The organism is Actinomycetospora sp. (genome assembly GCF_036497245.1).
Classification (GTDB): domain Bacteria; phylum Actinomycetota; class Actinomycetes; order Mycobacteriales; family Pseudonocardiaceae; genus Actinomycetospora.
Window position 1 is genome coordinate 1 of sequence record NZ_DASXJS010000004.1, and the last position, 56079, is coordinate 56079.

51 protein-coding genes (1 of these 51 only partly in view) are annotated in these 56079 nt (G+C 74.1%); 31 read left to right on the forward strand and 20 right to left on the reverse strand.

The window, feature by feature from the left end; translation table 11 throughout:
* The 3 genes from VGI02_RS00270 to VGI02_RS00280 all read left to right on the forward strand — a co-directional run.
* Nucleotides 1-1393 (forward strand): enoyl-CoA hydratase-related protein (locus tag VGI02_RS00270; RefSeq protein WP_331625215.1); only part of this gene is annotated, 1393 nt, incomplete at its 5' end.
* Nucleotides 1394-1415: 22 nt separating this feature from the next.
* Nucleotides 1416-2843 (forward strand): benzoyl-CoA 2,3-epoxidase subunit BoxB, encoded by a 1428-nt coding sequence (gene boxB, locus VGI02_RS00275; RefSeq protein ID WP_331625216.1) that lies wholly within the window; start codon nt 1416-1418, stop codon nt 2841-2843.
* Nucleotides 2844-2940: 97 nt separating this feature from the next.
* Nucleotides 2941-4593, forward strand: a complete 1653-nt coding sequence (locus VGI02_RS00280; RefSeq protein ID WP_331625217.1) for a benzoate-CoA ligase family protein — start codon at nt 2941-2943, stop codon at nt 4591-4593.
* Nucleotides 4594-4625: 32 nt separating this feature from the next.
* On the opposite strand, the gene VGI02_RS00285 is transcribed toward VGI02_RS00280, so the two are convergent.
* Nucleotides 4626-4817, reverse strand: a complete 192-nt coding sequence (locus VGI02_RS00285; RefSeq protein ID WP_331625218.1) for a hypothetical protein — start codon at nt 4815-4817, stop codon at nt 4626-4628.
* Nucleotides 4818-5097: 280 nt separating this feature from the next.
* Here VGI02_RS00285 and VGI02_RS00290 point away from each other — a divergent pair, with 280 nt between their 5' ends.
* Entirely contained in the window at nt 5098-7248 is a 2151-nt protein-coding gene (locus VGI02_RS00290; protein ID WP_331625219.1) for an MprF family protein, read from the forward strand.
* Nucleotides 7249-7281: 33 nt separating this feature from the next.
* Here VGI02_RS00290 and VGI02_RS00295 read toward each other — a convergent pair whose 3' ends face one another.
* Nucleotides 7282-8325, reverse strand: a complete 1044-nt coding sequence (locus VGI02_RS00295; protein WP_331625220.1) for a phosphotransferase family protein — start codon at nt 8323-8325, stop codon at nt 7282-7284.
* On the reverse strand, nt 8325-9311 hold the full coding sequence (locus VGI02_RS00300) for a zinc-dependent alcohol dehydrogenase family protein (RefSeq protein ID WP_331625221.1): 987 nt from the start codon (nt 9309-9311) through the stop codon (nt 8325-8327). The genes VGI02_RS00295 and VGI02_RS00300 overlap by 1 nt, the downstream gene beginning before the upstream one ends.
* A 117-nt stretch (nt 9312-9428) precedes the next feature.
* Here VGI02_RS00300 and VGI02_RS00305 point away from each other — a divergent pair, with 117 nt between their 5' ends.
* From VGI02_RS00305 to VGI02_RS00315, 3 genes are read left to right on the forward strand one after another with little or no spacing between them, the layout of a single operon-like run.
* Complete coding sequence (locus tag VGI02_RS00305) at nt 9429-10157, forward strand: TetR/AcrR family transcriptional regulator (protein WP_331625222.1); 729 nt, start codon at nt 9429-9431, stop codon at nt 10155-10157.
* Between the two features lie 9 nt (nt 10158-10166).
* Entirely contained in the window at nt 10167-11462 is a 1296-nt protein-coding gene (locus tag VGI02_RS00310; RefSeq protein ID WP_331625223.1) for a cytochrome P450, read from the forward strand.
* 42 nt (nt 11463-11504) lie between these two features.
* Nucleotides 11505-12164, forward strand: coding sequence for a thermonuclease family protein (locus VGI02_RS00315; RefSeq protein WP_331625224.1), 660 nt, complete (start codon nt 11505-11507; stop codon nt 12162-12164).
* Here the strand turns inward: VGI02_RS00315 and VGI02_RS00320 are convergent.
* On the reverse strand, nt 12145-13008 hold the full coding sequence (locus tag VGI02_RS00320) for a L,D-transpeptidase family protein (protein WP_331625225.1): 864 nt from the start codon (nt 13006-13008) through the stop codon (nt 12145-12147). The two genes, VGI02_RS00315 and VGI02_RS00320, sit on opposite strands and share 20 nt — an antisense overlap.
* Before the next feature lie 407 nt (nt 13009-13415).
* Here VGI02_RS00320 and VGI02_RS00325 point away from each other — a divergent pair, with 407 nt between their 5' ends.
* On the forward strand, nt 13416-14876 hold the full coding sequence (locus VGI02_RS00325) for an alpha/beta hydrolase (RefSeq protein ID WP_331625226.1): 1461 nt from the start codon (nt 13416-13418) through the stop codon (nt 14874-14876).
* Nucleotides 14877-14892: 16 nt separating this feature from the next.
* On the opposite strand, the gene VGI02_RS00330 is transcribed toward VGI02_RS00325, so the two are convergent.
* Nucleotides 14893-16278, reverse strand: coding sequence for an FAD-binding oxidoreductase (locus tag VGI02_RS00330; RefSeq protein ID WP_331625227.1), 1386 nt, complete (start codon nt 16276-16278; stop codon nt 14893-14895).
* Nucleotides 16279-16363: 85 nt separating this feature from the next.
* On the opposite strand from VGI02_RS00330, the gene VGI02_RS00335 reads away from it, so the two are divergent.
* Both VGI02_RS00335 and VGI02_RS00340 read left to right on the forward strand, forming a co-directional pair.
* Nucleotides 16364-16783: a hypothetical protein gene (locus VGI02_RS00335; protein WP_331625228.1), complete on the forward strand. Its 420-nt coding sequence runs from the start codon at nt 16364-16366 to the stop codon at nt 16781-16783.
* 51 nt (nt 16784-16834) lie between these two features.
* Nucleotides 16835-17872 (forward strand): NAD(P)-dependent alcohol dehydrogenase, encoded by a 1038-nt coding sequence (locus VGI02_RS00340; RefSeq protein ID WP_331625229.1) that lies wholly within the window; start codon nt 16835-16837, stop codon nt 17870-17872.
* Between the two features lie 51 nt (nt 17873-17923).
* Here the strand turns inward: VGI02_RS00340 and VGI02_RS00345 are convergent, their stop codons facing one another.
* The 3 genes from VGI02_RS00345 to VGI02_RS00355 are packed head-to-tail and all read right to left on the reverse strand — an operon-like array spanning nt 17924 to nt 20268.
* Nucleotides 17924-19132, reverse strand: coding sequence for an MFS transporter (locus VGI02_RS00345; RefSeq protein ID WP_331625230.1), 1209 nt, complete (start codon nt 19130-19132; stop codon nt 17924-17926).
* A complete protein-coding gene (locus VGI02_RS00350) occupies nt 19129-19779 on the reverse strand; it encodes a GntR family transcriptional regulator (RefSeq protein WP_331625231.1) in 651 nt (216 codons plus the stop codon). The genes VGI02_RS00345 and VGI02_RS00350 overlap by 4 nt, the downstream gene beginning before the upstream one ends.
* Before the next feature lie 54 nt (nt 19780-19833).
* A complete protein-coding gene (locus tag VGI02_RS00355; RefSeq protein WP_331625232.1) occupies nt 19834-20268 on the reverse strand; it encodes a GlcG/HbpS family heme-binding protein in 435 nt (144 codons plus the stop codon).
* A gap of 113 nt (nt 20269-20381) precedes the next feature.
* On the opposite strand from VGI02_RS00355, the gene VGI02_RS00360 reads away from it, so the two are divergent.
* From VGI02_RS00360 to VGI02_RS00370, 3 genes are read left to right on the forward strand one after another with little or no spacing between them, the layout of a single operon-like run.
* Nucleotides 20382-22064 (forward strand): SpoIIE family protein phosphatase, encoded by a 1683-nt coding sequence (locus VGI02_RS00360; RefSeq protein ID WP_331625233.1) that lies wholly within the window; start codon nt 20382-20384, stop codon nt 22062-22064.
* Nucleotides 22061-23107, forward strand: coding sequence for a cobalamin B12-binding domain-containing protein (locus VGI02_RS00365; protein ID WP_331625234.1), 1047 nt, complete (start codon nt 22061-22063; stop codon nt 23105-23107). Before VGI02_RS00360 ends, VGI02_RS00365 begins: the two co-directional genes overlap by 4 nt.
* Nucleotides 23108-23156: 49 nt before the next feature.
* Nucleotides 23157-24011: a crotonase/enoyl-CoA hydratase family protein gene (locus VGI02_RS00370; RefSeq protein WP_331625235.1), complete on the forward strand. Its 855-nt coding sequence runs from the start codon at nt 23157-23159 to the stop codon at nt 24009-24011.
* Nucleotides 24012-24033: 22 nt separating this feature from the next.
* On the opposite strand, the gene VGI02_RS00375 is transcribed toward VGI02_RS00370, so the two are convergent.
* Complete coding sequence (locus VGI02_RS00375) at nt 24034-25272, reverse strand: oxygenase MpaB family protein (protein WP_331625236.1); 1239 nt, start codon at nt 25270-25272, stop codon at nt 24034-24036.
* Nucleotides 25273-25343: 71 nt separating this feature from the next.
* On the opposite strand from VGI02_RS00375, the gene VGI02_RS00380 reads away from it, so the two are divergent.
* The gene (locus tag VGI02_RS00380; RefSeq protein ID WP_331625237.1) at nt 25344-25961 is read left to right on the forward strand and encodes a TetR/AcrR family transcriptional regulator; all 618 of its coding nucleotides are present in this window, start codon (nt 25344-25346) and stop codon (nt 25959-25961) included.
* Nucleotides 25962-25971: 10 nt separating this feature from the next.
* On the opposite strand, the gene VGI02_RS00385 is transcribed toward VGI02_RS00380, so the two are convergent.
* Together VGI02_RS00385 and VGI02_RS00390 are read right to left on the reverse strand one after the other, a co-directional pair.
* Complete coding sequence (locus tag VGI02_RS00385) at nt 25972-27021, reverse strand: alpha/beta fold hydrolase (protein WP_331625238.1); 1050 nt, start codon at nt 27019-27021, stop codon at nt 25972-25974.
* A 321-nt stretch (nt 27022-27342) separates the two neighbouring features.
* A complete protein-coding gene (locus tag VGI02_RS00390) occupies nt 27343-28986 on the reverse strand; it encodes an acyl-CoA dehydrogenase family protein (protein ID WP_331625239.1) in 1644 nt (547 codons plus the stop codon).
* Nucleotides 28987-29022: 36 nt separating this feature from the next.
* Here VGI02_RS00390 and VGI02_RS00395 point away from each other — a divergent pair, with 36 nt between their 5' ends.
* A complete protein-coding gene (locus VGI02_RS00395) occupies nt 29023-29805 on the forward strand; it encodes a 5-formyltetrahydrofolate cyclo-ligase (RefSeq protein WP_331625240.1) in 783 nt (260 codons plus the stop codon).
* A gap of 12 nt (nt 29806-29817) precedes the next feature.
* Here the strand turns inward: VGI02_RS00395 and VGI02_RS00400 are convergent, their stop codons facing one another.
* Together VGI02_RS00400 and VGI02_RS00405 are read right to left on the reverse strand one after the other, a co-directional pair.
* On the reverse strand, nt 29818-30510 hold the full coding sequence (locus tag VGI02_RS00400) for an antibiotic biosynthesis monooxygenase (RefSeq protein WP_331625241.1): 693 nt from the start codon (nt 30508-30510) through the stop codon (nt 29818-29820).
* Nucleotides 30511-30524: 14 nt separating this feature from the next.
* On the reverse strand, nt 30525-31091 hold the full coding sequence (locus VGI02_RS00405) for a nucleoside deaminase (RefSeq protein WP_331625242.1): 567 nt from the start codon (nt 31089-31091) through the stop codon (nt 30525-30527).
* Between the two features lie 293 nt (nt 31092-31384).
* Between VGI02_RS00405 and VGI02_RS00410 the strand changes: the two genes are divergently transcribed.
* Nucleotides 31385-32350 carry a cyclase family protein gene (locus VGI02_RS00410; RefSeq protein WP_331625243.1) on the forward strand — a complete coding sequence of 322 codons (966 nt, stop codon included), beginning with the start codon at nt 31385-31387 and terminating at the stop codon, nt 32348-32350.
* Complete coding sequence (locus VGI02_RS00415; protein ID WP_331625244.1) at nt 32350-34017, forward strand: AMP-binding protein; 1668 nt, start codon at nt 32350-32352, stop codon at nt 34015-34017. The genes VGI02_RS00410 and VGI02_RS00415 overlap by 1 nt, the downstream gene beginning before the upstream one ends.
* Nucleotides 34018-34135: 118 nt before the next feature.
* On the opposite strand, the gene VGI02_RS00420 is transcribed toward VGI02_RS00415, so the two are convergent.
* Together VGI02_RS00420 and VGI02_RS00425 are read right to left on the reverse strand one after the other, a co-directional pair.
* On the reverse strand, nt 34136-34369 hold the full coding sequence (locus tag VGI02_RS00420; RefSeq protein ID WP_331625245.1) for a hypothetical protein: 234 nt from the start codon (nt 34367-34369) through the stop codon (nt 34136-34138).
* A gap of 74 nt (nt 34370-34443) precedes the next feature.
* Nucleotides 34444-34986: an HdeD family acid-resistance protein gene (locus tag VGI02_RS00425; protein ID WP_331625246.1), complete on the reverse strand. Its 543-nt coding sequence runs from the start codon at nt 34984-34986 to the stop codon at nt 34444-34446.
* 123 nt (nt 34987-35109) lie between these two features.
* Between VGI02_RS00425 and VGI02_RS00430 the strand changes: the two genes are divergently transcribed.
* The 4 genes from VGI02_RS00430 to VGI02_RS00445 all read left to right on the forward strand — a co-directional run bounded on the left by VGI02_RS00430 (nt 35110) and on the right by VGI02_RS00445 (nt 41915).
* Nucleotides 35110-35691, forward strand: coding sequence for a DUF305 domain-containing protein (locus VGI02_RS00430; RefSeq protein ID WP_331625247.1), 582 nt, complete (start codon nt 35110-35112; stop codon nt 35689-35691).
* A 67-nt stretch (nt 35692-35758) separates the two neighbouring features.
* Nucleotides 35759-37591 (forward strand): copper resistance CopC/CopD family protein, encoded by a 1833-nt coding sequence (locus VGI02_RS00435; protein WP_331625248.1) that lies wholly within the window; start codon nt 35759-35761, stop codon nt 37589-37591.
* Between the two features lie 39 nt (nt 37592-37630).
* Nucleotides 37631-38326, forward strand: coding sequence for a YcnI family copper-binding membrane protein (locus VGI02_RS00440; protein ID WP_331625249.1), 696 nt, complete (start codon nt 37631-37633; stop codon nt 38324-38326).
* A 217-nt stretch (nt 38327-38543) separates the two neighbouring features.
* Entirely contained in the window at nt 38544-41915 is a 3372-nt protein-coding gene (locus VGI02_RS00445) for an arabinosyltransferase domain-containing protein (RefSeq protein ID WP_331625250.1), read from the forward strand.
* A gap of 51 nt (nt 41916-41966) precedes the next feature.
* Here VGI02_RS00445 and VGI02_RS00450 read toward each other — a convergent pair whose 3' ends face one another.
* On the reverse strand, nt 41967-42875 hold the full coding sequence (locus VGI02_RS00450; protein WP_331625251.1) for an isocitrate lyase/PEP mutase family protein: 909 nt from the start codon (nt 42873-42875) through the stop codon (nt 41967-41969).
* 126 nt (nt 42876-43001) lie between these two features.
* Between VGI02_RS00450 and VGI02_RS00455 the strand changes: the two genes are divergently transcribed.
* The 7 genes from VGI02_RS00455 to VGI02_RS00485 are packed head-to-tail and all read left to right on the forward strand — an operon-like array spanning nt 43002 to nt 50527.
* The gene (locus VGI02_RS00455) at nt 43002-43664 is read left to right on the forward strand and encodes a GntR family transcriptional regulator (RefSeq protein ID WP_331625252.1); all 663 of its coding nucleotides are present in this window, start codon (nt 43002-43004) and stop codon (nt 43662-43664) included.
* Nucleotides 43661-44290, forward strand: coding sequence for an isochorismatase family protein (locus VGI02_RS00460; protein WP_331625253.1), 630 nt, complete (start codon nt 43661-43663; stop codon nt 44288-44290). Before VGI02_RS00455 ends, VGI02_RS00460 begins: the two co-directional genes overlap by 4 nt.
* A 12-nt stretch (nt 44291-44302) precedes the next feature.
* Nucleotides 44303-45391 carry an LLM class flavin-dependent oxidoreductase gene (locus tag VGI02_RS00465; protein ID WP_331625254.1) on the forward strand — a complete coding sequence of 363 codons (1089 nt, stop codon included), beginning with the start codon at nt 44303-44305 and terminating at the stop codon, nt 45389-45391.
* 40 nt (nt 45392-45431) lie between these two features.
* A complete protein-coding gene (locus VGI02_RS00470; RefSeq protein WP_331625255.1) occupies nt 45432-46193 on the forward strand; it encodes a polyphosphate kinase 2 family protein in 762 nt (253 codons plus the stop codon).
* Nucleotides 46194-46221: 28 nt separating this feature from the next.
* The gene (locus VGI02_RS00475; protein WP_331625256.1) at nt 46222-48003 is read left to right on the forward strand and encodes an acyclic terpene utilization AtuA family protein; all 1782 of its coding nucleotides are present in this window, start codon (nt 46222-46224) and stop codon (nt 48001-48003) included.
* The gene (locus tag VGI02_RS00480) at nt 47996-49483 is read left to right on the forward strand and encodes a CoA transferase (RefSeq protein ID WP_331625257.1); all 1488 of its coding nucleotides are present in this window, start codon (nt 47996-47998) and stop codon (nt 49481-49483) included. The genes VGI02_RS00475 and VGI02_RS00480 overlap by 8 nt, the downstream gene beginning before the upstream one ends.
* Nucleotides 49484-49537: 54 nt before the next feature.
* On the forward strand, nt 49538-50527 hold the full coding sequence (locus VGI02_RS00485) for a type IV toxin-antitoxin system AbiEi family antitoxin domain-containing protein (RefSeq protein ID WP_331625258.1): 990 nt from the start codon (nt 49538-49540) through the stop codon (nt 50525-50527).
* Nucleotides 50528-50540: 13 nt separating this feature from the next.
* On the opposite strand, the gene VGI02_RS00490 is transcribed toward VGI02_RS00485, so the two are convergent.
* From VGI02_RS00490 to VGI02_RS00505, 4 genes are all read right to left on the reverse strand, one after another.
* Nucleotides 50541-50996: a protein-tyrosine phosphatase family protein gene (locus tag VGI02_RS00490; protein ID WP_331625259.1), complete on the reverse strand. Its 456-nt coding sequence runs from the start codon at nt 50994-50996 to the stop codon at nt 50541-50543.
* Nucleotides 50997-51002: 6 nt separating this feature from the next.
* Nucleotides 51003-51401: a VOC family protein gene (locus tag VGI02_RS00495; protein WP_331625260.1), complete on the reverse strand. Its 399-nt coding sequence runs from the start codon at nt 51399-51401 to the stop codon at nt 51003-51005.
* A 5-nt stretch (nt 51402-51406) separates the two neighbouring features.
* The gene (locus VGI02_RS00500; protein ID WP_331625261.1) at nt 51407-52183 is read right to left on the reverse strand and encodes a phosphosulfolactate synthase; all 777 of its coding nucleotides are present in this window, start codon (nt 52181-52183) and stop codon (nt 51407-51409) included.
* A 75-nt stretch (nt 52184-52258) separates the two neighbouring features.
* Nucleotides 52259-53767, reverse strand: a complete 1509-nt coding sequence (locus VGI02_RS00505; RefSeq protein ID WP_331625262.1) for a class I adenylate-forming enzyme family protein — start codon at nt 53765-53767, stop codon at nt 52259-52261.
* A gap of 384 nt (nt 53768-54151) precedes the next feature.
* Here VGI02_RS00505 and VGI02_RS00510 point away from each other — a divergent pair, with 384 nt between their 5' ends.
* The 3 genes in view from VGI02_RS00510 to VGI02_RS00520 are tightly spaced (each overlapping or abutting the next) and all read left to right on the forward strand, a layout consistent with a single transcriptional unit that may run on beyond the window.
* Nucleotides 54152-55051 carry an IclR family transcriptional regulator gene (locus tag VGI02_RS00510; protein WP_331625263.1) on the forward strand — a complete coding sequence of 300 codons (900 nt, stop codon included), beginning with the start codon at nt 54152-54154 and terminating at the stop codon, nt 55049-55051.
* Complete coding sequence (locus VGI02_RS00515; RefSeq protein ID WP_331625264.1) at nt 55048-56043, forward strand: ABC transporter ATP-binding protein; 996 nt, start codon at nt 55048-55050, stop codon at nt 56041-56043. Before VGI02_RS00510 ends, VGI02_RS00515 begins: the two co-directional genes overlap by 4 nt.
* Nucleotides 56040-56079, forward strand: the 5' portion of a protein-coding gene (locus VGI02_RS00520) for an ABC transporter permease (RefSeq protein WP_331625265.1). It continues 671 nt past the right edge of the window; 40 of the gene's 711 nt are visible here — the first part of the coding sequence; the start codon lies at nt 56040-56042; its stop codon lies beyond the right edge, outside the window. Before VGI02_RS00515 ends, VGI02_RS00520 begins: the two co-directional genes overlap by 4 nt.

Sequence of the window (56079 nt, forward strand, 5' to 3'; positions counted from 1 at the left end):
CCACCCGTGGAAGGTGAACTTCTGCAAGTTCACCAACGAGACCCGCAACGGCATCGAGGACATGACCGACGCCGGCCAGACCTGGATCGCGGCCCTGAACGGCACCGCGGCGGGCGGCGGGTACGAGATGGCCCTGGCGTGTGACCACATCCTGCTGGTGGACGACCGCTCCTCGAACGTGAGCCTGCCCGAGGTCCCGCTGCTCGGCGTCCTGCCCGGCACCGGCGGACTGACCCGCGTGATCGACAAGCGCCGGGTGCGCAAGGACCGGGCCGACGTGTTCGCGACGAAGTCCGAGGGCTTCGGCGGCAAGAAGGCCGTCGAGTGGCGCCTCGTCGACGAGGCCGTGCCGCGCCGGGAGTGGGACCGCGTGGTGGCCGAGCGCGCGACCGCGGCGGCCGAGGCGTCCGGTCGCCCGGCGGGCGCCACGGGTATCGCCCTGCCCCCGCTGCGCCGCGAGGAGACCGCGGACGCCCTCACCTACGACCACGTGCGCGTCACCATCGACCGCGAGGCCCGCACGGCCACGGTCGTCGTCGCCGTCCCGGAGGGCCTCACCGACGACCCGGCGGCGATGCACGACGAGGGCGCCGCGCACCCGCTGCTGGCGATGACCCGCGAGCTCGACGACGCGATCCTGCGGCTGCGCACCAACGAGCTGGAGATCGGCTCCTGGCTGCTGATGACCGAGGGCCCGACGGAGGCCGCCCTGGCCGCGGACCGCTTGATCGCGGAGCACCAGGACGACTGGCTCGTCGCCGAGACGACGCGGTACCTCAAGCGCGTGCTCAAGCGCCTCGACGTCACCAGTCGCAGCCTCATCGCACTGATCGAGCCGGGCAGCTGCTTCGCCGGGCCCTTCCTGGAGCTCGCGCTGGCGTGCGACCGGCAGTACATGCTCGAGGGCACGTTCGAGGAGGATGAGGACGCGACGCTCCCCTCGGGCGCGGCCGCCGAGGACCCCGCGACGCTCGTGGTGACCGACGCCCAGTCCGGGACCTTCCCGATGGGCAACGGCCTCACCCGGCTCGGTTCCCGCTTCTACGGCGACGACGAGAACCTCGCGGCGGTGAACGCCAGGAAGGGGGAGCGGCTCACCGGTGGTGACGCCGACGACCTGGGACTGGTGACCGACGCCCCCGACGACATCGACTGGACCGACGAGATCCGCATCCTGCTCGAGGAACGCGCCTCGTTGAGCCCGGACGCGCTGACGGGCATGGAGGCGAACCACCGGTTCGTCGGCCCGGAGACCATGGAGACCAGGATCTTCGGCCGCCTCACGGCGTGGCAGAACTGGATCTTCGTCCGCCCCAACGCGAGCGGCCCGGCGGGCGCGCTGCGCAAGTACGGCACCGGCCGCAAGGCCGACTTCGACCAACGGCGCGTCTGAACAGCAGGGGGTAGTAGCCACGATGACCAGTGCGCGACCGAAGATCGATTTCGACTCGAAGATCCCGAACAACGTCGACCTGGCCGGTGACCGCAAGCTCCAGCGCGCGCTCGAGCGCTGGCAGCCGAACTTCCTCGACTGGTGGGCCGACATGGGCCCCGCCGTCGACACCAAGGACGTCTACCTGCGCACCGCGGTCGACGTCGGGCGCGACGGCTGGGCCCACTTCGACCACGTCCCGATGAACGAGTACCGGTGGGGGGTCTTCCTCTCCGAGCACGACCCGGCGCGCAAGATCGCCTTCGGCGAGCACAAGGGCGAGCCGGTCTGGCAGGAGGTGCCCGGCGAGTACCGCGCCGACCTGCAGCGCCTCATCGTCATCCAGGGCGACACCGAGCCCGCGTCGGTCGAGCAGCAGCGCTTCCTGGGAGCGACTGCACCCAGCCTCTACGACATGCGCAACCTGTTCCAGGTCAACGTCGAGGAGGGCCGTCACCTCTGGGCGATGGTCTACCTGCTGCACGCCTACTTCGGGCGCGCCGGGCGCGAGGAGGCCGACCAGCTGCTGGCGCGCAACTCCGGCTCGGACGACTCGCCGCGCATCCTCGGGGCCTTCAACGAGGAGACCCCGGACTGGCTGTCGTTCTTCATGTTCACCTACTTCACCGACCGGGACGGCAAGTACCAGCTCGGGACGCTGAAGGAGTCGGGCTTCGACCCGTTGAGCCGGACCTGCGAGTTCATGCTCAAGGAGGAGGCCCACCACATGTTCGTGGGCACCACGGGCATCGACCGCGTGGTCCGGCGCACCGCCGAGCTGATGCAGGACCACGACACCGAGGAGGTCGCCGGCGCGGGCGGCATCCCGCTGGCGATGATCCAGAAGTACATCAACTTCCACTACACGGTGTCGCTGGACCTGTTCGGCAACGAGTCCTCGACCAACGCCGCCAACTACTTCACCGCGGGCCTCAAGGGCCGGTGGCAGGAGGAGCGCCGCGACGACAACCACGTGCTCTCCGACGACGAGGGCGCGGTCGACGCCTTCAAGGAGGGCCGGATCTCGTCCAACGAGGTCCCGGCGCTGCTCGCGCTCAACCAGGACCTGCGCCACGAGTACATCAACGACTGCAAGACCGGGCTCAAGCGCTGGAACCGGATCCTGACCAAGGCCGGGATCGACGCCGAGCTGTACCTGCCCCACGTCGGCTTCAACCGGCAGGTGGGAGCGTTCGCGGGCGCCAACATCTCGCCGTCGGGCAAGGTTCTCTCCGAGTCCGACTGGAACGCCCAGAAGGACCAGTGGCTGCCCACCGAGGTCGACAAGACCCACGTCCGCAGCCTCATGCACCCCGTCCTCGAGCCCGGGAAGATCGCCGGCTGGATCGCCCCGCCGTCGACCGGGATCAACGACAGGCCCGTCGAGTTCGAGTACGTGCATTTCCACTAGAACCCTGGCGTCAGGAAAGTCGCGTTGCAGACACTGGGTGTCCGCAACGCGACTTTCCTGACATCCGTTCCTTCGCGATCGCACAGAGGCGGTTGATGTGCTGTCCCACCACCAGCAGTTCAACGCGTCGCACTACCTCGTCGACCGGCACCTGACCGGCCCGGGCGCGGGGGCCCGGCCTGCGGTCCGTGCGGTCGTCGGCGACGGGGTGCGCGAGCTCGACTACGCCTCGCTCGGCGAGGAGGTCGCGCGCGTTGCGGCCGGCCTGCGGGCCCTCGGGGTACGCCCGGAGCAGCGCGTGCTCCTGTGTTGCTCGGACGGGATCGAGCTGTTCACCGCGATCCTCGCGGCGATGCGCATCGGTGCGGTCGCCGTGCCGGTGTCGACGATGCTGCGCGGCGCGGAGCTGGCCAAGCTCGTCATCGACTCGCGTGCTCCCGTGCTGCTCTGCTCCCCGGAGTTCGGCGAGGTGACCCGCACCGCGGTGGCGCTGGCCGGCGAGGACCGGCCGGACCTGCTCGACGTCGTCGTCACGCCCGCGAACGTCGCGGTCACCGACCCGGACCCGCTCGGCGGGTTCGCGGTGCGCACCCGCAGCTGGGCGGACCTGCTCGCGGCCGGGAAGGGCGGCGACACCTCGCTGTACCCGACCTGGGACGAGTCACCCGCGCTGTGGCTCTACACGAGCGGCACGACGGGGACGCCGAAGGCCGCCATGCACCGGCACGCGGACATCCGCACCGTCTGCGAGACCTACGGTGCGCAGGTGCTCGGCATCCGCCCCGACGACGTGTGCTTCTCGGTGGCCAAGCTGTTCTTCGCCTACGGCATCGGCAACTCGATGTTCTTTCCGCTGGCCGTCGGGGCGTCCTCGGTGCTCGCGCCGGGCCGTCCGTCCCCGGCGGCCATCGCCGACGTCGTCACCACCCACCCGGTGACGCTGTTCTACGGCAGCCCGAGCGTGTACGGCCCGCTGCTCGCCTCCGACCTGCCCGACGACACGTTCGCCCGTGTCCGGCAGGGCGTGAGCGCGGGGGAGGCGCTCCCGGCCCGCATGGTCGTCGGGATGCGGGACCGCTTCGGTGTCGAGGTGCTCGACGGCATCGGCTCCACCGAGGCGCTGCACATCTACCTGTCGAACCGGCCGGGCGAGGTGGCGCCGGGGACCTCCGGTGTGCCGGTCCCGGGGTACGAGGTGGAGATTCGCGACGACGACGGGTCGGTCGTGCCGGACGGCGCGAAGGGCACGCTGTACCTGCGCGCCGACTCGCTGTGCACCGGGTACTGGTGCAGGACCGACGTGAACCGCCTCGTGTTCGAGGGCGAGTGGATGCGCACCGGCGACACCTACGTCCGCAACCCCGACGGCACCTACCAGTGCCTGGGCCGCACCGACGACGTGCTCAAGGTCGGCGGCATCTGGGTCACGCCGATGGAGGTCGAGGAGCGGCTCGTCGCGCACCCGTCGGTCGCCGAGGTGGTCGTCGTGGGGGTTCCCGACGACGACGGGCTCGACCGGACGGTCGCGTGCGTCATCCCGGCCGAGGGCGCCGTCGTCGACGCCGATGCGCTCATCGCGTGGTGCCGCGAGGGGCTCGCGTCGTTCAAGAAGCCGAGTCACGTGCTGGAGATCGACGCGGTGCCGCGCACGGCGACCGGCAAGGTGCAGCGCTTCCTCGTCCGTGAGCTCGCGGCGGCGCGGCTCACGACGACGTCCCAGCTGACCGGTGCTGGTGGCTCCACCGTGTGAGCACTTTCCGGGCCTATAGCGCCCGAAAGTGCTCACGTGGCCGAAGGCCACCAGGCGGCCGTCGCCAGGTCGAGCTCGACCAGGTCGGGGTGCCGGAAGAACAGGCGCTCGTCCCGGTCGAGGTGGGTCGTGGGGCGCGCACCGGTCGGGCAGTCCTCGCTGTGCGCGACCGGGGTCAGGCGCCCCGGGCGCACCGCGTGGCAGTAGGTGCAGATGCCGATCATCGAGGGACCTCCGGCGGGCGGGTCGCGAGCGGCGACGGGGTCGGGGCGTCCCGGGCACGGACGCGAACCCGGGTGTTCACGGAATGGTCACCCCTGACAGCGGTCCGTGTCCGCCGCTTCGTGACCCCGCGCACCGTGAGGTGCATCGCGGTCGACGGCTGCCGTCCGGTCAGTGATGACCGAGCGTTGTCTTCCGGCGGGAGATCTCGGACACTGAGACCGCGCTGACCCTCGTTCGGGCCAGTCGCGATCGCGCCGGGTGATTCTTCAGGGAGCAGACATGTCGGTGACCACGGCACCGGAGGAGGCCGCCGGGTCCTCGCGGCGCGAGGCCTGGGGACGTGGCGGCCGCCGCGTCGTGGGCATCGCGCGCCGGGTCCCGTTCACGGCGACCGTCGTCGTGGCGATGGTGGTGGCCGGGCTCGTCACGGGGGCGTTCTGGTCGCCGCTGTCGGTCCGGCCCGAGGCCATCGACCTCGCCTACGGTCCGCCCGCCCTGCTCGCCGGTCACGTCTGGACGCTCGTGTCCGGTGCCCTGCTGGCCGGCAGCCCGGCTCTGTACATCCTGACGCTCGGGCTGTTCGCCCTCGCCGTCGGCTGGGTGGAGCTGCGCTGCGGGACGCGCCGCACCGCCCTGGTCACCATCGCCTTCCAGCTCGCCGCCGTGCTGCTGACCACGGCGCTCGTCCTCGCGCTCGCGGCGACGCCCTGGGTCTGGGCCGGACGGCTCGCCGGGGACCTCGACACCGGGTTCTCCGCGGGCATGTTCGCGGCGCTCGCGATGGGAGCGGCCACCCTGCACGCGCCCTGGCGGCTGCGCCTGCGGCTGATCCTCGTGGGGGTCGCCCTCGTGGGGCTGCTCTTCCTCGGCGGGCTCGCCGACGTCGAGCACACCCTCGCGCTGGTCCTCGCCCTCCCGCTGGCGCGCCGCCTCGCCGGGCCGACGGCGGCGCCCGCCCCCGTCACCATGCACGCCGGTCGCCGGGAGTGGCGCCTCGTCGCCGCCGTCGGGCTCGTCGTCATCGCCGCGATCCGGGTCATCACGCTCGTCGTGCCGGTCGTCGGGCCGCTCGGGGACACGGCCTCGGACTCGAGCGTGATCGAGACCGTCATCTCGGTGGTGATCTCCCTGCTGCTCGCCGAGGGACTGCGACGGGGCCGGCGGCCGGCCTGGGTGGTGAGCCTGCTGCTCGGCGTCTTCTACGCGCTGGTGGGCCTCGTCGTGATCGTCGCGGTGATCTGGGGGCAGGCCACCGGCCAGATGGACCAGATCGAGCTCGTCGGCCTCGCGGTGTTCGTGCCGAACGCGATCCTGTGGACCGCCCTGCTGGTGTGGCTCGTCGTCGGGCGCGCGGCGTTCAAGGTGCCCTCCCGGCGAGCGCTGCGCCGGCGCGGCGCCCACGGGCCCGCCGTCGGGCCGAAGGCCGCCCGCGTCGCCCTGCACACCCACGGCGGCTCGACGATCTCGTGGATGACCACCTGGCCGGAGAACCGTTACCTGGCCACCGGCCACGGGGTCCTCGCCTACCGGGTGCACGCGGGCGTCGCGGTCGCGCTCGGCGACCCGGTCGTCGCGCCCACGGAGCTCGGGACTGCCCTGACCGACTTCGGGGCGCTGGCGGAGCGCTCCGGATGGGTGCCGTGCCTGTTCTCGACGACGTCCGCGGTGGCGGACGCGGCCCGGGCGCAGGGCTGGCGCGCCCTGCAGGTCGCCGAGGACACCCTGATCGACCTCGACGGCCTGGAGTTCAAGGGGAAGGCCTGGCAGGCGGTACGCAGCGCCTTCAACAAGGCCGACAAGTCGGGCATCGAGCACCACATGGTCCACCTGTCCGAGGAGCCCCGCGCGGTCGTCGCGCAGGTCCGGGCGATCTCGGAGGAGTGGGTCGGCGACAAGGGCCTGCCCGAGATGGGCTTCACGCTCGGCGGCGTCGAGGAGGCGCTCGACTCCGAGGTCCGCACCGGACTCGCGATCGACGCCGAGGGCACCGTCCACGGCGTCACGTCCTGGCTGCCGGTCTACGGGCCGGACCGCGAGATCGCGGGCTGGACCCTCGACGTCATGCGCCGCCGGAACGAGGGGTTCCGCGCGGTCGTCGAGTACCTCATCGCCTCGGCGTGCCTGACCTTCCAGGCCGAGGGTGCCCGTTTCGTCTCGCTCTCCGGTGCGCCGCTCGCCCGCTCGGAGCGCGACCCCGAGGCGAGGGAACCGGTGCTCGACCGCCTGCTCGACCAGCTCGGCGCCCTGCTCGAGCCCTACTACGGCTTCTGCTCGCTCCACCAGTTCAAGGCGAAGTTCCGCCCGCGGCACGAGCCGATGTACCTCGTCTACCGCGACGAGGGCGACCTGCCGCGCGTCGGGCTCGGCATCGGGCGGGCGTACCTGCCCGACGCGAGCGTGCGGGAGCTGCTGGCGCTCACGCGCACCTGAGCCGAGGTCGTCACCCGGGCGACGACCTCGGGCTCACCCGCGCAGCTGCGCCAGGGCCGCCTCGGCCTGCACCACGATCGCCTCCGGGCCGGTGACCTCGTCGGCGTCCGCGGTCTCGCCCATGTCACCGGCCTGGTATCGGGTCCAGACGCCGGCGTGGATGCAGGCCGCCCGCCACCGCGCGAACGCGATGTAGAAGTCGATGTCCGGGAGCTTCGTGCCCGACGACGACTCGTACCGCGCGATCAGGTCCTCGCGCGTCGGGAACCCGCCGGCCTCGGTGGGGTTGGGCAGCGCCGCGGGCACCGTGTCACCGGGCTGCGACCAGGAGACGAGCACGTGCCCGAGGTCGCAGTACGGGTCGCCGATCGTCGCGAGCTCCCAGTCGAACACCGCGACCGCCTGGCCGTCGGGGGTGTAGGAGATGTTGCCGCTGCGGTAGTCGCCGTGCGCGATCCGGTTCGACGGCGCCTCCGGGATCCGCTCGGACAGCGCGGCGTGGGCGGCGTCGATCGCGGAGAAGTCCTCGAGCGCGGACGAGTGCGCCTGGCGGTGCCAGCGCCGCAATTGGCGCTCGACGAAGTTGCCGGGACGGGCGAGGTCGTCGAGGCCGACCTCGGCGGGGTCCACGGCGTGCAGGGCGGCCAGCACGTCCATCGTCGACTCGCCGATGCGTGTCTTCACCGCGCCGTCGGTGACCCAGTCCGCGTCCGCGGGACTGTTCAGGACCCGGCCCGGGGCGAAGTCCATGACGTAGAAGTCGACCCCGGCCACGTCGCGGTCGTCGCAGAAGGCCACCGGCTTCGGGACCGGGACCTCGGTGGGGGCGAGCGCGGAGAGGAAGCGCCACTCCCGGCCCATGTCGTGCGCGGTCTCCAGCACCCCGCCGAGGGGCTGCCTGCGCAGCGCCCAGGTGGTCCCGGCGTCGTCGGACACCCGGTAGGTCAGGTTGGACCGGCCGCCGGTGATGCGCTTGAAGGTCACCTCGCCCGAGATACCCGGGACGTTCGCCAGGAACCAGGCCACGGCCTCGTCGGGAACTCCCGGATCACCGGAGATCGACGCCGGAGAGGACATCAGGGCGTCACCACGATCTTGCCGACCTGGTCGTTCGACTCCAGGTAGGTGTGCGCGTCGACGATCGTGTCGAGTCCGGGGAACACCCGGTCCACCTGCGGCCGGAAGTCGCCGGACCGCAGTCCCGCACCCACGAACGCCCCTGCCCGTCGCAACCGTTCCTCATCGTGCGTCATCGCGAAGAGCGTATAGCTCCGCATCCAGAGATCCGGAAGCGTCTCGGTGGGGAAGATCGTCGGCTCGCCGGAGAGCAGTCCGTGGATGGTGAGGATCCCGCCCTTCGCGGTCACCTTCGCGAGGTCGGCGACGCCCGGACCGGCGATGGCGTCGAACACGTGCTCCACGCCCCGGCCTCCGGTGATCTCCAGGACCCGGGCCACCAGGTCCTCCTCGCCGGTCGCGACGACGTGCGCGGCGCCTGCGTCGAGCAGCGGCTGGGCCTTCGACGACGACCGCGAGGTCGCGATCGGGATCGCCCCGACCCGGGTGGCGACGGCGATCGCGGCGAGCCCGACGCTCGAGGTCGCCGCGGTGATCAGCACGTGGTCCCCGGCGCGCAGCCCGCCGGTCTCGACGAGCCCGCCGTAGCCGACGAGGAACGGCATCCACACCGCGGCGCCGTCGACCCAGTTCGTGGACTCCGGCAGCGGCACGACGGCGCGGGCGGGGACGAGCGCGCGGTCGGCGTAGACCGAGTAGTCGTTCATCGAGAAGCCGGGGACGACGCTGACCCGGTCGCCGACGGCGAACCGGGAGACCTCCGGGCCGATCGACGAGACGGTGCCGCTGCACTCGTACCCCAGGCCCGCCGGAAGCTTCGCCTGCTCGATGTAGCGCCCGCGCCGGAACATCGACTCCGCCCGGTTGAGCCCGATCGCCGCGACGTCGACGACGAGCTCGCCTGGCCCGGGCCGCGGGTCGGGCACCTCCTCGATCCGCAGCACCTCGGGGTCACCCAGCTCGGAGAACCGCACCGTCCTGGTCATGGGTCGTGATGGTGCCGCCGCGGCCGCCCGTCCGCATCCTCTTCCCGGGCGGGGCGCCGGGGTCTACCGTGACCGCATGACCAATTTTAATATCTGGTCACAGCGAGCGGAGGCGCGGTGAGCGACGAGCGCGGGAACCGTGTCCTCGACGCGGCAGGCGAGCTCCTGGTGACCTTCGGCTACCGGAAGGTGACCATCGCCGACGTCGCGGACCGGGCCGGCGTCGGGAAGGGCACGGTCTACCTGCACTGGCCGAGCAAGCTGGAGCTCTTCGGTGCGGTGCTCGTGCGGGAGGGGATCGCGGTCGGCCGGGAGCATGTGGCCGGGCTGCGGGCCGATCCGGGCACCGTCGTGCTGCACCGGACCCTCTCGACGTCGTTCCTGACGATCATGCGGCGACCCCTCGCGCGGGCTCTCTACACCGGCGACGCGGGCCTGCTCGGCGCGCTCTCGGCGGACACGAAGATCGGCCGGTCGGTGGTCGGTGGCAACGCGGCGTACCAGCCGCACCACCTCGGGCTGCTGCACCGTCACGGCCTGCTCGCCGACGACCCGGCCACCGATCCCACGCTGTACTACCGCCTCGCCGCGGCCACGCTCGGCTTCTTCCTGGGCGACGAGCTCGCGGGCGGTGCGGAGCTCGCCGAGCGCGCCGAGGCCCTCGGCCTCGTGGTGCGCCGCGCCTTCGAGCCCGCCGAGCTCCCGCCGCCCGCGGCACTCGCCGTCGCGGCCGCCGAGGTCGACGCGCTCTACTCCGGCCTGCTCGACGAGATGGGCCGGTCCCTGCCCGACAGCCCCAGCCCCACAGCCCCCAGCCCCACAGCCCCCAGCCCCGCAGCCCCCTGAGGAGGGGTCATGACCGATTCGACCACCACCGAGCTCGCCCCCGCCGAGTTCGACGCCCCCACCACCGCCGACGAGCCCGCCCTGCTGGCGTGGATCGCGCGCATGCGCGACGAGCAGCCGGTCTGGCGCGACCGGCACGGTATGTACCACGTGTTCCGCCACGCCGACGTGCACGCGATGCTGCGCGATCCCGCCACCTTCTCGTCGGACTCCGGGCGACTCTCGCCGATCTCGAAGACGGTCAACCGGGGCATGCTCACCCAGATCGACCCGCCGGAGCACCGGCGGATGCGCGCGGTCGTCTCCTCGGCCTTCACCCCGAAGCGGGTCGCCGCGATGGAGCCGCGGATCCGGGCGATCACGCGCAGCCTGCTCGACTCGGTGATCGAGGCGGGGCGCGGCACCGAGTTCGACCTGATCGACGCACTGGCGTTCCCGCTGCCGGTGACGGTGATCGCCGAGATGCTCGGGCTGCCCGCCTCCGACCACGACACGTTCCGCGGGTGGGCCGACCGGCTGTTCTCGATGCAGGTCGACGACCCGTTCGACCCCGAGCTCGGCACCCGTGTCCAGGCCGCGATGGCCGACATCCAGGACTACCTGGTCGCGAGGGTGCGGGAGCGGCGCGCGGCGGTCGCCGACGGCACCGCCGGGGACGACCTGATCACCGCGCTGGTCACCGCCGAGGTCGTCACCGACGGCACCCCGGTGCTCCTCGACGACGAGGAGGCGGCGAACTTCTCGCTCCTGCTGCTGCTCGCCGGACACATCACGACGACGGTGCTGCTGGGCAACGCGATCCGGACCTTTCATGATCACCCCTTGGCTGCTGACCACCCGCTCGCCGGCGGCCGCGACCCGTGGTCGGTCCTCGTCGGGGACCCGACGACGATCCCGGCCGCGATCGAGGAGGTCCTGCGACTGCGCAGCCCGTTCACCGAGACCGGGCGGGTCACCACCCGGGACGTCGAGATCGCCGGCGTCACCATCCCCGCGGACCGGTTCGTCCTGCCCTCGCTGCTCTCCGCCAACCACGACGAACGCGCCTTCGACGACCCGGAGACGTTCGTCCTGGACCGGGGGATCGGGGGCGGCAGCCAGACGGCGTTCGGTCACGGTGTGCACTTCTGCCTCGGGGCGCCGCTCGCCCGCCTGGAGGGTCGGGTCGCACTGGAGGAGCTGACCGCCCGCTACAGCGCGCTGGTCCCCGTCGCGAACGCTCCGGAGGCACTGCGGCCCTACCCCCGGGGGGTCCTCGGAGTCCGAAACCTGCCCGTGCGCGGGACGCTGCGCTACGGGGGGTGACCTGCCGCAGCGATCATCTCACCGTGCGTCACACTGACGTGCGTGATCCCTGGAACGCCGGCTCGCATCCTTCTCGGTGCGGCGTGCCTGGTCGGGCTCATCGCCGCCGTCGCCGTGCTGACCGGGGCGGTGCAGGTCGGTGCGGACGGCCCCGAGGGCGCCCCGCCGTCGGCGGCCGCCATGACGGGGCCGCCCGCCACGGCACCCGGCGTCGTCGCCCCGGATCCCCGCGGCGGGGTCCCGGCGACGGTCCTCGCCGTCGCGGACCCGGTGACGGTCGACGTCCGGCTCGAGGACGGTCGCGCCCTGCGGGTGCGCGCGCTCGGCATCCAGCCGCCCGACCGTTGCTACTCCGGCCAGGCGCTGCAGTTCGCCCGCGGTGCCCTCGCCGGCCGGGCGGTGACCCTGGCCGGGGACGGGCGGGCCGACCGGTTCTCCCGCGCGCTGGCGTGGGTGACGCTGCCCGACGGTGACTACGCGGTGCTCGCCGCCGAGGCTGGCGTCGTCAGCACCTACGCGGCCGACGCCCCGCCCGGGCGGATGCCCGCGGTCCGCTCGGCGGCCGACCGGGCCCGCGTCGCGGGCCGGGGGCTCTGGGGCCCGCCGTGCGTCGGGGCAGGCGGCGCGACGACGACCCCCTCGACCCCCTCGAAGCCGTCGACGCGCTCGACGGCCGCCGCGGTCAGCCGGACGCCAAGCTGATCATCGGGTGCGCGGTGGGTGTGAGCCACCGCAGCAGTCGCACGACGGTGCCCTCGTCGGTCGCGACGCAGCCCGCCGTCGGGTGGTCGCCGATGTGCAGGAAGTAGGCCGAGCCGGCGCCCGGGCGGACCGGGTCGGTGTTGGCGTCGAGGACGATCGCGTGGTCGTAGGCGCGGCCCGCGGCCTGGAGGTTCTCCGAGGCCCGCTCGTCGAAGGAACAGCGGCCGGGTGCGCAGGTCTGGTGGGTGTTGTAGAGCGGGCTCCTGGTGTCACCGACCCACCAGTCGTCCGGGCCGACGTGCGAGTACGGCAGCGCCGTGCCCGGGTCCGTCTCCCGGCCGAACGCCTGCGAGATGCCGAACGTGCCGGCGGGGGTCCGCGCGACCTGCTCGCTCGAGGGCCCCATTCCCTCACGACCGAGCGAGGCCGGGGTGGGCGGGACGAACGCCGTCCACCCGTTCCCCGTGCGGGTCCACGCCGAGACGGTGGCCGCGGTCGCGCCGGGGGAGGGCGCGTCGACCAGGATCGCCTGCGTCGTCCGTGCGGGGAGCGTCGCCAACCGGGGCGGGACGCCCGGGGCGGCCTTGCCGGGAGCGGCATCGGCCGGGGCGGGCGTGCCGGCCGCCGGTGCGGGCACGGCGGCCGGAGCAGGTGCGCCCATCGGTGCCGGGGCCGGGACTGCCTGGACGGGCCCGGCGACCGCCGGACGGGCGGCGGCGAGCAGGGCGGGCATCGCCTGCTGCGCGGTCCCGTCGAGCAGCAGCGCCCCGGCGAGACCGGACGCCCCGGCCGTCACCACCAGGACCGCCAGTAGGCGGGTCACCCATCCCCGACCCCCGTTCATGGTCGCTATCGTCCCGTGCCGCGTTCCACCGTGTGCAGGCCCCTCGCGGGGCCGCCCGGCGGAAGGCGTCACCGAACGCCTGCGCGGACCGACGCGTGGCGCTCACATTCGGCGGCCGGCCGGGCTTGGTGCTGCAGCGACCGACGCGCTGGCCTACGCCCGTATCTGTGTGCGCCGCGCGTCGGTGCGGACAGAGTGGTGGGTCGCCCGGCCGAGTGTGTGTGCCGCGCGTCGATCGGGCCGCCGCCCGGCCGGTGCCGATGCCCGTCGAGGGTGGCGTCCACAGTTCACAGCACACGCACAGCCCGTGACCGCGCGGACCACACCGCGCGATCACGCCGGTCGGGCACGCTCGACGTCGTGCAGATCCAGGGCCGGAGACGCAGCGGAGCGGGGCTGGACCAGTGATGGGTTACCAGCGCGGCCTCTCCCTGCTCGACGGCTGGCTGCCGTGGGTCGTGCAGGCCGTGGTCGTGCTCCTGCTGCTGGTCGCGCTCTTCCCACTGCTCCCGACCTCCTGGTCCCGACGAGGGCGCACGGTGCGGCGCCCGCTCGTGCGGCTCGGTGCGGTCGTCGTGCTGGGGGGCGCGGGGGCGCTCGCGGCGTGGTGGGTGTTCGCGGGCAGCGGGCTCGCCTCCGACCCGGCGCCGGTGCTGCTGTGGGTGTGGGTCGGGCTGACGGTGGCCGCGGTGGCGACGGTCGTCGTCGCCTGGGCGCCGTCGCGCTGGTGGCGGCGTGGGGTGGCGGTGCTCGTCGTGCCGCTGTCGGTGGTGTGCGTGGCGCTGGTGCTCAACCAGTGGGTGGGCTACATGACGACGGTGCAGGAGGGCTGGTCGGAGGTGACCGCGGGCGCGTTTCCCGACCAGGTCGACCCGGCGGCTCTGCCCTCGATGATCGGCACGCCGCGGCCGACGGGCGCCGTCGTCAGCGTGACGATCCCGGACACGGCGAGCGGCTTCCCCCACCGCGACGAGGACGTGTGGCTCCCGCCCGCGTGGTTCGCGCCGGGCCCGCGGCCGGTGCTGCCGGCGATCATGATGATCGGCGGCGAGTTCAACACCCCCGGCGACTGGATCCGCGTGGGGAACGCCGTTCAGATCGCGGACTCCTACGCCGCCGCGCACGGTGGGGTGGCCCCGGTGATCGTCTTCGCCGACGCGGGCGGGACGTTCAACAACGACACCGAGTGCGTCGACGGGCCCCGCGGCAACGCCGCCTCGCACCTGACACGTGACGTGATCCCGTTCGTCGAGCGGGCCTACGGCGTCTCGCGGGACCCGCGGGCGTGGGGCGCCGTCGGGTGGTCGATGGGCGGCACCTGCGCGGTCGACCTCGCCGTCATGCACCCGGACCTGATCGACTCGTTCGACGACATCGCCGGCGACGCGGGCCCGGAGATCGGGACGAAGCAGCAGACGATCGACCGGCTCTACGGCGGGAACGTCGCGGCGTGGGCGACCTACGACCCGGCGACGGTGCTGGGCGGGCACACCCCGTACGCGGACACGGCGGGGTGGTTCGACGACAGCTCCGACGCCGGGGGCGGGTTCGGCGGGCACCGTCCGGGCGCGGGGCAGGGCGGGCGGCCGCCCGGCGGCCGACCGCCGGGGCAGCGTCCACCCGGCGGCTTCGGCGGGCAGAACGGCGAGAACGCCGGCATCGGCGGCCGCGGCGGCGGGGGAGGGACCGGTCAGGAGCTCCCCGCGGCGCGGGCGTTGTGCGCGCAGGCGCAGACCCGCGCGATCGCCTGCACCGTCGCGACCCAGCCGGGACGGCACTCGTGGCAGTTCGCGTCGACGGCGTTCTCGACGGTCCTGCCGTGGATGGCGGCCCGGGTGGAGGCCCCGGGAACTCCGGCGAAGGCCTGACCCCGGCCGGGCACCGTCAGAGGATCTTGCCCGGGTTGAGGATGCCGTGGGGGTCGAGGGCGGCCTTGACCGCGCGCTGCATGGCGAGGACCTCCGGGGTCTGCTCGGCCTCGAGACCGTGGCGCTTGAGCAGGCCGACCCCGTGCTCCCCGGTGACGGTGCCGCCGAGGTCGAGGGCGTCGGCGAGGATCTGCTCGAAGGCGGCCTGGGCGCGCCCGCGGGCGGGCTCGTCGCCGATCGGGGTGATCAGCAGCGGGTGGAGGTTCCCGTCGCCGGCGTGCGCGATGTTCGCGATCGTGGTGTCGAAGCGTTCGCCGGTGGCCTGGATGCGGGCGAGCATCTCGGGGACCGCGGCGCGGGGGACACAGACGTCCTCGGTGAGCACCGGGCCGAGCCGCTCGAGGGCGGGGTAGGCCAGCCGCCGTGCCGCGAACAGCGCCTCGGCCTCCTCGGCGTCGGCGGCCTGGGCGGAGAACGAGGCGCCCGCGGCGTCGAAGTGGGCGAGCATCTGCTCGGCCTCGGCGAGCCCGGCGGCGCCCGGGGCGTCGGAGCGCCCGAGCAGGATGACGTCGGCCTCGGCGGAAAGGCCCATGTTCTTCCAGGCGTCGACGGCCTCGAGGCAGGTGCGGTCGACCAGTTCCAGCGCGCTGGGGGTCATGCCGTCGGCGGTGATCGCGGCGACGGCGCGCCCGGCGTCGACGATGCTGGTGAAGTAGCCCGCCACGGTGTGCTCCGGTGCGCGGGCCGGGCGCAGCTTGACGGTGACCTCGGTGATCAGCCCGAGGGTGCCCTCGGAGCCGACCATGAGCCCGGCGAGGTCGAGCCCCGCGACCCCCTTGGCGGTGCGGCGCCCGAGACGGACCAGCTCGCCGAGGCCGTTGACCACCTGCACGCCGAGCACGTAGTCGCGGGTGACGCCGTACTTCACGCAGCACACGCCGCCGGCGTTGGTGGCCACGTTGCCGCCGATGGTCGACCAGGGGGAGCTCGCGGGGTCGGGCGGGTACCAGAGGCCGCGGTCGGCGCAGGCGGCGCGCAGGTCGTCGTTGACGACGCCGGGGTCGACGACGGCGAGGCGCTCGGCCGGGTCGATCTCGTGCACGCGGGTCATCTGCTCGACCGAGACGACGACGCTGCCGGTGATCGCGTTCGCGCCACCGGACAGGCCGGTGCCGGCGCCGCGGGGGATCACCGGGATCCCGTGGCGCAGGCAGGTCCGCACGACGGCCTGGCACTGCGCCGCATCGAGGGGACGCACCACGGCGGCGGGCAGCTCCCAGGGCGCCCACTCGGCGTCGTCGTGGGCGTAGGAGGCCAGCACGTCCGGGTCGTCGATCACGCGGTCGGCGGGCAGGGCGGCGCGGAGGTCGGCGACGACGGGGGCCGGGGCGACGGCGGTCATGGGCGGGGTCCCCCTCGGTCGGTGAGCGTGCCGGTGATCTCACCGTAACTCCGCCGCGGCCGGTCCGGCCCTACCGTGGCGCCCGATGACGAAGGCGGCGAAGCGGTCCGGTCGTGCGGGCGCGGGAGCGGGCGCGGCCGGGACGGGACCCACCGTGACCCTGTGCCGCGGGTGCTGTTGCGGCACCGAGCGCAAGCACCCGGGGATCGACCACGCGGGTCAGGTCGAGCGGCTGCGTTCCGGCACGGTGGACGCGGGCCGCGTGCGGGTGAGCGACTGCCTCGACGCGTGCGCCCAGTCCACGGTGGCGGTGGTGTCGCCGTCGACGGCCGGACGGGCCGCGGGTGGACGTCCGGTGTGGCTGCTCGGGGTGCTCGACCGGGACACCGAGGACGAGATCACGGCGTGGGTGCAGGCCGGCGGTCCGGGCGTGGCCGAGCCACCCGGCCTGCTCGACCTGCGGGTCTTCACGCCGGCACGCCGGATCCGCAACCAGATGGACTGAGGTGGGGGCTCACCGGCGCGGAACGGGCCTCGCGGCGGGACACTCGGGGGCATGCAGCGCGTCGCCGTCCTGATCGAGCCGGACAACGTCGTCCTCGAGCAGCGGGAGATCCCGGAGCCGGGGCCGGGCCAGGTCCAGGTCGCGGTGCGCGCGGTGAGCGTGTGCGGGTCCGACGTCCACTACTTCGACCACGGGCGCATCGGCGGCTTCGTCATGCACGCGCCCCTGGTGCTCGGGCACGAGACGGCGGGTGTGGTGTCCGCCGTCGGGCCCGAGGTGGGCGTGGGGCCGGGTGGGGGGATCACTGTCGGGACCCGGGTGGCCGTCGAGCCGCAGGCCGAGTGCGGGCGGTGCGCGCAGTGCCGGCAGGGGCGCTATCACCTCTGCCCGGACATCGCGTTCTTCGCGACCCCGCCGGTCGACGGCGCGTTCGCCGAGTACGTCGTCGTGCCCGCGCACCGTGCGCACCCGATCCCGGAGTCGCTCTCCGACGAGGCCGCCGCCCTGGTCGAGCCGCTCTCGGTGGCCCTGCACGCCGCGACGAAGGCGGACATCGGGCCGGGGACGCGGGTCCTGGTCAGCGGGGCGGGGCCGGTCGGGCTGCTGTGCCTGCAGGTCGCCCTCGCCCGGGGCGCGTCGGCCGTCGTCGTCAGCGATGTCATGGCGCTGCGACGGGAGGCCGCGACCGAGTTCGGCGCGACGGCGACGGTGGACGGGAACGACCAGGACACCGCGCTCGCGTCGATCGGTGAGGTGCTGGGGCAGGCCGATGTGGTGCTCGAGTGCACCGGGGTCCAGCCGGCGATCGACCTCGCGGTGGCGGCGACGGCACCCGCGGCGACGGTCGTGCTGGTGGGGACGGGGGCGTCGGTGACGCTGCCGCTCGACCTCCTGCAGGCCCGCGAACTGGTGGTGAAGGGGACCTTCCGCTACGCCCACGTCTACCCGGCGGCGATCGCACTGGCGGCATCCGGGCGCATCCGGCTCGACGCGATGATCACCTCGCACCACCCGCTGGAGGACGCGGTCGGGGCGCTGCTCGCGGCACGGCGCGACCCGCTGGCCCTCAAAGCGGTGGTGCACCCGTAGGTGGCCTCCGGCCTTGTGAGCACTTTCAGGGGCTATAGGCCCCGAAAGTGCTCACGAGCGCGAAGCGCACCTACGGGCGACGACCGCCAGGCACGCGAGGGCGATCACACCGAGCGCCACGAACAGCGCGCTGTAGGAGACCAGGTCGGCGAGCAGCGCGAGCACCGTCGGGACGAGGAACCCGAGGTAGGCCAGCGTGTAGAACACCGCGTTCAGCCCGGCGAGGTGGCGGGACGGCGCGATGCGCTGCACCTCGGCGAGCCCGCTGACCAGTGCGAACCCGTAGCCGATCCCCAGGACGACTGCGCTGGCGACGGCGAGCGTGACGCCCGGGGTCGCGGCCGTGAGCGCTGCCAGCAGCATCCCGGCCGCGGCGAACGCCTGGCCGAGCATCCCGCCGCGGGCGTCGGTGAGCCCGAGGCGCTTGGCCAGCGACTGGGCACCCACCCCGGCCGCCAGCGTGATCGCCGTCATCAGCGCCGCGAACGCGATCGCGTGCCCGGGGACGGAGCTGGCCACCAGGGAGGGCAGCACGGCGTACGCGACGCCGGCGCAGGTGAACACCCACGGCGCCACCGGCGCGACGACCGTCAGAAACTCGCGGTGCTCGCCGACCGGGATGCGCAGGTCGTCGCGGAGCCGCCGGGTGGGACGTGCGGAGCGGTCGAGCGTCTCCGCGGTCCGCAGGGCGACGAGGCCGAGCGGGATCCCGACGACGACGTGGACGGCGTACGAGAGCACCTCCGGCCATGGGCCCCACTGGGCGAGCAGTCCGGCCGTTACCGGGCCGAGCAGGAAGCCCAGCGTCAGCGACATCGCCGCCCGCGAGGCCCCACCGGCGGCGGCGCCGCGCAGCGACGACAGCTCGCTGATCCAGGTCGAGCCGACCGCCATCGCGATCCCCAGGGCGAGCCCGGCCAGGACGCGGCCGGTGAACAGCACCGGCACCACGTCGCCCCCGGCGGCCAGGACGAGGCTGCCCAGGATCGCGATCGGCGGCGCGGCGAGCATCAGCGGCTTGCGACCGAGACGGTCGGAGAGGGGCCCGCCGAGGAGCATGCCGGGCACGATCCCCAGCACGTACGCGCCGAGCAGGACGTCCACGACCGCCGTCGAGAACCCGCCGAGCTCGCGGTACATGACCATGAGCGGCGTGAACTGGTTGCCGCCCCAGGCGACGGTGAACAGCGCGAGCCCCACGGGCAGCCAGGCGGTCGAGCCCCGCCGGGTGTCCGTGGGCTGGTCGAGCGTCGCGGTCATCGGGTCCTTCCGTGGCGGTGGGTGTTGTCGAGGTGGTCGGTCAGGGCGCGGGCGAAACCGTCGATGTCGCGGGCCGCGAGCAGGTCGCGCAGCGCCCGGTGCTCGTCGAGGACGGTGGTGGCGGCGGCGGTGCGCCCGCGGACCGAGTCGGCCGTCATGCGCTGCTGGCGCTCGCGCAACGTGGCGTAGAAGCCGGCGAGCAGGGAGTTGCGGCCTGCGTCGGCGACGAGCCGGTGGAACTCCGCGTCGGACCGGGCGAACCCGGGGAGGTCGTCGTCGCGGTGGGCGGCCTGCTGGCGCTCGATCGTCGAGTCGAGCGCGGACAGCAGCCCGGCGAGGTCGTCGGGGCGGGTGATCACGTCGGCGGCGGCGTGGGTCTCGAGAAGGGCGCGTGCGTCGAGGACCTCGTCGATCTCGTGGGGTGCGACCGGCACCACGAGGGCGCCCCGCTTCGGGAACAGGCGCAGCCACCCCTCGACCTCGAGGCGCAGGAACGCCTCGCGGACCGGGGTGCGGCTGACGCCGAGTGCGGCCGAGACCTCGCCCTCGCTGACCATCCGGCCGCCCTCGAGCTCGCCGGTCAGCACGCGGTCCTTCACGTGGCGGTAGACGGCGTCGGCCGCTGAGACGCCACTTGTGTCGGACATAGATACAAGATAGCGCAGGAGCGGACTCCGCGCAGCACGCGGGCCCGCCCCGGGTCAGGCGCCGGTCCGCGCGACCAGACCCGCCGCCTCGATCCCGGCGACGACCGCCTCCTCGTCGGCCAGTGACGCGTCACCGGAGGCGCCCGCGGCCCCGATCACCTCGCCGTCGCCGTCGCACACGAAGACCCCGCCGGGCACCGAGAACACCTTCCCGCCCGCGAGGGAGGCGACCGAGGTGAAGAACTCCGGTGAATCGGACGCGCGGGCCGCGATCGCCCGGCTGTCCATCATGAGCCCGATGACGCCGTGCGCCTTCGCGACCGCCACGTCCGGGCGCAGGAACCCCGATCCGTCGGCACGGCCGAGCGCCACGAGGTGCCCGCCGGTGTCCAGGACGGCGATCGTGAGCGGCTTGTAGCCCGCCTGCCGCCCGTGCTCGAGGGCGGCGGAGACGATGGTGCTGGCGTGGTCGTAGGTCAGGGCGCTCATGCGCGGCTGCCTATCACGATCGGGATGTACGCGCGGCACAGCTGCGCACCGGGGCATGTGCGGTGACGCGGAGCACGATAGCGTGGCATCGCTGCCCGACCCCTGGGGGACGCATGGACTCGACGATGCCGGCGGGAGCGCCCCTGCCGACGCCACCGTCGGGGATCCGCAGTCTGACGTCCCGGGTGCTCGAGGGCCTGAGCGAGGCCGTGGTCGTCACCGGCGCGGCCCCCTCCGGCAGCGGCCGCCGGATCGTCCACGCGATCAACCCGGCGGGGCAGCGGCTGCTCCCGGGCCTCGCCGTGGGTGCGCCGGTCGAGGACGCCGGGCACGACGCGTTCGCCGCGGTCGTCCGGGACGGGGACGAGGGGTTCGAGGCCGAGGTCGCGGGCCGCGCCCTGGTGGGCCGGGGTCAGCTCCTGGCCGACGACCCGCGCACGGGCGACCTCCTCACCTGCTGGTACGTGCGCGACGTCACCGAGGAGCAGCGCGGGTCCCGGTCGCTGCACCGCGCGCAGGCCCGCGCCCAGTTCCTCGCGGAGGCGGGGCGCGCGCTGCACGGGGTCCTCAACGTCGGGCGCACGCTGCGCACCGCGGCCTCCCTCGCGGCGGGGGCCCTCGCGCCGCGAGTGGTGGTCCTGCTGGCCGACTCCTCGGACACGGTGCGCTGGGTGGGCGCCGAGGTCGGTACCCGCCCGGTCTCGGGCGAGCTCGCGCGGAGCGAGCTGCGGAGCGCGCCGCGCCTGGCCGAGGCGATGAGCGGGGACGCGCCGGTGGACCCCTGGGCCGCCGTCGAGCTCGCCGAGCTGCCCGTCTGGTCCGGGGTGCCGCCGTCCGGGCACGTCACCGTCGTGCCGGTGCCCGGCACCGTCGTCCGCGGGGCGCTGGTCCTCGTCACCGAGACCGAGCTGCCCCCCGACGTCGAGGACGGGCTGCCGCTGGCCCAGGAGTACGCGGTCCGGGTCGGGACCGCGCTCTCCGCGGCCGCCCTGTACCGCGAGCAGGCCCATCTCGGCGAGCTGCTGCAGGCGAGCCTGGCGCCGCCGCCGCTGCCCGAGGCGGTCGAGGGCCTGGTCCTCGGCAGTGCGTACCGCCCGGCGCGGGAGAGCCTGCGCGTCGGCGGCGACTTCTACGAGATCCTGCCGGTGACCGCCACCGGGGAGACCCCGTTCCTGCTCGGCGACGTGTGCGGCAAGGGCATCGAGGCGGCGGTGCTCTCCGGGCGGGTGCGCCAGTCCCTGCACGCGCTGCGGCTGGTGGAGCGCGACCCCGCCGCCCTGCTCGCCCTACTCAACGCGGCCCTGCTCGACGCCGCCGACCTCGACGCGGCAGGCGCGGTGCCGGTGATGCCCCGGTTCGCGACGATGGTGCTCGGCGAGGCCCGTCCGGCGCCGGACGGGTCGCTGCGACTGCGGCTGGCCACGGGCGGCCACCCGCCGCCGTACCTGCTGCGCGCCGACGGCACCGTCGAGGAGACGCCGGTGAGCGGGACGCTCGTCGGGGCCCTGCGCGACGGCGAGTTCGGTGACGCCGAGGTGCTGCTGGCCCCGGGCGAGACCTGCCTGCTCTACAGCGACGGCGTCACCGAGGCCCGGGGCGGCCCTCGCGGCGTCGACTTCTTCGGCGAGGAGCGCCTGGCGGACGCCCTCGCGGGCTGCGCCGGAGCGCCGGCGCAGGTCGTCTGCGAGCGGGTCCTGCAGCTGCTCTCGGCGTGGCTGGGCGGCCGCGACCACGACGACGTCGCACTGCTCGCGCTCCAGGCCCCGCCCGCTCCCCACCGGGGAGACGGGGCATGAGCGCACCCGCCCCCACCGCGGGCGCGGCCGACCTCGGCGCGATCCGCGACGACTACCTCTCCCGGCTCGAGGCGTCCGACGAGGCGGGGGCGGTCGTCGTCGTCCTCGCCGCGCTCGACGGCGGGCACGACGCCGAGGCCGTCCTGCTCGACGTCGTCGCCGAGGCGCAGCGGGAGGTGGGGGAGCGCTGGGCGGCCGGGGCGTGGACCGTCGTGCAGGAGCACATCGCGACCCACATCTCCGAGCGGGTGGTGGCCGCGGTGAGCCGCCACCGGCCCGCGCCCGCCCCGACCGGCATCGGGCGCATCGCCGTTGCCTGTCTCGACGGCGAGTGGCACGGCCTGCCGGCGCGCCTGCTCGCCGAGGTGCTCGCGCACCACGGCTGGGAGGTCACCTTCCTCGGGTCGAGCGTCCCGGCCGGCCAGATCGCGGTGCACCTGAACACCGAGGGCCCCGACGTCGTCGCGGTGTCGAGCTCGTTGCCCTCCCGGCTGCCCGCGGCGCGGCGCATGGTCGAGGCGTGCCGCGCGAGCGGGACCCCGATCCTCGTGGGCGGCCCGGCGTTCGGCCCGGACGGCCGCTGGGCCCGTGCGGTCGGCGCCGACGGCTGGGCCCCCGACGCCCGCGCGGCCGCCGCGCTGCTGGCCGCCCAGGTGCCCGACGGCGACGAGGCCGCGGTGACCGTCGACGACGCCTCGCGCGAGGAGCAGGCCTTCCTGCACGCCAGCCGGGGCGAGCTCGTCGCCGGTGTCGGATCGCGGTTGCGGGGTGCGGCTCCCGGGGACGAGCTCGCCGACGATCTCGGGCACCTCGTGGACTTCCTCGCGGCGGCGGTCTACGTCGACGACCCGGCCCTGCTCTCCCGGTTCCTGCACTGGATCGGGTCGATCACCGTGCCCAGCGGGCTGACCGGCGCCGAGACGGGGCCGGCGGTCGACGAGCTGGTCACGCGGCTGGGCGACTCGCCGCGGACCGTCGCCCTCCTGCGCTCGGACGCCGTGCGCGCCGCGTGCGCCGACGTCACGGCAGGCGTCGCGGAGTAGCCGGGGGCGGCCCTGGACGCCCGCTCGCCCGGGGTGATCTAGTCGGCTCATGACGACGTCCGTGGCCGGCTCCTCCGCAGCGGCCCTGCCCGAGCACCTCGAGACCCTGGCCGTCTCCCGGGAGACCCCGGCCGCGCACGTGGCCGAGGTGTCCATGACGGCCCGGGCGATGGCCCCCGCGTTCTTCGCCGAGCTGCCCGCCGTGATGCGGGCCCTCGACGCCGACCCCGAGGTCCGCGCCATCGTCGTCACCGGTGCCGAGGGGCGGTTCTCCTACGGGCTAGACCTGCGCGCGGCCACCTCGTCGCTGGGCAGCGTGCTCTCCGACCCGACCGCCGGGGCGCGCGAGGAGTTCCTGCACCACCTCCGGGACCTGCAGGCCGCGATCACCGCGGTGGCCGACTGCCGCACGCCGGTGGTGGCGGCGGTCCAGGGCTGGTGCGTCGGCGGCGGGGTGGACCTGATCACCGCGTGCGACGTGCGGCTCGCGAGCACGGACGCGTTGTTCTCGGTCCGCGAGGTCCGCATGGCCATGGTCGCCGACCTCGGCTCGCTCCAGCGCCTCGTCGGGATCATCGGCGATGGGCACCTGCGCGAGCTGGCCCTCACCGGCGCCGACGTCGACGCCGCGCACGCCGAGCGGATCGGCCTGGTCAACCGCGTGCTCGACGGCGAGGAGGCGCTGCGGACCGCCGCGTTCGAGCTTGCGGGCTCGATGGCGGCGAACTCCCCGCTGGTGACCCGCGGCATCAAGGACGTCCTCGACGCCGAGCGGGGCCCGCGGGTCGAGGCGGGGCTGCGCTACGTCGGCGCATGGAACGCCGCGTTCCTGCCCAGCGCCGACCTCGCCGAGGCGTTCACCGCGTTCGGCGAGCGCCGGGAGCCGCGCTTCACCGGACGCTGACCGCGCCCCGACCGGGCCCGGCTCAGCCGGGCAGGTCCGCCGGTCGGCGGGGCCGCTCACCGAGCAGGCGCTCGAGGTCGGCCTCGACGCCCGCGTCGCTGTGCCGTTCCACCCGTCGCCTGCCCCGCGCGGTTACGGCGACCACCCACGACTCGACGACGTTGCGGGCCATCTCCGGGACGACGGTCCAGGGGACGAGCACCGGCTGGCCCAGGTCTCGGCAGCCCTGCGCACCGAGGAACAGGCGCAGGTGCGACAGCAGCCGGCGTCGCGCCCACCACCCGGTGAGCGGCCGGCCGCGCTCGGCGTGGCTACGCCGCGTGCCCTCGACGAGCGCGGTCGTCAGTGCCGCCCCGGCGGGGGTGGGGCCGCTCTGCGCGAGCAGCAGGTGGTGGTCGAACGCGTGCTGGGCCCGCTCGTCGGCGAACAGCCAGTCCTCGTCGACCCCCATGAGCCACCCGACGTAGCGCCACAGGTGCATCACCGCCCGGGCGTCCGCGCGGGGCACCCGGCGTCCGAGCACGCGGACCCCGAGCATCGCGGTGGCGCTGAACAGCGCGAGCGTGCCGGCGAGGTCGCTGCGGTTGACGGGGAGGCCCAGCGTGGCGCTGTCCCAGTCGTCGCGGCGCTCGAAGCGGTCGTTGACCAGCGCGTGCATCGCGCGGACGTGCGCGGTGACGCGGAAGCCCTCGCCGTCGCGGGCCATCCCGCCGGGCCGGGAGACCGCGTGGCCCCAGGCGGTGGTCTCGCCGAGGCGGCGCATCGCGGTGGAGCCGGTCAGCCCGCCGGTGGCGACGAGCAGGTCGGCCGGGCCCGCGTAGCGGTAGCCGCCGATGAGCGACAGCGCGAGCAGGACGTCGTCGCGGCTGCGTCCCATCCGGCGGTAGGCCCGGGCACCGCGTTCGAGCAGATCGCGGTCGAGCCACTCCGGCTCCGTCTCCAGCGCGGCGACGAAGCGGCGCAGCGCGGGCGGGTCGTCGTCGTGGGCGCCCTCGGCGATCGCGCGGTGCAGCGCGGCGGTGGTGACCCGCGGCGTGGCGTCACGCCGCATTGCCACCGCGAGGTCGGCGCCGACCTCGTCGCGGCGCAGCATCCGCCGCCCGATGTCGTCGACGAGCGCCTGGTCGGCCTGCCGGACCCGACCGAGGTAGGCCAACGGACGGGCTATGGCGGCGTTGCGCTCGGGCGCCCCCCGGAAGCGGGCCGGGAACTCGGGCAGCGCAGCCCTCGGAGTCGTTGCCGTCACGGTCTCTGCCACCATGGCCGGAACGCTGACACGAGTTGTCGCTCGGGTTCAACTCGCGTTTCGGGCTGCGGTGAGGAGGTGCTCGGATGGCCGCCGACGAGCCCCGCGCCATGCGGCGCAGGCCGAGCCAGGAGCGGTCCCGGGCGACCGTCGAGCGAATCCTGGACGCGGGCCGGTCCGTCCTGCTCGAGCGGGGTTTCGAGGCGGCGAGTACCAACCGGATCGCAGCCGCGGCGGGCGTCGGGCCCGGCACGCTCTACCAGTACTTCCCGGACAAGGAGGCGATCCTCGACCGGGTCGTCGAGCGGGCGGTCGACGACCTGGAAGCTCGCATCACGCGCGCGTTCCTCGGTAGCCTGCGTGCCGGCGACGACGCCGTCCGCCACCACCTGGAGGCCCTCCTCGACGCGCTGACCGCCGAGGCCGACCTGGTGCGGGTGCTCGCGCAGGACCAGCCCCGGACGGTCGGGCGCCGCCGGGTGGGCTTCGCACGCCGGATCGACGCGCTCGTCGCGGGGGCACTGCTCGCCGAGCACCCGGACACCACCGGTGTCCCGGTGGACGCGGTCGCCTGGATGCTCGTGCGGACCGTCGAGCACGTGACGGTCTCGTGGGTGCTCGAGCAGCCCGACGTGCCCCGGGAGGCGGTCGTCGAGGAGCTGACCGCGATGGTCGGCGGCTACCTGGCGACCCGCTGGGGCTGAGCGGCTCGCGTCAGGCGGCCGACGTCCAGAACTGCGTGGCGATCTCGAGCCACCGCGGCGCGGCGTCGACGTGCGGGCCGTGGCCGGATCCGGCGAACATCTCGGTCCGCGCGCTCCCGCCCGCCTGCTCGTAGCGGGCGAGGACGGCGCGGATCTGGGCGACCATCGGCTGCGGGGGGAAGACCTCGGGGCCCGGCCAGCCCGGCACGATGCCCGCCTGGCCGAGCGTGCCCAGCTCCAGGTACGAGCCGTCGGCGACGACGAGGTCCCCGTCGCCGTGCGTCCACAGCACCGGCGGCTTCGGATCGATCTCGGGCAGCCAGGCCCAGGAGCAGTACTTCGGCGAGAGGGCGTTGAGCAGGCCGCGCGTCCCGGGGGCGGCGCCGGGCCAGTGATCCGAGGTCGTCGAGTCCCCGGGATAGCCATCGTCGCCGATGTGGGAGAGCAGGACCTCGTCGAGCAGCAGGGCCTCGCGCTCGGGTGCCAGGCGGAAGTCCGGGGCCCAGTAGGTGCCGTTCATGACGTTGCGCGGGGAGACCGGTTCGTCGGCGGAGCGGTCGCCGGCGCGCAGCAGCTCGACGAAGCGGGTGTTCGCCACGCCCGCACCGCTGCCCGCGTGGTCGTCGAAGCAGGGCGTGCCGTCGGGGAACGTCCCGCCGTAGCCGTACGGCGAGACCGGGTCGAGGAAGGTCAGGCTCGCGACGGGCACCTGCCGGGCGACGAGCGCGATCGCCGCGCCGGCCGTCGACCACCCGACGAGATGCGGGCGCTCGACGCCGAGGGTCTGCAGGTAGGAGACGAGGTCGTCGGCCCAGTCGCCGAGGCCGCGGGTGGCGTCGATCGGGGCGCGCTCGGTGCGGCCGAAGCCGCGCATGTCCGGGGCGAGGTAGTGGAAGCGGTCGCTCTCGGGGCTCATGACGTGCTCGAAGAACCGGCCCGTGGACAGGTTGCCGTGGACGAGCACGACGGGGACGCCGTCCGCGGGACCGGACTCGAGGTGGTGGATGCGGATCCGGGCGTCGACGGTGGCGGCCCGGACGCCGGGCAGGAACTCGCTCATGTTCGGACGCTAGTCAGCTCGGCGTCGCCGGGGAACTCCTCTGGACATCAGCCGCGAGCAAGATCGCGAGTTGTGCGCCGGAACAGCGCAGATCTGACGCGTTTCGCCGCACAACTCGCGATCTCGGGGCTGCGGCCGTCGAGCGGCTCGAGCCCCGGCCCGCGTGGCACTCGCCCGCTCCCGCCGTGCGAACCCGCCCGCTCCCGCCGTGCGAACCCGCCCGCTCCCGCGCCATATGATCAGGAGCACCTGGGACAGGTGGCGCGGCGCTCAGTCCTGCCTGATGTGCCCCTCGTCGGTGGGTCCGGCGGGGCGGAGCCCTCAGCCGAGCGGCACGCGCGCGAGGATCCCGTCGACGTCGACCCCGCGGGGCAGGGTGCCGAATGCTGCGCCGTGCTCGCCGGCCACCCGTGACCCGACGAACGCGTCCGCCACCGCAGCCGGGGCGTGCCGCACCAGCAGCGAGCCCTGGAGGACGACGGCCATCCGCTCGGCCAGCCAGCGGGCGCGCTCCTCGGCGGGGTCGCGCAGCTCGTCGAGGATCGACTTCCAGGCGGCGTCGAGCCGGTGGTCGGCGCCGGAAGCCGCTTCGACCTCGGCCCGGTACGCCTCGACCGCCGCCGGTTCGCGGCCCAGCACGCGCAGCAGGTCCAGGGCGTTGACGTTGCCCGAGCCCTCCCAGATCGAGTTCAGCGGCGACTCCCGGAACAGGCGCGGCATGCCGGACTCCTCGACGAATCCGTTGCCCCCGAGGCACTCCAGGGCCTCGCCGACCACGGCCGTCTGCCGCTTGCAGATCCAGTACTTCCCGAGCGTGACCCCGATGCGCCGGAACGCGGCCTCGTGCTCGTCCGACCCCGAACGGTCCTGCGCACCCGCGAGCCGGAGCGCGAGCGTCACCGCCGCCTCGGACTCGAGGGTGAGGTCGGCGAGCACCCCGCGCATCAGCGGCTTGTCGATCAAGGCCGATCCGAACGCGTGCCGGTGCGTCGCGTGCCAGGTGGCCCGCCGGAGGGCGTCGCGCATGCCGGCCGCCGAGCCCAGGGCGTTGTCCAGCCGCGTGCACGCGACCATCTCGATGATCGTCCGCACCCCACGACCCTCGTCGCCGACCCGGAAGCCGATCGTCCCGTCGAACTCGGGCTCCGAGGAGGCGTTGGACCGGTTGCCGAGCTTGTCCTTGAGGCGCTGGATCGCGAAGGGGTTGCGGGATCCGTCGGGCAGGATCCGCGGCACGAGGAAGCAGGTGACGCCGCTCGCCCCGACCTGCGCGAGCACCAGGAACACGTCGCACATCGGCGCCGAGGTGAACCACTTGTGCCCGGTGAGCGTGTAGGTGCCGTCGGCGTTCGCGACGGCGCTCGTGGTGTTCGTCCGGACGTCCGAGCCGCCCTGCTTCTCGGTCATCCCCATGCCGGCGAGCAGGCCGGCCTTCGTCGTCGGCTCGGCGAGGCCGCGCTCGTAGACGGTCGAGACGAGCCCGGGCCCGTAGCGCGCCAACAGTTCCGGCGCGGCCTGCAGCGCGGGGAGGACGGCGTGGCTCATCGACACCGGGCAGCCGTGGCCCGCCTCGGCCTGCGACCAGACGAGGAACCCGGCCGCCCGGGCGACGTGCTGGCCCGGGCGGGGAGCGGAGCCGATCCCGTCCGGACCGGCCCAGACCGCGCCGGCGAACCCGCGCGAGACCGCCTCGTCGAGCAGGGCGTGGTAGCCCGGGTCGTAGTCGACCTCGTCCACCCGGTTCCCGACGCGGTCGAACGCCCGCAGCCGGGGCTCGTTGCGGTGGGCGGCGTCGGCCCACTCGCGGACCTGCGCCGACCCGGCCCGCCTACCCGTGTCGTGCAGCGCGTCCAGCGACCACCCCGCGCCCTCGCGGGCCACGGCCTCGAGCAGCGGTGGGTCGGCCGCGAGGTCGGTGTCGACGAGGTCGGGCACCTGGTTGGTGACAGTGTGGGTGGGCGCCATGGCCCGATCCCACCACGTCCGGCTACTCGTCGGTAGGTGCCTTCGCACCCAGGAGGAGACATCCCGAGACACGACGCCGACGCGGGCGGTTCCCCCGAGCTCCTCGCGGCGAAGCAGGAGCTGCGCGAGGGCATCTGGGCGACGCTCTCCGAGCGCAAGCACGCCCGCTTCCCCGGGGCGCGGGGTCGCATCCCGAACGTCACCGGCGCGGAGGCCGCCGCCGACCGGCTGCGGGAGACGGAGGTCTGGCAGCGCGCCCGCACCCTCAAGTGCAACCCGGACTCCGCGCAGTGGCCGGTCCGCCAGCGGGCACTGCAGGACGGCAAGACGGTCTACATGGCCGTGCCGCGCCTCGCCGGGGCCGATCCCTTCTTCCTGCTCGACCCCGACGACCTCGGGGAACGCACCCCGCGCCAGGCGTCGTCGATCAAGGGCGCGACCGCGGCCGGGCGGACGGTCGCCGTCGCGGACCTCGAGCCGGTGGACCTGGTCGTCGCCGGCTGCGTCGCGGTGAGCCCCGACGGGTCACGGCTCGGCAAGGGCGGGGGGTTCTCCGACCTCGAGTTCGCCGTCGCCTACGAGGCGGGGCTGGTCGCGACGGACACCCCGGTGGTGACGACGGTGCACGAGGACCAGGTCGTGGCCGACGGCGAGATCCCCACCGTCGACCACGACATCCGTCTCGACCTGGTCGTCACCCCGGAGCGCACGATCCGCTGTACCCGGGGAGCTCGCCATCCGGCCGGGATCGCGTGGGACGAGCTCACCGAGGAGAAGATCGCGGCGATCCCGCTCCTCGGCGAGCTCCGACCCGGCTGACACCGTGCGGGGTCAGGTGGTGAGCACCCAGAACACCGCCGCCGCGCACGCCAGGAACACCAGCGAGGCGACGGTCCCGAGCACGTCGGTGCGGGGCTGACGGGTCTCGCGCGCCGGCTCGAGCCAGAAGCGCAGCGCCCGGGTCACCACCGGCATGACGACCCAGGTCAGCACGCTCACCGACAGCACGTTGCCGACCAGCAGGCTCGCCCACAGCGGCGCCGCGGGCCAGAGCGCCGAGAGCGCCAGGGTCAGCAGCACGACGGTGGGGTAGAGCCCGACCAGCACCGACAGCGCGGTCTTCCACGACGCCGGACCTGCCTCCGGCCCGGCGTCGGGGGCGAACCAGCTCCCGAACGACGGGCCGACCCGCTGGAGCCGGAAGTCCCGGAAGCGCTCGCCGTCGTCGAGGAGCCGCCGGCGTGCCTCGGACCCGAGCCACGCCTCCAGCTCCGGCTCACCGGCGAACCGGGTCACCGCGACCCAGTCCTCCTGCACCCCGGGGACGGGACGCAGCAGCTCGGAGCCGACGTTGCCGGGCGCGTTCCGCTCGGCCTCGGACATCCGGTTCTGCCAGTCGAGGAAGGCGCTCTCGTCCTGGGGGCGCACCGCGTGGGAGACCACGACGGTGACGACGTCGCGCTCGGGCGCCTCGCCGACGAGCACCGGCCGGCTCTCCGGTGCGTTCGATCCGTGACCGCTCATCGTCGTCGCGCCGCTCAGTACGCGTAGCGCTCGGGCGAGGCGAGATACTCCTCGTACACCGCGGCACCGAGGTCGGGACGGAGCTCCTCGATCTTGATCCGGCGCTCGTTGAGCGGGCGGGCGAAGTCCTCGTACTGGAACTGGTCGTCGAACCCGACACCGCGGGTGGCGTCGAGGTCGTTGGCGAAATACACCGCGTCGACGCGGGCCCAGTAGATGGCGCCCATGCACATGGGGCAGGGGATGCCGCTCGTGTAGACCTCGGTGCCCATGAACATCCGGGCGCGGGCCTCGACGACGTCGGGCGAGCCCTCCGGGCGGGGCACGAGCGCGAGGTGGCCCTCGGGGCGGTGCTCCTGGGCGATCGTCGGGGCGTACGGGTTGAGCGCCGTCGCCGCCTTGCGCAGCATCTCGACCTCGGCGTGCGCGGTGACGTCCCCGGTGAGGAGCACCCGGTTCTGGCCGCGGGCGATGATCTCGCCGTCGCGGGCGAGGACCGCGCCGAACGGGCCGCCCCAGCCCTTGCGCACCGTCTCGCTCGCGAGCCGGCAGGCCTCGGCCATCAGTTCGTCGTGGGTCATGGTGTCGACCTCTCTCGTCGGCGCCGACAGGGCGCGCCAGGGGAGGACCTCGGATGGGTCCGTGGCGGGAAGGAGCCGGCGGCGCGAGCTCGGCCGACGGTGTGACGGCACGAACGCTAGGCCGATCAAACCTTCGTTGCTAGCCCAAATGGAGTAGCAGCGCGATCACTCGGTGCGATGCCCCGCCTGATCGACCGGGTCCCGGAAACGAAGATCGCGAACTCCTTGCCGCCTCCCTCCGGGCGCGGCACGGTGAGACCCGGGTCACCCACTCGACGGCGAGGAGACAGACCATGGCTGACGCACCCTCGATGGCGGAACTGCTCGGGGACGACACCCCGAAGAACTGGGGCAAGTGGGGCAAGGACGACCAGATCGGGTCGCTGAACTACCTCGACGCGGCCCAGGTGCTGCGCGGTGTCGCGAGCGTCAAGAGCGGCCAGGTGTTCACGCTGCAGTGCCCGATGGGTCTGCCGCACGGCGACCCGGTCTTCCCCGGCCGCGAGGGCATCCAGCGCGAGATGGTGTGGGACCAGGACGCGTTCGCCCCGGGCGGGGTGGGGCCGCAGTTCCCCGGTGGCCTGCGTGCCTCGGACGACAAGGCGACGATGTTCCTGCAGGGCTCGTCGCAGTACGACGCGCTGGGCCACGCCTGGTACGACGACCGGATCTGGAACGACGTCGACGCCGCGACCACGAACGGCGGCGGGATGAGCTGGGCGTCGATCATGCCGATCGCCGAGCGCGGCATCGTCGGGCACGGCGTGCTGATCGACATGGCCCGCCATCGCAACAAGAAGTGGCTGGAGAAGGGCGAGACGTTCACCCATCACGATCTCGAGGAGGCGGCCGCCGCGCAGGGGACCTCGATCGGCGACCGGGACGTCGTCGTGATCCGCACCGGCTGGCTGAAGTACTTCTACTCGGTGCCCAAGGAGGAGTTCTACGAGGGCTTCGTCGAGCCCGGGCTGACCTACTCCCGCGAGCTGGTCGAGTGGTTCCAGAGCAAGGAGATCCCGAACCTGGTCACCGACACGATCGCCAACGAGGTGACCCACGACCCGGTGAGCGGCGTGACGCTGCCGCTGCACGCGGCGCTGCTGCGTAACCTCGGCGTGAGCCTCGCCGAGATCATCTGGCTCGACGACCTCGCGGACGCGTGCGCGGCGGACGGCCGCTGGGACTTCCTCTACACCGCGGCACCCTTGAAGATCCACGAGGCGACCGGTGCGCCCGTGAACCCGGTGGTGATCCGCTGATGGGTGCCGGGTACGCGCAGCGCCCCTGGTTGGCGCGCTACCGGAAGGACTACCCGACCGACATCACGCCCGAGTTCCCCAGCATGCTCGCGCTGTTCGAGGCCTCGCTCGCTCGCGCGCCGGAGACCGAGATCGTCCGGTACTTCGACGGTGTGCTGACCCTCGCGGAGCTCGACGAGCTCTCCGACGCGTTCGCGGTGGCCCTCACCGACCGCGGATTCGCCCGGGGCGACCGGCTCGCGACCTACCTGCAGAACATCCCGCAGGCGGTGGTCGCGGTGATCGGGACCTGGAAGGCGGGCGGCATCGTCGTCTCGATCAACCCGATGAGCCGCCAGCGGGAGCTGACCACGCTGCTCACCGACTGCGACGCGACCGCGATCGTGGCCCAGGAGGACCTCTGGGACCAGGTCGCGGCGGAGGTCGTGCCGAACACGTCCGCGAGGATCGCGTGGACGACCTCGCCGTTGGAGTTCCAGACGCGGCAGGACCCGCGTCTCTTCGGCGGGATGGCGCGCTCGCGTGCGGCCGGCACCGAGGACCTCACCGAGGTGCTCGCCGCCACCCGCGGGCGCGAACCCGCCCCCGTCGAGTTCGACGGCGACGACGTCGCGTTCCTCGGCTACACCTCGGGGACCACCGGCCCGCCCAAGGGTGCGATGAACACCCACCGCAACGTCGTCTTCAACGCGCAGACCTACCGAGACTGGATCCAGCTCACCCCGCAGGACTCGGTCCTCGGTGTGGCGCCGCTGTTCCACATCACCGGCGTCGTCGGGCACCTGGCGATCGCGCTGCTGCTCCCGGCGCCGCTGGTGCTGGCCTACCGGTTCGACCCGGCGGTGATGCTGGACGCGATCCGCGAGCACCGGCCGACGTTCTCGATCGGTTCGATCACGGTGTTCATCGCGCTGATGAACGCCGAGGGCGCGCAGCGGGAGGACCTGAGCTCACTGGTCAAGCTGTACTCGGGCGGCGCGCCGATCCCGCCGACCACGGTCAAGGCCTTCTCCGACCAGTTCGGGCACTACATCCACAACTTCTACGGGCTGACCGAGACGAACTCGCCGTCGCACGGCGTCCCGCTCGGCGGGGACGCCCCCGTCGACGAGGCGTCCGGGGCGCTCTCGGTCGGGGTCCCGGTGTTCAGCACCGTGGTGTCGATCGTGCGCGACGACGGGACCGAGGCCGACGTCGGCGAGGTCGGGGAGATCGTCACCCGAGGCCCGCAGGTCGTGCCCGGCTACTGGAACAAGCCCGAGGAGACCGAGAACGCACTTCGGGACGCCGAGGGCAAGGTCGCGCTCAAGACCGGCGACGTCGGCTACATGGACGCCGAGGGCTGGTTCTACGTCGTCGACCGCAAGAAGGACCAGATCAACGCCGGCGGGTACAAGGTCTGGCCCCGGGAGGTCGAGGACGTCCTCTACGAGCACCCCGGGGTGCGCGAGGCCGCCGTCGTCGGGGTCCCGGACGAGTACCGCGGGGAGACGGTGAAGGCCTTCGTCTCGGTGCGTCCGGGCGCCTCGGTGACGCCCGACGAGCTGATCGCGTTCTGCAAGGAACGGATGTCGGCCTACAAGTACCCGCGTCAGATCGAGCTGCTCGACGAGATCCCGAAGACGGTCACCGGGAAGCTGCTGCGCCGCGAGCTCCGGGGCCGCTGACTCGGGCCTTCTCCAGCGTAACGAACGACTCGTTCGTGCATCTAGAAGCCACGAACGAGTCGTTCGTTCCGGCGGGGCGGGCCGGGGCGGGGCCGGCCGGGGCGCTGGGCCACTCGGCTCAGGTCGCGCTCGCGAGCACCTCGTCGAGCACGCCGTTGCGCGCGTCGGCCACGAGGTCGGCGAGCTGTCCGAGGCTCATCTGGATCCGCTGGCCGAAGTCGTCGGTGATCACCACCCGGCGCTCGTCGGACGCCGCGGGGTCGAGGTAGAGCTCCGGGCAGCCGCAGTTGCACTGGCCGCAGAAGGTGGCGACGTGCTGCAGTCCTGCCGTGCCGGTCGTGGCCGAGTCCATCTGGTCCTCCTCGTGGGCGGGCGAGTCGACCGTAGGCAGCCCGACCGGGATCGCGAACGACCCCGACCGGGTGGTCACTGCGAGCGACGGAGGCTCAGGGCGAGCCCGATCTCCGAGGCGCCGCGCAGCAGGAAGCCCAGGCCCGCGAGCAGGGCGATCGTGCCCACGGCGGCACTGAAGTTGAACAGCAGGATGACTGCGGCGAGCAGCGCGAGCACGCCCATGGCGATGTTCCAGCCGCGGTGCTCGGCCGTGCGCGAGGCGACGAACAGGTCGTTGATGCCCGCGAACAGGAACCACAGCAGCAGGCCGACGACGAGGAGCACCACCCCGACGCCCGGGCGGAAGATCACGAAGATGCCGGCGAGCGCGGTGATCACCCCGAAGACCACCACCCACCACCGGCCGGGCACGCCGTGCTGGACGCGCAGCGCGGTGGTGGTCTCGATGATCCCGGAGATGACGAGCCCGATCCCCAGGAAGAGCGCGAGCACCAGCACCGTAGCGCCCGGGAACAGCAGGGCGACGAGACCGACGATGACGCCGAGGATGCCGTCGGCGAGGATCCAGCCCCACCGCTTGGCGACTTCCGGCGGACCGATGGTGGAGGAGGTCATGTCACGGTGAGTACACCACTGGCGGGTCGCTGACCAGGATCTTCCGGTGAACGGCGCACGGACGGCGCATCCGGCAGAGTGGCCGCCGTGAGGCTCGGGATGCGGTGGCGACGATGCGGGCCGGTGGTCGTGCTCCTCGCGCTCGCCGTCGCGGGGTGTGCCGACGCCCCCGTCGGGCCCGGGTCGCCCGGGGCCGCGTCGACCGGGGTCCCGACGACGGCCGCCGCTGCGTCACCGGCCGCCGTGGCTGCGGTCGACACCGCCTACGCCCGGATGATGCTGGGCCACCACGAGCAGGCACTGGAGCTGTCCGCACTGGTCCCGGGCCGGTCCTCGTCTCCCGACGTCGCGGATCTGGCGTTCCGGATCGACCGCGCCCAGGTGGAGGAGGTCGGTCAGCTCCGGGGATTCCTGCGGCTGCGGGGTGCTCCCGCCGAGGCGCCCGCGGACATGTCGGGCATGGCCGGGATGGCCGACGCCGCGACGCTCGACCGGCTCCGCGCGCTCTCCGGGCCCGCGTTCGACCGGCTCTGGCTGCAGACCATGACCGCCCACCACGAGGGCGCGCTCACGATGGCCCGTGACCAGCTCACGGCCACCGGGGGAGCGGCGTCGACCTCGCCGCTCGCCGAGTTCTCCCGGACGCTGCTGGTCGCCCAGCAGGCCGAGATCGACCGGATGCGCGCGCTGCTCGCCCGGAGCTGAGCGGCCATCCGTGTGACGCGGCCGACGCGCGGGAACCGTCGGCGGCTCCGGGACGACCCGTACTCCCGTGGCAGGGACGAGGTTCTGGCGCACCGCGAGTGCCGCGGCCGCCGTCCTGGGCCTCGTGGCGCTGCTCTGGGGCGGGCTCGGCCTCGGGACCGCGGCACCGGCCTCCGCGCACGCGATGCTGGAACGGACCTCGCCTGGTGCGGACACCGTCGTCGTCCGTGCGCCCGGCACCGTGAGCGTGACCTTCAGCGAGGCCGTGACCCTCGTGCCCGGCGCGGTGCGCGTGTACGACGGCGCGCTGCACGAGGTCGACGCCGGCGCCGCCGCGCACGTCGACGGCGACCCGACGACGGCCGGCGTCGCCCTCGCCCCCGAGCTGGCGCCCGGCACGTACACCGCCACCTGGCGGGTGGTCTCGGCGGACTCGCACCCGGTCTCGGGCGGGTTCCGGTTCTCGGTGGGCCACCCCGGTCCGAGCGCCGCGCCGCCGTCCGCCGAGAGCGGGGGCGGTGCGGCGGGCGCGCTGCTCGCCGCCGCGCGGTTCCTCGAGTACGCGGGGCTCGCCGCGGTGGGCGGCGCCGCGGTCCTCGTGGCGTTGCGGGGGGTGGGGGCCGACGTGGCGGTGCAGCGCCGCGCCCGCCGCGGCGTCGTCGCCGGCTGGTGGGCCCTGCTGATCGGAACCGCGCTCGCACTGCTGCTGCAGGGGCCCGATGCCGTCGGGGTCGGGCTCGGCTCCGTCCTCGACCCCGCGGTGCTCGGGACGACTCTCGGCTCACCGACGGGTGGGTTGGTGCTCGCCCGGCTCGTACTCGTGCTGATCGCGGGCCTGCTCGGCCGGCGTCTGGTCGCGGCGGTGCCCGGGTCCGACGCGCCGGCGCCCGCGGGGGAGCGGGCGGTGCTCGCCACGGTGGCGCTGGTCGCGGCGGCGGCCACGTTCTCCGCCTCCGGCCACGCGGGTGTGGATCCCCCGGTGGTGCTCGGGCTGGCCGTCGACCTCGCACACCTCACGGCGATGTCGCTGTGGATCGGTGGGCTGGTCGTGCTGCTGCTCGCGCTGCGGGGCACCGACGACGCTGCGGCGGTCGCCCCGGTCGCAACGCTGCTCCCGCGGTTCTCGCGGGGGGCGCAGGTCGCCGTGGGGGTGATCGTCGCGACCGGGCTGTACCAGACCTGGCGCGACGTCGGTGAGCTCGGCGCCCTGGTCACGACGACCTACGGGTGGCTGCTGATCGCCAAGGTCGCCGCCGTCGTCGTGCTGCTCGCGCTGGGTGACCGCGCGCGGCGGCTCGTCGCGCGCCGGCTCGTGCCGGCGACGGTCCGCGCGGCGCCCGCCCCGAGCCGTCCGCGGCCACGCAGCTTCGCGCTCTCGCTCGGCCCGCCGTCGTCGCGCGCCCCGCTGTCGGAGCCCGCGCCGGCGGAGCCCGCCCCTTCGTCGGACGCCCCACCCGGCCTGGATCTCCCGGCCGCGTCGACGCTGCGGCGCGGGCTCCTCGCGGAGGCGGCGATCGCGGTCGTCGTACTCGCGGTGACCGCCGTGCTCGTCGGCTCGCCCCGCGCCACCGAGACCTACGCCCCGGCGTTCACCGCCACCGCGACCGCGGGTGCCCTCGCGCTCACCACCGAGGTCGACGCCGCCCACACCGGGTCGACCGCCGTGCACCTGAGCGGGCGCGACAGCGCGGGGCACGCCGTGCCGGTCTCCGTCGTCGACGCGTCCCTGACGCTCCCGGCCCAGGGCATCGGGCCGCTGCCGGTCACGGCGGCGCCCGGTCCCGGCGGGGTCGCCGCGCCGGTGTCGTTCGCGGTGCCGGGCGAGTGGGCGCTCGACGTGACCGTCGCGAGCCCCGTCGCACCGCCCACCCTCTTCCGGGTCGTGGTCCCCGTCCACTGACCCGCCGTCCCATCCCCGCAGCAGAAGGAGCCCGTCCCCGTGCCATCCCGTCCCCGCCGCGCCCTGGCGCGCCTCGGCGCCGTCGTCGCCGTGGGCGCCGCGCTGTTCGCCCTCGGTGCGATCCCGGCCTCCGCGCACATCCGCGTCTCGCCCGAGGGCGACGCGACCCCCGGCTCCTACGCCCAGATCGCGTTCCGGGTGCCCACCGAGAAGGACACCGCGTCGACCACGGCGATCCGGATCCTCATGCCGGCCGACCAGCCGCTCGCGTCGGTCTCGGTCCAGCCGCACCCGGGGTGGACCGCCCAGGTGAACAAGAAGACGCTGGCGCAACCGCTGCAGACCGACGACGGCCCCGTCAGCCAGGTCGTGAGCGACGTCGTCTTCACCGCCCAGACCCCGCAGGCCGCGATCGCGCCCGGGCAGTTCGACCAGTTCTCGCTGCTCGTCGGCCCGGTCCCGAACGCACCCTCGATCGCGTTCCCGACGACCCAGACCTACAGCGACGGCGAGGTCGTCGCCTGGAACGAGTCCGCGGCGCCGGGCGCGCCCGAGCCCGCGCACCCCTCGCCGGAGCTGACGATCGGCGCCGGTAGCGGCTCCGACGGCGCCGCCCCGGCCGACGCCGGGTCGTCCTCCACCCCGGCGCTGGTCATCGGGATCGTCGCGCTCGCGCTCTCGGTCGTCGCGATCGCGCTGCTGGGGGTGGCGCTGGTCCGCGGTCGTCGATCGTAGGTGGAGCGCACCTGATCGAACCGGACCGCTGGTCGGAACGGACACCGGGACGACGTCGTCGTCCCCACCGTCCGCCACGGAGTCCCCACTGCCCGCCACCGCGCCGACCGAGGCGATCCGGATCACACCGCCGGACGCGCCCGGAGCCGCGCCCGGGTCCGACCGGAGATGGGGGCCCGACGAGCGCGCCCGGGCCCGCCGGATCGGCCGGCTGGTCGTGGTCGCGGCGGCCCTCGCCTGCGGGATCGCCGCGGTCGTGGTCGCCGCGCAGGTGCCGGGCGCCCCCGTGGCGTCGTCGACCTCGACGGTGGCCTGGCCGAAGGCGGGCGCGACGCCCGCACCGACCACGCTCTTCCTGGTGCCCTACCGCCCGGCCGAGCTGGACGTCACCGTCCCGTGCGGGGCGATCCGGGCCGCCCGGGACCGCGAGGGGGCCACGACGATCCTCGCGACCACCGTCGGCGCGCCCGCCGACGGCCTGGCCGTGCGCACCGAGCCGGGCGACGACCCGTCGGGCGCGACGGCCGTCCAGGTGATCGCGAGCGGGCGACTCGTGCCGGTCGAGGTCCCCGACGAGGCCTGCGGGCTCGCGATCCGCGCCGACGGGACCGGCCTGACGGTGACGGTGGGGGACCCGGCCGGGAAGCCCACGGCCACCGTCCCCGGGGACCCGGTCCCCGAGGTCTTCGCCGCCACCACCGACCTGCGGGGGGACGCCGCCCGCGGGCTCGCCCTCTCGGCCCGCACGCCCGCCTGGTTCGACAACGCCCCGACCCCGCAGAAGAGCGGTCTCGTCTCCGCCCAGCTCCGGCTCGCGGCGATCGCGCTCCTGCTCGTGGTCCTCGCGACGCTGCTCACCCCGACCGTCCCCGCCCCGCGCGGTATCGCCGAGATCGCCGCCGGGCGCGGGCTCGCGATCGCGCGCACCCGGGCCCGGCGCCTGCGCGGCCGGGCGCTCGCCGGGCTGCGACGGCCGGTGGTGCTCGGCCGCCTGGCGGTGGACGCCGTCGTCGCGACGGGCCTGGCGTGGTGGTCGATCGTCGGACCTCTGACCGACGACGACGGGTTCGCCGCGGTGATCGCCCGCCAGTCGGGCGCGGGAGATCCCGCGAACTACTACCGCTGGTTCGACGCGTCCGAGACCCCGTTCGCGTCCAACCAACGGCTCCTCGCGCTGTTCGGAGACCAGGGCCTGGCCCCCGTCGCGGTGCGCACGATGAGCGTCCTCGCCGGGTTCGCGCTCTGGCTCGTGCTGACCCGCGGGGTGCTGCGCCCCGCGCTGGGACCGGCCGGGCGCAGCGTCGCGGTCCGGGTCGTCGCGGCGCTGGCGCTCGCGGCGTGGTGGATGCCCTACGACCTCGGCGCCCGGCCCGAGTCGACGGTCGCCCTCGGCACCACGGCCGTCCTCGCGCTCGTGCTGCGGGCCGCGCGCGGCGTCGACGCCGACCGCCGGACCCGCCACCCGGTCGCCCTGATCGCCGTGGCCGCCCTCGTCGCGGGCCTGACCGTCACCCTCGCGCCGTCCGGCCTGATCGCCGCGGCGCCCTTCCTGCTGTGCCTGCCCCGCCTGGTGCGCGCGCTGCGGGGGTCGCCGGCGGAGGACGACGGCGTCGTGGCCCGGCTGACCCGGGCGCTGCTCCCGGGCGCGCACCTGGCGGTGGTCGCGGGGCTCGCGATGGTCGCGGTCGTCGTGGTGTTCACCGACCAGTCCTGGCACGGCTTCCTGGTCGCGACCGACGTCCACCAGCAGATCGGCCCGAACCAGCCCTGGTACGCGGAGTGGCTGCGCTACGGCTACCTGTTCGGCGACGACTCCTGGGGGACGGCGGCCAAGCGGCTGCCGGTGATGCTCGGCCTCGTGCTCGCCGCCGCCGGGACGGTGCTGCTCGTGCGCGGGTCGGGACGGGGAACCGGGCTCGGCTCCTGGCTCGGCCGGGAGCCGGTGCTCCTGCTCGGGCTCCTCCCGATGGGCTTCGCGCTGCTCGCGGTCACCCCCTCGAAGTGGTCGCACCATTTCGGGGCGCTCGCCGGGTACGGGACGATCGGCATCGTCGCGGTCGTCGTCGTCCTCGTCCGGTCGGCGCGGCTGCGCGATCCCGTCGTCACGGCGACCGGCGTGCTCACGACCCTCGGCGCCGTCCTCGGCGCGGCGTTCGCGTTCTCCGGGCCCAACGCGTGGTGGGCCTACTCGGGCTTCGGGATGCCGGGGTCGACGGGCCCGCAGCGCCCGTTCGACTCGGTGGTGCTGTGGCTCGTCGTGGCCGTCGGGCTCGGCCTGGTCACGCTCGTCGTCGTCCGGATCCGGGCGCGCCCCGGCGCCCCCGCCCCGGACGGCCCCGACGGTCCCGACAGCCCCGTCGGGAGTCCGCCCGCGCTGGGGGTTGTTGCCGCGATCGTGCCGGTCGCAACCGTCCTGGTGGTGGCCGCGACGTCGGTCGCGCTCCTCGCGTCCTCGTTCTCCGCCGCCGGCGACCGCGGCGGGCTCTACTCCCTCGCCGCCCAGAACCGCGCCGCCGTCGCGGACCCGACGTCGTCCGCGGCGTGCGGCCTGCAGGACCGCGTGCAGGTGCTGCAGACCGTGTCCGGCGGGCCGCTCACGCCGGTCGCCGGTTCGTCGGCGACCATGGCCGGCTTCGTCGCCGACGGGGGCGCCGCGGACGCGCCGCCGGTACGGCCCGGCCAGACCGACGGCACGGACGGCAAGCCCGACACCCGCGACGGGCGGTTCTCCTGGGGCAGCCGCGACGGCGGGGACGGCTCCGTCGGGTCCCTGACCACGCCGTGGTTCGGCCTGCCCACGGTCGGGACGAAGCAGGCCCTGGCGGTCGGCGTCTCCGGCCGGACCTCCGACGGGGCGTCGCTGACCTGGGAGTTCGGCCGCGGTGACCGCGTCGTCGGCACCCGGCCGGTCACCGAGGCGCCGGAACCGGATCGTGGCTACCGGGGCTATGCCGCGACGCCCGAACAGGCGCGGCTGCAGGACCGGGCGCAGGACCGCAGCCTCTGGCGCACCGCCACCCTCGCGCCGTCGGACGTCCCGGACGGCGCCGACCGGGTCCGGCTGCGCGCCCGCGACGACCGCACCGACGACGGCGGGTGGATCGCGCTCACCGGCCCGCGGGTCGTCGACGTCCTCCCGCTCTCGAGCTGGCTCGCGCAGCGCCGTCCGGTGCTCGTCGACTGGGCGGTCGCCCTCGCCTGGCCGTGCGCCGGGACGCTGCCGCGGGTGGCCGCCGGCGTCGCGGCGACGCCCGGCGCGTTCGTCACCACCCCGACCGGCCCGGACGATCCGGTGCCCAACGAGCGCAACACCAGTCCGAGCCCGCCCGGCGACATCGTCCCCGAGCGCTGGACCGGCGGCACCGACGGGCTCGCGACCGGCACCGACTCCGCCGCGAGCTTCGCGGGCCTGCTCGCCGACGGGTCGCTGCGCGAGGTGGACACGCGGCTGCCCGACGAGCCCGGACGCCGCTGGGGCCGGGTGCTCGTCCCGGAGCTCGGCGACCTCGACACCGACGCCTACGAATCCCGCGTCACGACCCGCACGATTCCCGGGACGGCGGGCGACCGGTGGGCTCCGCCCTCGTGAGCACTTTCCGGTGCCATAGCACCGGAAAGTGCTCACAAGGCCGGAGGCCACCTACGAGTACCGCTTCTCCAGCTCCCGGACCTCGTCGATGCCCACGACCCGCGCGAACGCGTCCAGGCCTCCGATGCCCCCGTTGGCCGCGGCGAGGTCGCGCAGGGCGCCGGTCGGGGAGCCGTCCTCGTGCAGCCGGGTGAGCATGTCGCGGACCCCGGACGCGGCCGCGAGCAGCGTGGACACCGGGTAGAGGACCAGCGCGAACCCCAGCTCGCGCAGCCGGTCGAGCGGTGGCAGCGGGGTGCGTCCGCCCTCGGCGCCGTTGAACACCAGCTTGTGCCCGGAGAGCGCGCTCGCCACCTGCTCGAGCGCCTCGTCCGAGGTCGGCGCCTCCACGAAGAGCAGGTCCGCCCCCGCGTCGGCGAACGCCCGCGCCCGGTCGATCGCGGCGTCGACGCCGTACTGCTGGGCGGCGTCGGTGCGCGCGATGAGCACCAGGTCGGGGTCGGTGCGCGCGTCCACCGCGGCGCGGATCTTCGCCACCATCTCCGGGAGCGGGACGACCTCCTTGCCGGCGAGGTGCCCGCACTTCTTCGGCATCACCTGGTCCTCGAGGTGCAGCCCCGCGACCCCGGCCTGCTCGTACTCGCGGATCGTGCGGATGACGTTGATCGGGTTGCCGTAGCCGGTGTCGGCGTCGGCGATCAGCGGGACGTCGACGACCCCGGCCATCCGCCGGGCGTTGTCGACCATCTCCGCCTGGCCGAGCAGGCCGACGTCGGGACGCCCGAGCAGCGACGCCGTCGTCCCGAAGCCCGTCATGTAGACGACGTCGAAGCCCGACTGCTCGACGAGCCGCGCCGTGAGCGCGTCGTAGGCCCCGGGTGCGACGACGGGTCGTGCCCCGTCGAGCAGGGTGCGCAGGCGCGCCCGCCGGTCGCGGGGATGGCTGAGCAGGTCGGCCATGTCGTCGTCCCTTCTTGTGTACAACGAGCCGGACACCCTCAGGCGTAACGGCTCCGTGAACTGCGGACAAGGCCTTGCCGAGCACCGGGCGCGACCCTACGTTGCGTACAACCCGGAGGAGGTGCGATGACCGCGGCCACCCACAGCGCGTCCCGCGCCTCCGAGCGTGCGCAGGCCGCCCTGCGCGACGCCATCCTCGGGGGCGAGCTGGCCGCGGGCGCGCACCTGGGCGAGGTGGAGCTGGCCGAGCGGCTCGGCGTCTCCCGCACCCCCGTGCGCGAGGCGCTCTCGCGGCTCGCGGCCGAGGGTCTGGTCGAGGCGCACGCCCACCGCGGCGCGCGGGTGGTGTCGTTCTCGGCCGAGGACCTCGACGGGATCTTCGATGTCCGGCTCGCCCTGGAGCCCCGCGCCACCGGCCGGGCGGCCGCCCGCGTCGTCGACGCCGACCTCGACGCGCTCTCCGACCTCGCCGGCCGGATGCTCGCCGTCGGGTCCCCGGGCGCCGGACAGGACCTCGACGCCCTCGTGCCGCTCAACCGCGAGTTCCACGCCCGCCTGCTCGAGGTGGCCGACGCCCCCGCGCTCTCGGCCGCGCTCGCGAACGTCGTGCACACCCCCGTCGTGCTGCGCACCTTCCACGCCTACGACGCGGCCTCCCTCGCGCGGAGCCTCGCCCACCACGCCGAGATCGTCGCCGCCCTGCGCGTGGGCGACGCGGACTGGGCGTCGTCGGTGATGCGCAGCCACATCGGCAACGCCCGCGCGGTGATGGTGGGGCCGCGACGGTGACCGCGAGCCCGCACGGCCCCTCCTTCGCCGGCCGCGTCGGCTGGGGGGCGCGCCCCGCCGTCGTCGTCGTGGATCTGGTCCGGGCCTACGTCGAGGCGGGCGCACCGTTCTTCCTCGGCGGGGAGGACCCGACGACGCCGGGCCGGGTGCTCGAGGGCTGCGGCGCGCTGGTCGACGCCGCCCGTGCCGCGGACGTCCCCGTTGTGTGGACCGTCGTGCGCTACGCCCCCGACCTCGCCGACGCCGGGTTCTTCGCGGTCAAGGTGCCCGCCCTCGCGTGCTTCGCCGAGGGAGCCGACGGCGGGTGGGGCGAGCTCGCCCTGCCGCCGGCCCGGGACGAGCCACTGCTGGCCAAGCAGCACGCGTCCGCCTTCGCCGGCACCTCGCTGGCGGGGACGCTGCGCGCGCGAGGCATCGACACGGTCGTCGTCGCCGGCGTCTCCACCTCGGGCTGCGTGCGGGCCACCGCGACCGACGCGCTCGCGGCCGGGTTCCGCCCGGTCGTCGTCGCGCAGGCCTGCGGCGACCGCACGGACGCCCTGCACCGTCAGAACCTCGCCGACCTGGACGCCAAGTACGCCGACGTCGTCGACCTGGCCGACGCCCTCACCGCCCTGAAGTCCTAGAGGAGCTCCCCGATGCAGTACGGCGTGTTCATCCCCAACGCGACGAACGGCTACATCCTCTCGACCGGCAGCCCGCAGTACCGGCCGAGCTTCGCCCACAACGCCGCGATCACGCAGGAGGCCGAACGCCAGGGCCTCGACTTCGTGCTCTCGATGATGAAGCACCGCGGGACCGGCGGGCCTAGCGACTTCTGGGGAGAGTGCCTGGAGTCGTTCACGCTGTTCGGCGGGCTGGCCGCGGTGACCGAGCGGATCGGGCTCTACCCCTCGGTGACGACCCTTGCCACGCACCCGATCATGGCCGCGCGGATGGTCGCCACCATCGACGAGATCTCCGGCGGGCGCTGCGGGGTCAACATCGTCACCGGCTGGAACAAGCCCGAGTACACGCAGATGGGCCTCTGGCCCGGCGACGAGTACTTCAACCGCCGCTACGAGTACGCCACCGAGTACGTGCAGGTGCTGCGCGCGCTGTGGAGCGAGGGGCCGACGACGTTCCACGGCGAGTTCTTCGACTTCGACGAGGCCGACATGCGCCCGAAGCCGCTGCACGCCCCGACCGTGGTGTGCGCCGGTCAGTCGCCCGCGGGCCAGGCGTTCACCGCGAGGTACGGCGACCGGAACTTCATCATGGCCGAGCGCTCGAAGGTCGGGTCGATCGCGAGCGGCGTCAAGGACCTCGGGACCGGCGAGGGCCGCGACGTCGGCACGTTCGCGCTCTACTGCATCATCGCCGAGGAGACCGACGAGGCCGCCGACGCGCTGTGCGACCACATCGTCGCCACCGCCGATCTCGAGGCGATCAGTCACATGACCACGGGCGCCTCGCTCGACTCCAACCCCGACGGCACGTCCGCCCAGCTGCTCGCCTCGCTCGAGCGCCCGGCCGCCGAGGGCAACATGGCCTTCCTGTCGCTGCCGGTGGTCAAGGGCTCCTACGAGCGGGTCGCCGCGCAGCTCGACGAGATCGCCGTGACGACCGGCATCGACGGCGCCCTGCTCACGTGGCCGGACTTCGTCGACGGCGTCACGAAGTTCGGCGAGCGGGTCAAGCCGCTGCTGAAGGAGGCGGCGCAGTCGGACGTGGCGGCCACCCCCTGAGGCCGTGGTGGTCGGATCGCGATCCTGGGAAGGTGAGCGCGTGGGACGGTTGGACGAGGTGGACCTGTCCGCGCGGCTGTCCAAGGACGAGGGAGCCGCGCAGCTGGCGGCGGCCCAGCAGCGGATGGTGCACCTGCGCCTCCTGCTGGGGGGACTGATCGGGCCGGGGGAGATCGGCCCGCCGCTGCTCGTGCTGTTCGAGGGCTGGGACGCCTCCGGCAAGGGCGGCGCGATCAAGCGGTTGGTCGGCCCCCTCGACCCGCGCCACGTGCGGGTGGTCCAGTTCGCCGCCCCGACCTACGACGAGAAGCGCCACCACTTCCTGTGGCGATTCTGGCCGAGCCTGCCCGGCTGGGGCGGGATGGCCGTGCTGGACCGGAGCTGGTACGGCCGCGTCCTCGTCGAGCGGGTGGAGGAGTTCGCCTCCGTGTCGGCGTGGGAGCGGGCCTACGGCGAGATCGTCGACCTCGAGACCACCCTCGCCGCCGAGGGCACCATCGTGGTCAAGTTCTTCCTCCACCTCTCCGAGGACGAGCAGCTGCGCCGGTTCGACGCGCGGGCGCAGGACCCGTACCGGACCTGGAAGCTCACCGCGGAGGACTGGCGCAACCGTGACCGCCGACCCGCGTACGAGGCCGCGGTGGAGGAGATGCTGCGCCGCACCGAGTCGCCCGCCGCCGCCTGGAACCTGGTCGCGGCCGAGGACAAGCGCTGGGCCCGGGTCGCCGTCGTGCGCACCGTGGTCTCCGAGATCGAGGCCGCGCTGAGAGCCCGCGGCATCGATCCCGACCCGCCCCTGTAGGTGGCGGAGCGCACCTAGGATGCGGATCATGACGGCCGTTCGGATCGCCAATTGTGCCGGCTGGCTCTGGGACCGCTTCTCGGGGCTGCGCGACGCGCTCGCCGGGCCGGTCGACGTCGTCACCGGCGACTACCTCGCCGAGCCGACGCTGCGCCAGCTCGCCCTCGAGAAGCAGAAGAATCCCGACGCCGGGTACGCGCGCAGCTTCCTCGCCCAGTTCACCGACGCGGTGGACCTCATCGTCCAGCGTCGCGCGCGCCTCGTCGTCGACGCGGGCGGGCTGAACCCGGCGGGCCTCGCCGCCGGGTGCCGGCGCGTGGTGGCCGACGCGGGGCACGACCTCGTCGTCGCGCACGTCGAGGGCGACGACGTCCTGACCGGGGTGCGTGAGGGCGCGTTCGGCGGGCTGGAGCACCTCGACGACGGGCGCCCCCTCGGCGACTGGGGTCATGAGCCCGGCACCGCCAACGCCTACCTCGGCGGCTGGGGGATCACCGCCGCGCTGGCCGCCGGCGCCGACGTCGTCATCACCGGCCGGGTCACCGACGCGTCGCTCACCAGCGGAGTCGCCGCGTGGTGGCACGGCTGGTCGGTCGAGGACACCTCGCAGGAGGCCTGGGACCGACTCGCCGGCGCGGTCGCGGCCGCGCACGTGATCGAGTGCGGCCCACAGGCCACCGGCGGCAACTTCTCCGGCTTCACGACGGTGCCCCGCGTCGACGACCTGGGCTACCCGATCGCCGAGATCGCCGACGACGGGACCGCGGTGATCACCAAGCACGACGTCGCGGGCGGCATGGTCACCACCGACACCGTCACCGCCCAGCTGCTCTACGAGATCCAGGGCCCGACCTACCTCAACCCCGACGTCACGGTGGACCTCTCCGAGGTCGTCGTGACCCAGGAGGGGCCGGACCGCGTCGCGCTCACCGGGGTGCGCGGCTCCCCGCCGAGCCCGACCACCAAGCTCGCGATCACCGCGCCCGGCGGGTTCGAGTCCAGCGTCTCGTTCTACGCGACCGGGCTCGACCTCGAGGCGAAGGCCGACCTGCTCCGAACCCACGTCGGGCGCATCACCGCGGGGCTCGAGCTGAGCCTGCTGCGCGTCGACCGCATCGGCGCCCCCGTCGAGGACCCGCCCGACCAGTGGGCCGCCGCGCAGCAGATCCTTGTCACCGCGCAGGCCGGGGACCGCTCGCAGGTCGGCGCCGAGCGCTTCATCGCCCCGCTGACCGGGCTGTTCCTGCCCGGCTATCCGGGCCTCTACGTGAACCCGCTCAAGGTCGCGAACCCCGTCGTCGAGTACTGGCCGACGCTCGTCCCGACCGACGCGCTGGCGCACTCCGTGGTGCTGGCCGACGGAGCGCGGGTGCCGGTCAAGGACACCCCGGTGCGTGCCCCGTTCGGCGGGCAGCCGCCGACGGTCCCCGCCCCCGACGGCCCGGATCCCGGGGAGACGACACGGGCCCCGCTCGGGCTGGTCGCGCACGGCCGGTGCGGCGACAAGGGCGGGAACTCCAACGTCGGGTTCTGGCCGATCGGGTCTTCCGACGAGGCCTGGGAGTGGCTCCGGGCGACGGTCGGCGTGGAGCGGATCCGGGCGCTGTACCCGGAGGCCGCGGACGCCGTCGTCGAGCGGCACGAGTTCCCGGGGCTGCGCGCGGTGCACCTGGTGATCCACGGGGTGCTGGGCAAGGGGGCCTCGTCGAACGGGCGCCCCGACATCGCGGGCAAGGCCGTGGCGGAGTTCCTGCGCGCGCGGCACGTGGACGTGCCCGTGAGGTTGCTGCGTGAGGTGGGACGTGGCTGAGCTGACGAGGCGGCTCGAGGCCGCCTGGGCGGACCCGGTCGCCGGCGAGGAGCCCTTCGACCTCGACGGTGCGCTCGAGTCCGTGCTCGGCGGGGTGGGGCTCGGCGCCGACGACGCCGGAGGACGGATCACGACGACGGGTGCGGATCCCGTCGTGCCCTCGCCGATGCGGATCGGCGGCGCGGCCACGATCGGTCTGCTGGCGAAGTCGGTCGCGGCGGCGGCCGTCCACCGGTGGCGCGGCGGGCCCGGCCAGGACGTGCACGTCGACCTGCGCCGCTCGCCCCATCGACTCTGCCCGTTCTACGACCGCCGGTGGGAGCGGCTCGGCCGCTACCCGGTCGCGTCCTCGCTCGAGCGTGGCAACGCGATGGGATTCTCGTTCTTCCGGTGCTCCGACGGGCGCTGGGTGATGCCGCAGAACATGTACGCCGGACTGCGTGAGCGCGCGCAGGAGCTGCTCGGGGTTCCGCTGACCAAGGACCGGGTGGCGGCCGCGATCGGGGAGTGGACCGCCCCCGAGCTGGAGTCCGCGGCGGCCGACGCAGGCGTCGTCATGCCGATGCTGCGCACCGTCCCGGAGTTCCTCGCCGAGCCGCAGTACCGCGACGTGCTCGCCGACCTGCCGTTGATCGAGCTCACGCGGGTCGGCGACGCGCCCCCGACACCGCTGCCTGCGGCCGGCGACCAGCCGTTCTCGGGCCTGCGTGCCCTCGGCATGGGGCACGTCATCGCGGGCGCCGGGTTCGGCCGGTCGTTCGCGCTGCACGGGGCGGACGTGCTGAACCTGTGGCGCCCGGGGGAGGGCGAGCACGAGACGACCTACTGCTCGTCGAACGTCGGGATGCGCTCGTCGTGGCTGGACCCGCGCGCGGACCGGGCGGTGCTCTCCGAGCTCGTGGGCGACGCCGACGTCTTCTTCCACAACCGGCGCCAGCAGTTCCTGCACGAGATCGGGTTCGGGCCCGAGGAGGCGTGCGCGGAGCAGCCGGGGCTGATCTACGTGACGGTGTCGCTGCACGGCCTCGAGGGCCCCTGGGCGGGACGACCCGGCTTCGACCAGTCGGCGGGCTCGGTGACCGGGATGATGCTGCTCGAGGGCACGGAGGACCGGCCGCGGTTGCCGCCGATCATGGTGGTCAACGACTACATCGTCCCGTGGCTCGCGCAGGCCGGGGTGGCGGCGGCGCTGCGCAGGCGCGCCGAGGAGGGCGGGTCCTGGCACGTCCACGTGTCGCTGACCCGCGTCGCGCTGTGGATCCTGTCGCTGGGGCACTTCGACAAGGGGTGGGCGCACGCCGTCGCCGGGACGCCGGGAGAGCACGAGTACCTCGACCCGGAGACGTTCACCGCCATGACGCCGCTGGGCGAGTACCAGGGCGTGACCGACCAGGTGGCGATGTCGGCGACACCGGGTCGCTACGACCCGGTGCTGGACGCGAGGGGCTCCGCCCCATGTGAATGGATTTCGTCGCCATAGCGACCACATCTGTGCACGTGGGAGCCTCCGGCTCCCTCAAACCGTCGAAGGGACATGACCTGGTCCACGCCCTTCCCGATCCCCGTCGCTCCTCGTGACCACGAGGAGTGGGTCAGACTGCTGATACGCCAGCATGGCGTCGTCTCACGGCGCCAGTTGCTGCGTCACGGCTTCACCCCGGCCGCCATCAGGGCGAACATCCGTGCGCGGCGCTGGGCTCGCGTCCACGACGGGGTCTACGCCGTGTTCACCGGCCTCCTGGGTGAGGATGTGCGGCGCGCCGCCGCCGTGCTCGCCAAGTGGCCCGCCGCCCTCAGCCACGACACCGCCGGCGAGATCTGGAGCTTCCGCAAGCCGGATCCGGAGCGGGCGATCCACGTGACGGTGTCCTACGCCGACTCCGGCGCATCGCGGGCCGGCCTGGTCGTGCACCGGTCGCGCGCGTTCGCCCACACCGTCGTCCAAGGTTTGGACCACCCCGTCATCGCCGCGTCGCACACTGCGGTCGATCTCGCCGTCGCCGAGCCGACCGCCCGTGACGCCATGGCGACGATGCTGCACTGCCTCACGGTGACGAGCCTCCGCCCCGAGTCGGTCCGGGCATCGATCGACCTGCGTCGGCCGCGGCGCTATCGGGACGCCCTGCTCGGGGCACTCGGCTACGCGACCGACGGAGTCCGGTCGAAGCTCGAGGCGATCTATGCGCTTGAAGTCGAGGAGGCCCACGGCCTGCCGCGGGGTGAGCGCCAGCTCCCGGTCGAGGTCGACGGGACGATGCGGTACGAGGACGTCGCCTACCGCGTCGGCGACGACGTCGTCATCGTCCGGCTCGACGGGCACCGGTATCACGCGGATCGCGCCACGAGCCTGGCCGATCGTCGCCGTGACCTGGCCGCCGAACTCGCCGGGCGGAGCCGCATGGTGATCGGGTTCGAGGAGACGGTGGCCGATCCGTGCGCGCGTGCGCGTGAGGTCGGTGCCGTCCTGCGTCGCCGCGGCTGGAACGGAGCGCTGCGCGCATGTGAACGCTGTTGGTCGCCATAGCGACAAAATTCGTTCACATGGCGCGGAGCGCCTCCACGAACTCCGGATTGTTGAGTGCCCCGGCTCGCGCGGCGCGCACCGTCGCGATCGCGTCGTCGGGGTCGGTGCCCTCGCGGATCAGCGACGCGGCCGCCAGCAGCCCGGACCGGTTGATCCCCGCCGCGCAGTGCACCAGCACCCGCTTCCCGGCCGCGCGCATCGAGCGCACCAGGTCGGCCAGCGCCACGAGCGTGTCCAGGTCAGGGGCCGGGCCGTCCTCGATCAGCCAGTGGACGTAGAACTCGACGTCCTCCAGCGGTGGCTCCTCGCCACTCAGGTCGAACACCGCGTCCCAGTGCTCGCCCGGCTCGGGGTGCCCGGACTGCCAGAGTCCCGGCACGATCTCGTCGGCCGGCCAGGGTGGCGGTTCGTCGTCCAGGTCGTCGCGCAGGTGGGCGGGGACGTAGTCGTCGAGCGGGTCGGAGCTCACGACGGGTCAGTACATCATCCGCGGGTCGTCGTAATGCTTGAACTCGAGCAGGTTGTTCGACGGGTCGCGCAGCACGAACGTGCTGTGCCGCTCGACGTCGTCGGCGAACCGGACCGCAGGCTCGGCGAACACGCAGAGGTCGCGCCGGCGCACGAGCGCGAGCAGCCGCTCCCAGTCGTCGCGCTCGCGGAACGTCACGCCGAAGTGGCGGGGGTAGAGGCCGGGGTCGTGGTCGTAGTCCTCGGAGAGGTGGCACACGACCTGGTCGCCGAAGAAGTCCAGCGTGATCCGGTCGTCGTAGCGGCGGGCGAGCTTGCACCCGAGGCCGTCCACGTAGAACCGCTCGGCGGCGTCGAGGTCGCGCGCCGGGATGGCGAGGTGGAACGCGTCTCCGGTGGTCCGCACGGCGGTCACACCCCGCCGAAGGTGTCGGCGCGCAGCCCGAGCCGCAGCGTCTCGAGGCCGACGACGTCGGTGAGGGCGACGTTGCCGAGGTTCACGCCCGCGCCGTAGCGACGCAGCAGGGTGACCTGCAGGTCCCGGGTCGGGGCCTCGAACAGCAGGCGGTCCCGGTCGATCCCGGACGCGTCGAGCGCACCGAGGACGTCCTCGCGCGCCTGCCCCTCCGGGGTGCAGAACCCGCTGCGCCCGCTCTCGCGCGCCTCGAGGGTCACCGTGACCGCCCCGGCCTCGAGGTCGAGGCGCACGGCGTCGACCCACTCGCCCGGGGTCAAGGCCATCGAGCGTCCCCCGTCCTTGAACCCGACCTCGCTGATGACGGAGAACTCCCGGGCGACCTCGGCGACCCAGCCGGCCTTCTCGCCGTTCGACATGACGACGGTGCCGTGCGAGATCTCGACGGTCGTGCAGCCCGAGGCGCGACAGAGGTCCCGCCAGGTGTCGACGGCGCCCGCCGCCGCGTACCGCTCGAAGAGGGTGCCGCCGAAGTACGCCTCGATCCCCGCCGCCCGGCACACGTCGATCTTGGTCTTGATGTCGCGGGTGACCAGGCACGTCCCCCACCCGAACTTCACCGCGTCGATCAGGTCGGCGTGGCTCTCGACGACGTCCTCGAACCACCGGGTCGGCGTCCCGGTGTCGATCACCATGGTCCGTCCGCGGGCGCGGGGTTTCTCGCCGCGCGCCGGCAGGTCGAGCGGCGTGCACAGGGACGAGTCGGTGAGCATGGGTCCTCCTCGGGGATCACGGCGATCAGGGGTCGACGGGGGTCGCGGACGGCCGGGCCGGGGGCAGGCGTGGGGTCACGGGGCCGGCGCCACCAGCTCCCGCACGTCCGCGCGGCGGACCTTGCCGGTGGACCCGCGGGGCAGGTCGTCGAGCACCACCACCTGCACCGGGCACTTCCAGCGCGCGAGCTGGGCCCGGCACCGCGCGTCGAGCTCGGCGGCGAGGTCGTCCCCGCTCGCCGACCCGACGGTCCGGACGCAGGCCACCGGGACCGCGCCGAGCACGTCGTGCGGGAGCCCGACGACGACCGCCTCGGCCACCCGCGAATCCGCGAGGAGCACCTCCTCGACCTCGCGCGGGTGCAGCAGCTCGCCGCCGCGGTTGATGACGTCGTCGTCACGGCCCGCGAGGTGCAGGAACCCGGCGTCGTCGAGGTGGCCGACGTCGCCGCTGTCGAGCCACCCGGCGTCGTCGAAACGCTCCGCGGCGCGGCCGCCCTCGTAGCCCGCGACCACGCCCGCCCCGCGGATCCAGACGCGCCCGCGCACCCCGACGGCGGCTGCGGCACCGTCGGGACCCCGGACCGCGACCTCGGCGCCCGCGGGGCGCCCCACCGACCCCGGCGGGCAGGGTTCGTGCAGCGGGACCGCGGTGATCTGGCTGGCCGCCTCGGTCATGCCGTAGCTCTCCAGCACCGGGACGCCGGTGCGGGCCGCGACGGCCTCGCGCACCGCGACCGGCAGCGGCGCCGAGGCCGACCGGACGAGGCGCAACCGCGGGGGCAGCCGGGGCGGGTCCTCCTGGCGGGCGAGCACCGTGAGGATGGCGGGGACGACGTTGATCCAGGTGACGTCGTGCGCGCGGGCGCACGCCCAGAAGTCGCTGCGGTGGAACCGGCGGTCCAGCACGAGCGAGGACCCGGCGTGCAGGGTCGCGAGCAGCCCCACGACCTGGGCGTTCACGTGGAAGAGCGGCAACGGGGTGAGGCCGCGGTCGTCCGGGGTCAGCTCGAGGTGCCCAACGACGGCCCGGGCCACGTGGACCAGACGTTCCTCGTCGAGCAGGACCCCCTTGGGCTCGCCCGTCGACCCGGACGTCGAGAGCAGCGTCGCGCCGGCTCCCGCGAGGGGTGCGACGGGGCCGCCGGGCACGAGCGTCCCGCACGGGGCGGGGACCACGCCGGGCAGGCCGCGCCGGTCGGGACGGGCCCGCGGCAGTTCGGGCACGCGGGCGGCGGCCTCGTCGTCGGCGACGAGGACCCCCGCCCCGCAACGGCGCAGGCCACGGCGCAGCTCGGGGCCCGGTGCGCCCGGGTCGAGCGGGACGCTGCACCGTCCCGCCCCCATCACGGCCAGGTGCACGGCCGCGAGCACCAGCGGGTCGTCGACGACGACGGCCACCCGACCGCCGGGCGGGAGCCCCGCCCGGTCGAGCGCGGCCGTCCACGCGTCGAGCGCCTCCCGCAGGTCGGCCCGCGTCAGGCGGCCGACTCCCCGGGCCGCCAGGAACACCGTTGTCGTCGGCGCTCCGCGGGCCAGGAGGGTCGCGACGAGGCCCGGTGCACGGTCGGCGTTCGGGTTCATCGGCCCGACGCTGGCCCCGTCGGCTGTGTGCGAGCTGTGCACGGGCTGGTGAACCGCTGAACCGGGACGGGCGGCCGTTGCGGGCCGTCGAACGGTCTCCCGGTTCGGAGCGAGGAGGTCGTGACCAACACGGACCGACATCGGGTGCGTTTCCCGGAAACCAGCGCCGACGGCGGCACCGATCGCTGCGAATCGTGCGTCTCATACCAATCGACGCTTCCACGACGATTCCGCGCGAATCGCCTCCTGAAGCGTAACGAATAAATCACGACATTCGCGCGGACGACATCTGGTGTTGTCTCCTTGACAACGATTTCACGGAAGCCGATCAGGATTCGCCGGAACCGTCACGACTGACGGCCACATCGGACGAGGGGGAGCGCGGTGGTCGGTGCCGCGGAGCGCGATGAGCGTTCGGCCTCCTGGCTGCGCGCCCTGACGCTGCTCGAGATCCTCGGGGGCCCCTCCGGGGCGGGCGGCATGGGCGTCGTCGAGCTCGCCCGGCGCCTCGGGCGTGACAAGTCCCAGGTCTCGCGCATGCTCCGTGCCCTCGCGGCCGAGGGCTACGTCGAGCGGGAGCCGCGCTCGGCCCGCTACCGGCTCGGGGTCCGGCTGTTCGCCCTGGCCGCGCACGCCGTCGACGAACGGCTGCGCGGCGAGGCGGACACGCTGGTGGAGCGCGAGTCCGTGCACCTCGGCGAGCGCGTCGAGGTCGGCCTCCGCAGTGGGGGCCTGGTCGTGACCCTCGCCAGTGCGGCGCCCGACGTCGAGCTGCGGGCCCAGGGCTGGGTGGGGCGCACCCAGCCGCTCGCGTCGTCGGCGGCCGGGCGCGCGCTCCTGTTCGATCACGCCGACGACGCGGTCGCCCGGCTGGTCGTCCTCGGCGGCCTCGAGGGAGCCGGGCCGGCTGCCCCGCGCTCGCTGGACGACCTCCTGATCCGGCTGCGTCAGGACCGGGGCCGCGGCTGGGTGCTCGCCCGGGAAGAGGCGGGCAGCGATCTCCTCGCGCTCGGGGGACCGGTCCGCGACGCCACCCGGCGCATCGTGGCCGCCGTGTCGGTCAGCGGTCCCGACACCCGCCTGCGTCCCGCCCTCACCGCCGTCTCGGCGGGCGTCCTGCGCGCCGCCCGCGACCTGTCCATCGCCCTCGGATACGGCGCCGCACCGCCGCGGCGTCCCGGAGCGCGGCCTCTCGTGACCGCCGGCCGCGCCGAGGTCCCGGAGCCTCGCGGTCCCGACCCCGACGACCCCCACCCCGAGCAGCCGGGAGACGGAACCCCATGAGTGAGACCCCCACCGAGCGGCCCGCGGCCGACATCGTGTTCGACCACGTGACCAAGCGGTACCCGGGCCAGGACACGCCCGCGCTCGACGACCTCTCGATGACCGTGCCCGCGGGGGAGACCTGCTGCCTCGTCGGGCCGTCCGGCGGCGGCAAGACGACCGCCATGAAGCTGGTCAACCGTCTGATCGACTTCGAGTCCGGCGACATCACGATCGGCGGGCAGAGCATCCGCTCGGTCGACGTCACCACCCTGCGCCGCGACATCGGCTACGTCATCCAGCAGGTCGGGCTCTTCCCGCACATGACCATCGCCGGGAACATCGGGGTGATCCCCGGCCTGCTCGGCTGGTCGCGCGACCGCATCCGCGCGCGCACCGAGGAACTGCTGGATCTCGTCCGGCTCGACCGCAGCTTCGCCACCCGCTATCCCGCCCAGCTCTCCGGCGGTCAGCAGCAGCGTGTCGGACTCGCCCGGGCGCTGGCCGTCGACCCACCGGTGATGCTCATGGACGAGCCCTTCGGCGCCCTCGACCCGATCACCCGCAACGAGATCCAGGACGAGTTCCTCAACCTCCACAGCGAGATCTCCAAGACGGTCATCTTCGTCACCCACGACATCGACGAGGCCATCAAGATGGGGGACCGGATCGCCGTGCTGCGCCAGGGCGGCGTCCTCGCCCAGTACGGCACGGCCGACGAGCTGCTCGCCCACCCGGCCGACGAGTACGTCGCCGACTTCGTGGGCGCCGACCGCGGCCTCAAGCGGCTCTCGCTGCGGCGCATGCGGGAGGTCGTGGACGCCGGGACGAACGGGACCTCCCCGGTGTCCGACGGGGCGCCCTCCGTCGACGCCGACGCCACCCTGCGCATCGGGCTCTCGACGCTGTTCGCGTCCGGGGCTCCGGCCGTGCAGGTCACCGACGGCGGCCGGTTGCTCGGCACCGTGACCCTCGACCAGCTGCAGGACGCCGTCGCGGGGAGCCCGTCGTGATCGGGGCACCCACGCAGGTCATCCCGATCTTCAGCG

Excerpts from the sequence above, each read along its gene's own strand:
- VGI02_RS00350 (WP_331625231.1), bottom strand. The coding sequence starts at position 19,779 with ATGTCCGACACAAGTGGCGTCTCAGCGGCCGACGCCGTCTACCGCCAC.
- VGI02_RS00300 (WP_331625221.1), bottom strand. The coding sequence starts at position 9,311 with ATGACCAGGACGGTGCGGTTCTCCGAGCTGGGTGACCCCGAGGTGCTG.
- VGI02_RS00285 (WP_331625218.1), bottom strand. The coding sequence starts at position 4,817 with ATGATCGGCATCTGCACCTACTGCCACGCGGTGCGCCCGGGGCGCCTG.
- VGI02_RS00515 (WP_331625264.1), top strand. The coding sequence starts at position 55,048 with ATGAGTGAGACCCCCACCGAGCGGCCCGCGGCCGACATCGTGTTCGAC.
- VGI02_RS00410 (WP_331625243.1), top strand. The coding sequence starts at position 31,385 with ATGGCTGACGCACCCTCGATGGCGGAACTGCTCGGGGACGACACCCCG.
- VGI02_RS00360 (WP_331625233.1), top strand. The coding sequence starts at position 20,382 with ATGGACTCGACGATGCCGGCGGGAGCGCCCCTGCCGACGCCACCGTCG.
- VGI02_RS00340 (WP_331625229.1), top strand. The coding sequence starts at position 16,835 with ATGCAGCGCGTCGCCGTCCTGATCGAGCCGGACAACGTCGTCCTCGAG.
- VGI02_RS00290 (WP_331625219.1), top strand. The coding sequence starts at position 5,098 with ATGTCGGTGACCACGGCACCGGAGGAGGCCGCCGGGTCCTCGCGGCGC.
- VGI02_RS00295 (WP_331625220.1), bottom strand. The coding sequence starts at position 8,325 with ATGTCCTCTCCGGCGTCGATCTCCGGTGATCCGGGAGTTCCCGACGAG.
- VGI02_RS00380 (WP_331625237.1), top strand. The coding sequence starts at position 25,344 with ATGGCCGCCGACGAGCCCCGCGCCATGCGGCGCAGGCCGAGCCAGGAG.
- VGI02_RS00330 (WP_331625227.1), bottom strand. The coding sequence starts at position 16,278 with ATGACCGCCGTCGCCCCGGCCCCCGTCGTCGCCGACCTCCGCGCCGCC.
- VGI02_RS00375 (WP_331625236.1), bottom strand. The coding sequence starts at position 25,272 with ATGGTGGCAGAGACCGTGACGGCAACGACTCCGAGGGCTGCGCTGCCC.
- VGI02_RS00385 (WP_331625238.1), bottom strand. The coding sequence starts at position 27,021 with ATGAGCGAGTTCCTGCCCGGCGTCCGGGCCGCCACCGTCGACGCCCGG.
- VGI02_RS00415 (WP_331625244.1), top strand. The coding sequence starts at position 32,350 with ATGGGTGCCGGGTACGCGCAGCGCCCCTGGTTGGCGCGCTACCGGAAG.
- VGI02_RS00505 (WP_331625262.1), bottom strand. The coding sequence starts at position 53,767 with ATGAACCCGAACGCCGACCGTGCACCGGGCCTCGTCGCGACCCTCCTG.
- VGI02_RS00450 (WP_331625251.1), bottom strand. The coding sequence starts at position 42,875 with ATGGCCGACCTGCTCAGCCATCCCCGCGACCGGCGGGCGCGCCTGCGC.
- boxB (WP_331625216.1), top strand. The coding sequence starts at position 1,416 with ATGACCAGTGCGCGACCGAAGATCGATTTCGACTCGAAGATCCCGAAC.
- VGI02_RS00485 (WP_331625258.1), top strand. The coding sequence starts at position 49,538 with ATGACCTGGTCCACGCCCTTCCCGATCCCCGTCGCTCCTCGTGACCAC.
- VGI02_RS00310 (WP_331625223.1), top strand. The coding sequence starts at position 10,167 with ATGACCGATTCGACCACCACCGAGCTCGCCCCCGCCGAGTTCGACGCC.
- VGI02_RS00345 (WP_331625230.1), bottom strand. The coding sequence starts at position 19,132 with ATGACCGCGACGCTCGACCAGCCCACGGACACCCGGCGGGGCTCGACC.
- VGI02_RS00370 (WP_331625235.1), top strand. The coding sequence starts at position 23,157 with ATGACGACGTCCGTGGCCGGCTCCTCCGCAGCGGCCCTGCCCGAGCAC.
- VGI02_RS00325 (WP_331625226.1), top strand. The coding sequence starts at position 13,416 with ATGGGTTACCAGCGCGGCCTCTCCCTGCTCGACGGCTGGCTGCCGTGG.
- VGI02_RS00390 (WP_331625239.1), bottom strand. The coding sequence starts at position 28,986 with ATGGCGCCCACCCACACTGTCACCAACCAGGTGCCCGACCTCGTCGAC.
- VGI02_RS00500 (WP_331625261.1), bottom strand. The coding sequence starts at position 52,183 with ATGCTCACCGACTCGTCCCTGTGCACGCCGCTCGACCTGCCGGCGCGC.
- VGI02_RS00365 (WP_331625234.1), top strand. The coding sequence starts at position 22,061 with ATGAGCGCACCCGCCCCCACCGCGGGCGCGGCCGACCTCGGCGCGATC.
- VGI02_RS00335 (WP_331625228.1), top strand. The coding sequence starts at position 16,364 with ATGACGAAGGCGGCGAAGCGGTCCGGTCGTGCGGGCGCGGGAGCGGGC.
- VGI02_RS00475 (WP_331625256.1), top strand. The coding sequence starts at position 46,222 with ATGACGGCCGTTCGGATCGCCAATTGTGCCGGCTGGCTCTGGGACCGC.
- VGI02_RS00320 (WP_331625225.1), bottom strand. The coding sequence starts at position 13,008 with ATGAACGGGGGTCGGGGATGGGTGACCCGCCTACTGGCGGTCCTGGTG.
- VGI02_RS00400 (WP_331625241.1), bottom strand. The coding sequence starts at position 30,510 with ATGAGCGGTCACGGATCGAACGCACCGGAGAGCCGGCCGGTGCTCGTC.
- VGI02_RS00405 (WP_331625242.1), bottom strand. The coding sequence starts at position 31,091 with ATGACCCACGACGAACTGATGGCCGAGGCCTGCCGGCTCGCGAGCGAG.
- VGI02_RS00465 (WP_331625254.1), top strand. The coding sequence starts at position 44,303 with ATGCAGTACGGCGTGTTCATCCCCAACGCGACGAACGGCTACATCCTC.
- VGI02_RS00425 (WP_331625246.1), bottom strand. The coding sequence starts at position 34,986 with ATGACCTCCTCCACCATCGGTCCGCCGGAAGTCGCCAAGCGGTGGGGC.
- VGI02_RS00355 (WP_331625232.1), bottom strand. The coding sequence starts at position 20,268 with ATGAGCGCCCTGACCTACGACCACGCCAGCACCATCGTCTCCGCCGCC.
- VGI02_RS00455 (WP_331625252.1), top strand. The coding sequence starts at position 43,002 with ATGACCGCGGCCACCCACAGCGCGTCCCGCGCCTCCGAGCGTGCGCAG.
- VGI02_RS00420 (WP_331625245.1), bottom strand. The coding sequence starts at position 34,369 with ATGGACTCGGCCACGACCGGCACGGCAGGACTGCAGCACGTCGCCACC.